Genomic DNA, 55,804 nt, shown 5'->3' on the forward strand with positions numbered 1-55,804 from the left:
GTGGAACGACTTCCGCAAGACCGAATGCGCCGCCGGCGCAACCACGGCTGCTGAGACGAAGCCCGCCAAGAAGACAACCAAGGCGGCCGCCAACGACGACGCAAAGGGCCTGAGCATGGCCGAGTGCAGCGCCAGGTATCAGAGCGCCAAGGCCGGCGGTTCGCTGAACGGCATGAAGTGGAATGACTTCCGCAAAGCCCAGTGCGGCGCCGGAGCATCCGACGACGACACCGTGCCGAGCGCCGACGAGGCCAGCTACAGCGGCGAACCTGAAACGCCAACCGTGCGGGCGCCGCGCGGCGTCAAGTTCCCGGCCACGATCGCTCGCAAGTTCGCCGACGAAACGCCCGGCAAGGGACGCATGCACACCTGCCTCGAGCAATACTACGCCAACAAGGACGCCGACGCGCTCGGCGGCCTGCGCTGGATCCAGAAGGGCGGCGGCTACTACAGCCTCTGCAATTCCAGGCTCAAGGGCAACGTCTGATCATTGCCGTCCGGCGCATTGTCGCCGGCGTGAAGATGTAAAACCCGCGGATCGCTCCGCGGGTTTTCTGTTTGATAGCCTTCCGTTTCAGGCCTCGTCGAACCCGGCTGGCGAACCGGCATGGTCATGCAAACAGACTGCGTTCCTTCTCCACTGTCCGGCTTATAAAGCTCGCCACCGCCTGGACCCGGCGCAGCGGCCGAACCGATTCATGATAGACCAGCCAGTAGGCGCGGCGGATAGGCGCGGCGATCTCGACCGGCACAAGGTCCGGCATCGAGCGGGCGATGAAGGTGTGCAATATGCCGATGCCAGCCCCCGAACGCACGGCTTCCGCCTGCCCCAGCGCCGAGGATATGGCGAAGGACGAGCGCCATTCCGGGCTGAACTCGGCAGCGTAGTCGAGTGAACGGCTGACAATGAGATCGGGCACGTAGCCGATCAGCGTATGGTTCGCCAGCTCCGCCGCCGATGCAGGCAGACCGTGCGCCTCGACATAGCCGCGCGAGGCGAACAGGCTGAGCGTATAGTCCACCAGCTTGCCCGCCACCAGACGGCCCTCGGTCGGCCGCTCCACCGTGATGGCGATATCGGCCTCGCGACGCGACAGCGAGAAGGACTGCGGCACCGGCACCAGATGGATGGTGAGATCGCGATGCAGGGAGGTCAGCGCACCCAGCCGCCGCGCCAGATAGGCGACGCCGAACCCGTCCGGCGCGCCGATCCGCACGATGCCGGATACATCCTCGCCCTCGCCCGCCACGGTGGAGCGGGCCGCGATCATGTCGGCTTCCATGCGCTCGGCAATGTCGAGGAAGCGCTCACCGGCCGGCGTCAATTCGCTGCCGGTGGTGAGGCGGCGGAAAAGCTTGGCTTTCAGCGCCTCCTCCAGCGCGGCGATGCGGCGTGAAACGGTGGCGTGGTTCAACTCCAGCCGTTTGGCCGCGCCGAGGATTTGCCCGGCTCGCGCCACGGCAAGGAAGATGCGCACGTCATCCCAGTTCATCCTGCCCTCCCATTCTCCCCCATTCGCGCAAGAGGATCACCGCGCAATCTGCGAAAAACCATGCACGCTTTCTCTTGTCTATCAATTTCTGCACATCGGTTGCGTTTGCGCTCGCGTTGCCTTCCGCCCGCCAAAGGTCGAGAGTGGCCCATGCTAGAATTCCAGGGAGTGGAACAATGATCGAATATGGGCACTTCATCGGCGGCAAGCGCGTCGCCGGCAAGAGCGGCCGCAAGCAGGACGTCATGCAGCCGATGGACGGTTCCGTCCGCGGCACGGTGGCGCTCGCCTCGACCGAAGAACTGCGCGCGGCGGTGGAGAACGCCAAGGCCGCGCAGCCGGCCTGGGCCGCCACCAACCCGCAGCGCCGCGTGCGCGTGCTGATGAAATTCCTCGAACTGGCGAACCGCGAATACGATTCGCTGGCCGAGATCCTGGCGCGCGAACATGGCAAGACCATTGCGGACGCTCGAGGAGACATCCAGCGCGGCCTCGAAGTGGTCGAAGTCTGCATCGGCGCACCGCACATGATGAAGGGCGAGTTCACCGACGGCGCCGGACCGGGCATCGATGTGTATTCCATGCGCCAGCCGCTCGGCGTCGTCGCCGGCATCACACCGTTCAACTTCCCGGCCATGATCCCGCTGTGGAAGATCGCCCCGGCCATCGCCTGTGGCAACGCCTTCATCCTCAAGCCGTCCGAGCGCGACCCCGGCGTGCCGCTGCGCATCGCCGAACTGTTCGTCGAAGCCGGCCTGCCGGCCGGCATCCTCAACGTCGTCAACGGCGACAAGGAAGTCGTCGATGCCATCCTCGACGACCAGGACGTCAAGGCCATCGGCTTCGTCGGTTCGACGCCGATTGCGCAGTACATCTATTCGCGCGGCTGCGCCAACGGCAAGCGCGTGCAGTGCTTCGGCGGCGCCAAGAACCATATGATCATCATGCCCGACGCCGACATGGACCAGACGGTCGATGCCCTGATCGGCGCCGGCTACGGTTCGGCCGGCGAGCGCTGCATGGCGATCTCGGTCGCGGTGCCGGTGGGCAAGGAAACGGCGGACCGCCTCCTCGAGCGGCTCATCCCGCGTGTCGAGAGCCTCAAGGTCGGCCCATCGACCGATTCCTCAGCCGATTTCGGCCCGCTGGTCACCCAGCAGGCGCTCGAGCGGGTCAAGGGGTATGTCGACATCGGCGTCAAGGAAGGCGCCAAGCTGGTCGTCGATGGCCGCGGCTTCACCATGCAGGGCTACGAGAATGGCTACTACATGGGCGGCTGCCTGTTCGACGATGTGACCCCCGACATGCGCATCTACAAGGAAGAAATCTTCGGCCCCGTGCTCTCGGTCGTGCGCGCGCCGACCTACAATGACGCGATCAAGCTCGCCAACGAGCATGAGTTCGGCAACGGTGTCGCCATCTACACCCGCGACGGTGACGCGGCGCGTGACTTCGCATCCAAGGTCCAGGTCGGCATGGTAGGCGTCAACGTGCCGATCCCGGTGCCGATCGCCTACTACACGTTCGGCGGCTGGAAGGCGTCTGGCTTCGGCGATCTGAACCAGCATGGTTCAGATGCGTTCCGCTTCTACACCAAGACCAAGACGGTCACCTCGCGCTGGCCGTCCGGCATCAAGGACGGCGCCGAATTCGTCATCCCGACGATGAACTGATCTATCGGGCGTCGGCTCTGCCGCATCGCAAAAAAGGCCGCGGATGTCCGCGGCCTTTTTCTTTAGGCCCGCTTCCAGAAAAAGCCGGAATGCAACGCCAGTCTGTCGCCCGGACCGTGAACCGCGGCGAACAGCAGGCCGGCCAGGAAGGTGAAGTGATCGACGAAAAAGCCGAACTCCATCTGATTTCCGGCCCAGCGCGACGGCCCGTGGAAGGCGAAGGCCAGAAAGATCACATAGACGGCCGCCAACAGGGCGGTTTCGGTAAAGAACGCTCCGGTCAGGAAACCCAACACCAGCGCCACCTCGAAAAACGCGGCTAGCCAGGCCAGAACCAGCGGTATCGGGAACCCGGCCGCCGCGATGAAATCGGCGGTCATCTGCATGCCGGCGAACTTGAAGGCGGCCGCCATGGCGAAGGCCGCTGCAAAAATCAGTCTCGCGGCGAGAATGGCGATTGTCTTACCCATTGTGTCCTCCCTTGAAATGTTGGCGTTCAGTGGCGGCGCCACGGAAACAGCGCCCGCAGCGCCGGATCGCGCAGCCACAGCCCACCCCAAAGGAACAGGCCGAGATAGACGCTGAACAGGATGTGGCTGAAAAGCGGATTGCCGACGCGGATCTGCGTCGCCATGGCGCCGCCGAGCAGACCCATGAATAGTACCGCGGCGAGTATATTGGTGCGCGGATAGAGATAGAGCAGCGTCAGCACCAGTTCGAGAATCCCGATCGGCAGCGTGTAGCCGGTCGGCCAGCCGAGCGCCGTCATCGTCTCGTCAGCCACCGGCAGGCCGAGCAGCTTCGGTGTCACGGATGCTCCGAGCATGAACAGCACAAACAGTCCCGACAGCACATAACCCATCCGTGTCATCGTCTTCTCGCTCATGGCCATCTCCTTGACGATCAGTGTCGAAGTGAAGACGCGCGAGACAGGACCGGGCCGACATCGGCCAATAAAAAAATGCCGGACAAAGGCCGAAGCCAGCCTGATCGGTCGCGTTAGCGCCTTACCGCCGTTTCGGCATGGCTCCGCAGCAGCCCCATCAACCGCTTGGCATCCTTGCCGGCGGCATCCTCGTCTCCGGAAAGGATCGAGCGGATCAGCCCCACATGATGCTCGGCGGATTCGGCAAGCCCCGTATCGGCCTTGTAGCGGAACCAGAATCGCCGGCTGTGCGTCTGCAGCGGCGCGGCCAGCCTGGCCGCGAAAGGATTGTCGGCCGCGAAGGCCAGCGCCTCGTCCATCGTCTTGTCCGCTTCCAGGAAGGCGAACACATTGCCGGAGACGACAGCCTTCTGCATGGCAAGCGCAGCGTCGTGGAAGCGCTCGGCGCCCTCGCCGGTGACGAAGCGGGCAGCCGAGCGGGCAAGCACCACTTCCACACCGCGCCTCGCGTCGATGACGCGCAGCCAGTCCGACGCGTGCAGCGGCGCCACCGCGATTCCGGCGCGCGGGCGTATCTCCAGCAGCCCTTCCCAGGCGAGCCGCTGGATGGCCTCGCGGACCGGGGTGCGGCCGAGCCGTAGTTTGTCGATGAGGATACCTTCGGTCAGGAAGCCGCCGGGCGCCAGTTCCAGCGTGACGATCATCCGTTCAAGGGCGCGGTAGGCTTTCGCCGCAACGGGTTCAAAGGAAAGGCTTTCTTCGGCAAACGTCACGACGGTCTCCTCGACGATGGAGGAAAGATATATCAAAAGCGGATTCCCATTGACAGACCGTGCATCTTAAAATATATTACTGATATATCAGATGGAGCACGATCATGTGGACCGGAGTTTTCCCTGCCGTAACGACCAAATTCACCGACGACGACCGCCTCGACCATGCCGAGATGGAGCGCTGCTTCGGGCTGCAGATGGAGGCCGGCTGCGACGGCATCATCGTCGCCGGTTCGCTCGGTGAGGGGCCGATGCTGTCGGTGGAGGAAAAGCTCGCCGTGCTGAAAACGGCGCAGGGCGTCGCCGGCAAAAAGCCGGTACTGCTCACCATCAACGAGCCCGGCACCCGCGAAGGCGCCGCGCTGGCCAAAAGCGCCGCCAAGGCCGGCGCCGACGGGCTGATGATCGTGCCCTCGCCCATCTACCACACCAATCCGCAGGAAACCGCCGCGACGCTGAGCGCCATGGCGGCCGCTGGCGGGCTGCCGGTGATGATCTACTCCAACCGCGTCGCCTACCGCGTCGACGTCACCGTCGAGGTCATGGAGCAGCTTGCCGACGATTCTCTGTTCGTCGCGGTCAAGGAATCCTCCGACGACATCCGCCGTTCCACCGAGATCATCAACCGCTTCGGCAACCGCTTCGACCTGTTCACCGGCGTCGATAACCTCGCTTTCGAAGCGCTTTCGGTCGGCGCGATCGGCTGGGTTGCCGGGCTGGTCACCGCCTTCCCGAAGGAAACCGTCGCCATCTACCAGTTGATGAAGCAGGGAAAGCGCGAAGAGGCGCTCGCCATTTATCGCTGGTTCCGGCCGCTGCTCGACCTCGACGTCTCCACCTATCTGGTCCAGAATATCAAGCTGGCCGAGGCGCTGGCCATCGGCACCAACGAGCGGGTGCGCATGCCGCGCCAGCCCCTGTCGGGCGAACGGCGCACGGCCGTCGAAAAGATTGTCCGCGATGCCTTGGCTGTGCGGCCGGAGCTGCCGAAGCTGAGCGTGGCCAAGGCGGCCTGAAAGAAGCCTTTCTTCGCCCCGTTCACGGGGAGAAGATGGCGGCAGCCAGATGAGGGCAGCGCCGACGTGTCTGACAGTTCCGATTTCCGCGGAAGTCCAAACCATCCGTCCTCCGCGCTCCGGGCACCTTCTCCGCGTGAAGGAGGAGAAGGAAACCGCATCGCCATTGTCGGCGGCGGCATCATCGGCATCTGCTGCGCGGCCTATTTGACCGAAGCCGGCCACGCCGTCACTGTCTACGACCGCACCGGCATCTGCGAGGAGACGAGTTCGGGCAACGCCGCCGCCTTCGCCTTCTCCGACGTGCTGCCGCTGGCGCACAAGGGGATGATGCGGAACCTTCCGCGCTGGCTGACGGACCCGCTCGGCCCGCTCTCCATTTCACCCGCTTATCTGCCAAGGCTGCTGCCCTGGCTTTGGCGTTTCTGGCGTGCCGGCAACGCCGACCGCTATGAAGCGGCGCTTGCGGCACAGGCGTCGATGATGGCCTTGGCCGAAAGCGAATGGGCCGATCTCATGGAGAGCTCCGGCACCAGATCCATGCTGCGCGAGGACGGCTCGCTCGAACTTTACGAAAGCGAGGCGGAGTTCCGCTCCTCCCTGCCCGGCTGGGCCGCCCGCGACCGCTTCGGCATCGGCTACCGCCACGTCGATGGCGAAGACCTTGCAGCCTTGCAGCCGGGCCTCTCGCCGCGCTTCACAAAAGGCACCTTCATTCCTGGCTGGAAGACGGTGTCCGACCCGAAGCTTTTGGGCAAGGCAATCTGGGCCCATGCCGAGGCGAGGGGCGCCCGCTTCGAGCGGGTCAGGATCGACGGCATCGAGGCTGCCGGCGACGGCCAGCCGGGCGGCGTGCTAAGCTTCGCCAATGGTGGCAGCGCGGGCGCGGACCGCGTCGTTATCGCCGCTGGCGCCTGGTCGCATCTGCTGGCGCGCCAGCTCGGCGACCCGATCCCGCTCGAAACCGAACGCGGTTACAACACGACGCTGCCATCAACGGCCTTCGACCTGAGGCGACAGCTCATTTTCTCCGGCCATGGTTTCGTCGTCACGCCACTGGAAACCGGTTTGCGGGTCGGCGGAGCGGTTGAATTTGCCGGCCTCGAGCGCGCGCCCAACTTCAACCGGTCGAAGGCGATGCTGGAAAAGGCGAAAGCCTTCCTGCCCGGCCTCGATCCTACCGGCGGCCGCGAATGGATGGGCTTTCGGCCATCGCTGCCGGATTCGCTCCCCGTCATCGGCGCGGCCCGCAATGCACCCGGCATCGTTTACGCTTTCGGCCACGGCCATCTGGGGTTGACGCAGGCCGCCGCCACGGGCCGCTTGATCCGCGATATACTGCTGGGGCACTCTCCCGCACTCGACCTCGCTCCGTTTTCACCGCAGCGTTTCTGAGGAAGATCGAATGTCGCGTCACACCTTCACCTGCCTCGACGGCCATACCTGCGGCAACCCGGTGCGGCTGGTCGCCGGCGGCGGGCCATTGCTCGCAGGCAAGACCATGATCGAGCGGCGGGCGCATTTCATTGCCGAGTATGATTGGATCCGTACCGGCCTGATGTTCGAGCCGCGCGGCCATGACGTGATGTCGGGATCGATCCTTTATCCGCCAACCCGCGAAGATTGCGACATCGCCATCCTGTTCATCGAAACGTCGGGTTGCCTGCCCATGTGCGGGCACGGCACCATCGGCACGGTGACGATGGCCGTCGAGAACGGTCTGGTGAAGCCGAAGACGCCGGGTACGCTCAGGCTCGATACGCCGGCAGGCCTGGTCGTCGCCGAATACAAGCAGGTCGGCGATTATGTCGAAGAGGTGCGCATCACCAATGTGCCGTCCTTCCTTTACGCTGAGGACCTTCCGGTCGAGTGCCCCTATCTCGGCGAACTGCGCGTGGATATCGCCTATGGCGGCAACTTCTACGCCATCATCGACCCGCAGAAGAACTATCGCGACCTGGCCGACTATTCGGCCGGCGACCTCATAGCGTGGAGCCCCGTGCTGCGGCAGCGCCTCAACGACCTCTATTCCTTCGTCCATCCGGAAAATCCGGACATCAACGGGCTGCGGCACATCCAGTGGACCGGCGTGCCCGTGCATCGGGAGGCGCATGGCCGCAACGCCGTCTTCTATGGCGAAAAGGCCATCGACCGCTCGCCTTGCGGCACCGGCACGTCAGCGCGCATGGCGCAGCTCGCCGCCAAGGGCGCGCTCAGGCCGGGAGACGAATTCATCCATGAATCGATCATCGGCTCGCTGTTCAAGGGCAGGGTGGAAAAAACAGTCGAAGTGGGTGGCAAACCGGCCATCGTGCCCTCCATCGGCGGCTGGGCGCGGCAGACCGGCCTGAACACCATCTTCATCGACGATCGCGATCCCTTCGCCCATGGCTTCGTTGTCCGGTGATCGTCGACTCGGCCTCTTCCATTCCGCGACGCCGGAGATTTTTGCCTTGAAACCAGCGCAACGATCCGTCTCAGCAGCCCTTTTCAGCGCGATATCTTTCGAAGAAAGGCAGAAAATCGGTTCGGAATCGTCAAAGACATTGCGTTGTGCCAATGTTACGGTCCACGATAGTCCAGGGGCAGAAGCCGAAAAACAGGCACCCGGATGGCGTGCTTCACTTCGAGCTGATCGGACGAAGAATCACGTTGCAATCCGGGATCAGAACCTTACGACTAGGAACAATATGAAAAGGGATGCGTCCTTGCGGCGAAATCTCAGGGGAGCCTTGTGAATATGCAGTATTTCGTTCAGCAATTGATCAACGGGCTGACGCTGGGATCGATCTATGGATTGATCGCCATCGGTTATACGATGGTCTACGGCATTATTGGCATGATTAATTTCGCCCATGGCGATCTTTTCATGGTCGGTGCTTTCATCGCCCTCATCGTCTTCCTGATCCTCGGCGCGCTGTTCTATTCGGTGCCCGTCGTGGTGGCGTTGCTGATCATGATGATCGTGGCGATGCTCCTGACCGGCCTCTACAACTGGGTCATCGAGAAGGTGGCCTACCGGCCGCTGCGCGGCTCGTTCCGGCTGGCGCCGCTCATTACCGCCATCGGCATGTCGATCGCGCTTTCCAATTTCGTCCAGGTCACCCAGGGTCCGCGCAACAAGCCGATCCCGCCCATGGTCAGCCAGGTCTACAACATCGGCGGCATCTCGGTTTCGCTGAAGCAGATCATCATCATTGTCGTGACCGCCATCCTGCTCGCCGTGTTCTGGTATCTGGTCAACCGCACCTCGCTCGGCCGTGCGCAAAGGGCCTGCGAACAGGATCGCAAGATGGCGGCGCTGCTCGGCGTCGATGTCGATCGCACCATTTCCATCACCTTCATCATGGGCGCAGCCCTGGCTGCCGTCGCCGGCACACTGTTCCTGATGTACTACGGCGTCGTATCCTTCTCCGATGGCTTCGTTCCGGGCGTTAAAGCCTTCACCGCCGCGGTGCTCGGCGGCATCGGCTCACTGCCGGGCGCCGTGCTCGGCGGCCTGATGATCGGATTCATCGAGAGCATGTGGTCGGCGTACTTCTCCATCGACTACAAGGATGTCGCCGCCTTCTCGATCCTGGCCATCGTGCTGATCTTCCTGCCTTCCGGCATCCTTGGCCGGCCCGAAGTCGAAAAGGTCTGATCCATGGCCGTTACCGTCTCCCCTTCGAGCGGCGCGGCCGCCAGGCCGATCACGCGCGCCATCCGTGAATCGCTGTTCGCCGGTGTCATCTCATTCGGGCTGTTCTTTCTCCTGATCGGCCTCAAGACCGACCAGAACATCCGCAATGAACTGGTACTGGTGCAGCGCTGGGGTCTGCTGGCGGCGGTGGTGCTCATCACCATGGCCGGCCGCTTTCTTTATGTCGCCTTTGGCCAGCCGGCGCTGGAGCGCCGCAAGGCCGCGCAGGCGAACGCGCCGGCGTCGACCGCTGAACCCGGCTTTATCCGGCGGAATTTCAATGCCATCGGCATCGCTGCCCTGTTCCTGTTCCCGATCCTTGTCGTTTCCACAGCCGGCCTGCAGGGCTCGCTGAAGTGGGTGGACAATTTCGGCATCCAGATCCTCATCTATGTGATGCTCGCCTGGGGCCTGAACATCGTGGTCGGCCTCGCCGGCCTGCTCGACCTGGGTTACGTCGCCTTCTATGCCGTCGGCGCCTATGCCTACGCGCTGCTCGGCTCGCATTTCGGCCTGTCGTTCTGGATCCTGCTGCCCTGCGCCGGCCTCATGGCGGCGTTCTGGGGCGTCATCCTCGGCTTCCCGGTGCTGCGCCTGCGCGGCGACTATCTTGCCATCGTTACCCTTGCCTTCGGCGAGATCATCCGGCTGGTGCTGATCAACTGGCGTGAGGTGACCAACGGTTCCGCCGGCATTTCGGGCATCCCGAAAGTCTCATTCTTCGGTTTGATGTCGTTCAACATTTCCGACGACAACTACATCGGCAAGGTGCTGGAGATCGCGCCCTCCGGAGCCTATTACAAGATCTTCCTCTACTACCTCATCCTGCTTCTGTGCCTGCTCACCGCCTTCGTCACCATCCGCCTGCGCCGCATGCCGGTCGGCCGCGCCTGGGAAGCCCTGCGCGAGGATGAGATTGCCTGCCGTTCGCTCGGCATCAACACCACCACCACCAAGCTGACGGCCTTTGCCACCGGCGCCATGTTCGGCGGCTTCGCCGGCTCCTTCTTCGCCGCCCGCCAGGGCTTCGTCAGCCCCGAATCCTTTGTCTTCATCGAATCCGCCATCATCCTGGCCATCGTCGTGCTCGGCGGCATGGGTTCGCTCGGCGGCATCGCCGTCGCCGCGGCGGTGATGATCGGCGGCACCGAAATCCTGCGTGAGCTGGATTTCCTGAAGGCGATCTTCGGGCGGGATTTCACCCCTGAACTTTACCGGATGCTTTTGTTCGGCATCGCCATGGTGGTCGTCATGCTGTGGAAGCCGCGCGGCTTTGTCGGCAGTCGAGAACCGACCGCCTTCCTGAAGGAGCGCCGGGCCGTCTCCGGTTCCTTCACCAAGGAAGGGCACGGCTGATGGACGCGAGCAGCATGAACGACACCATCCTCGACGTCGAACACATGTCGATGAAATTCGGCGGCCTGGTCGCCATCGGCGATCTGTCCTTTCAGGCCAGGCGGGGCGAGATCACGGCGCTGATCGGGCCGAACGGCGCCGGCAAGACCACGGTCTTCAACTGCATCACCGGCTTCTACAAGCCGTCTGAAGGCATGATCACTCTCAACCGGCGCGACGGCTCCTCCTATCTGCTGGAGCGGCTGCCGAACCATGAGATTCCGGCGCGCGCCAAGGTGGCCCGCACCTTCCAGAACATCCGTCTGTTTTCCGGCATGACCGTGCTCGAGAACCTGCTCGTCGCCCAGCACAACAAGCTGATGAAGGCCTCGGGCTATACCATCCTCGGCCTGCTCGGCTTCCGCGGCTACAAGCAGGCGTCTGCCGAATCCATCGAGCTCGCCAAGCATTGGCTGGAAAAGGCCGACCTGGTCGACCGCGCCGACGATCCCGCAGGCGACCTGCCCTACGGCGCCCAGCGCCGGCTGGAGATCGCCCGCGCCATGTGTACCGGCCCGGAGCTTCTGTGCCTCGACGAGCCCGCGGCCGGTCTCAATCCGAAGGAGTCGCTTGCCCTCAACACCTTGCTGATGGGCATCAAGAACGACACCGGCACCTCGATCCTGCTGATCGAACACGACATGTCGGTGGTCATGCAGATTTCCGATCACGTCGTGGTGCTGGAGTACGGTCGCAAGATCTCCGACGGCGACCCGCAATCCGTACGCTCCGACCCCCGCGTCATCGCCGCCTATCTCGGCGTCGACGATGAGGAAGTCACCGAGGTGCTTGCCGAAGTCGGCGACGAGGATGTCATCGAACAACTCGACGCCGGCCCCGACGCCGCGCATGGCCCCGGCGCGTCATCCTCCATGATGGCCGGGTCGTTCGATGACACGATCGGACACCGTGACGGCGAGCGCGTCACTGTCGCCAAGGGCGCCTCGAAGGCGGATCGGGTGAAGGCGGCGCCGGCAGCGGTCGCCTCCACCGCCACCGCACCCGCAAAGACGGTCGGACCTGCGGCGAAAAAAGCACCAGCCAGGACCGCCAAGCAGCCGATGGCAACCGCGGTCGCCGCAAAGCAATCCGCGTCTGTAAAACCCGCGGCTACAAAGTCGGCGTCGAAATCCGCGCCGGTTAAATCCGCCCCGGCGACGGGGCTATTGTCTCCGGCTAAAACCGCCAAGCCCGCACCCACAACAGCCGGGAAATCAGCGCGGCCGACACCGGCGAAAACAACCGGGATGGCACCCGTACCTGCCAAGGCGGCGTCCACCAAAAGCGCAACAGCGAAAGCACCGGCGTCGAAGGCGGCTTCCGGAAAGACAGCATCTGCGAAGCAGGCCGCGACCAAACCGGCCGCCGCCAAATCTGTTGCCGCAAAACCCGCCGCCAAGGCCATTGCGTCCAAGCCAACCGCCTCCAAACCTGTCTCAGCCAAAACACCGGCTGCGAAGCCGGTCGGCATTTCGAACCGCCTCAGCAAGCCGCGCGGCGGCAAGGCCGACAATCTTACCCGCATCAAGGGCATCGGCTCGGTCAACGAGAAGAAGCTGAACGATCACGGCATCTTCCATTTCGACCAGATCGCCGCCTGGAAGAAGCCCGATATCGTCGCAGCCGAAGCTTATCTCGCCTTCGACGGACGCATTGCCCGCGAGGGCTGGGTCGCCCAGGCGAAGACGCTAGCCAGCGGCAAGGAGACGGAATTCTCGCGCCGCGTCGATGCCGGCAAGGTCGAGACCAGCCATCCGTCGAAGACGGCCGCACCGGCCGGCGGCAAGCGTGGAGGACGTAAGTGATGGCCGGCGAAAACCTTCTCGATATTCGCGGCGTCGAAACCTTCTACGGCAACATCCGGGCGCTGAACGGCGTCGATGTCAGCGTCAAGGAAGGCGAGATCGTCGCGCTGATCGGCGCCAACGGCGCCGGCAAGTCGACGCTGATGATGACTATCTTCGGTGCGCCCCGGGCGCGCTCAGGCACCATCACCTTCGCCGGCACCGACATCACGCGTATGCCGACGCACGAAATCGCCCGCATGCGCATTGCGCAGTCGCCGGAAGGCCGCCGTATTTTTCCGCGCATGACGGTGATGGAAAATCTGCAGATGGGGGCAAGCCTCGACAACCTCAAATATTACAATGAGGACGTCGAGAAGGTGTTCACGCTGTTCCCCCGGCTGAAGGAGCGTATCGGCCAGCGCGGCGGCACGCTTTCGGGCGGCGAGCAGCAGATGCTGTCGATTGGACGCGCGCTCATGGCGCGGCCAAAGCTGTTGTTGCTCGACGAGCCTTCGCTGGGTCTGGCTCCGCTGATCGTCAGGCAGATATTCGACGCCATCCGCGAACTCAACCGCACCGAGGGTCTGACCGTCTTCCTGGTCGAGCAGAACGCCTTCGGCGCGCTCAAGCTCGCCGCCCGCGGCTACGTCATGGTCAACGGCAACGTCACCATGAGCGGCAGCGGCAAGGAGCTTCTCGCCAATCCGGAAGTGCGGGCGGCCTATCTCGAAGGCGGCCATCACTAGGTCTGCGACCTGATCTGAGGAAAAATTATGCAAGGCATTCTCTACGAGGAAAGCTCGATCTGGCAATTCTTCTTCGTCACCTGCCTTCTCGGCGGCTGGGCCGCATGGATGACCGGCCGGGCGAGCGCGCAGACCTGGCGCACCCACCTCATGCTTTTCCTGTATTTGCTCGGCCTCGGCATCGCCGTGCGCTTCATCCACCACGCCCTGTTCGACGGCACCATGTTCTCGCTTCAGTACTATGTCGTCGACACGCTTGTGGTCATGCTTCTGGGCTTCATCGGCTACCAGTACACGCGCACCAACCAGATGGTGACGCAGTACAGCTGGCTTTACGAAAGGGCTTCTCCACTGAGCTGGAAATCGAAGGTTGACGTTCATCATTAACGCCGGCTCGCGTTTGAATCGGCGTGACAAGCCTTTGAAAATGGGCAAACTAAGCTTTCTGCGATAAGGGTGGGCATCGCATGGAAGTTTCATCCACGCCCACTCCGTGAATGGGAGCGTATCTATGAAAAAGTCACTCTTGTCCGCCGTGGCACTGACCGCGCTTGTCGCGTTCAGCGGCAACGCGTGGGCTGATATATTGATTGGCGTCGCCGGCCCGATCACCGGTGCGAACGCCGCTTTCGGCGCGCAGTTGCAGAAGGGCGCCGAACAGGCGGTTGCCGACATCAACGCCGCCGGTGGCATCAATGGCGAAAAGCTGAAGCTCGAAGTAGGCGACGACGCCGCCGACCCGAAGCAGGCTGTTTCGGTGGCAAACAAGCTCGCGGCCGATGGCGTCAAGTTTGTCGATGGCCATTTCAACTCCGGCGCATCGATCCCCGCCTCGGACGTCTATCTCGAGAACGGCATGCTGCAAATCTCGCCGGCTTCGACCAACCCGACCTTCACCGACCGCAAGATGTGGAACACCTTCCGCACCTGCGGCCGTGACGACCAGCAAGGCAAGGTTGCCGGGGACTACATCGCCGCCAACTTCAAGGACGCCAAGGTCGCCGTCATCCATGACAAGACGCCTTACGGCCAGGGCCTAGCCGACGAAACGAAGAAGGCGCTCAACGCCGCTGGCGTGACGGAAGCCATGTACGAAGGCGTGAATGTCGGCGACAAGGACTTCTCGGCCCTCATCGCCAAGATGAAGGAAGCCGGCGTCACGCTGATCTACTGGGGCGGCCTTCACACCGAAGCCGGCCTGATCATCCGGCAGACGGCCGACCAGGGCCTCAAGGCTCCGCTGTTCTCGGGCGACGGCATCGTCTCCGACGAGCTGGCCTCGATCGCCGGCGACGCCGTCATCGGCACGCTGAATACCTTCGCGCCGGATCCGCGCAAGAACCCGGCCGCAAAGGAGGTCGTCGAAAAGTTCCGTGCCGGCGGCTTCGAGCCGGAAGCCTACACGCTCTACTCCTATGCAACGGTCCAGGTCATCGCCCAGGCGATTGCGAAGACCGGTTCGGCAGACGACGCGCAGAAGGTCGCCGAGACGATCAAGTCGGGCGGTCCCTGGAAGACCGTGCTTGGTGACCTCGGCTTCGACGAAAAGGGCGACATTACCGCAGCCGCCTACGTCGTCTACGAGTGGAAGAAGGGCGACGACGGCAAGATCAGCTATTTCGAAAGATAAGCTCAAGCCTTCTTTTCTGATTTCGGAAATGCCCGGCGCTTGCGTCGGGCATTTTTTTTGCATAGATCCTCGGCCCCACCGACAAGCGCGAGAAGCTCTTGCATCGCGGTTATGTTTTTTTGGCATTCCCCGCCCCGTTTTGAGCCTTTTCGTATCAACATTGAGAAAGAGCCGGGCCCTTTCCCAATAGTGAGACGATTCGAGCGGATTTCACCAAATTCAACGTGAATCGGCGATTTCAATCGATTCAATCGCCTTGCGATTTTGGTTGCACTGCAGCAATTTCCCGTTATTCATGAGCCGCTTTCTCTACCCACGCTGCCTGGAGCACACCCTTGGCTATCAGCAAGATCCTTGTCGCCAACCGGTCCGAGATCGCCATCCGCGTCTTCCGCGCGGCAAGCGAGCTTGGCCTGAAAACGGTTGCGATCTGGGCTGAGGAAGACAAATATTCGCTGCATCGCTTCAAGGCCGACGAAAGCTATCAGGTCGGCCGCGGCCCGCATCTCGCCAGGGAGATGGGACCGATCGAAAGCTACCTGTCGATCGCCGAGATCATTCGGGTCGCCCGGCTTTCCGGCGCCGACGCCATCCACCCCGGCTACGGCCTTCTGTCCGAAAGTCCCGAATTTGCCGAGGCCTGTGCCGAAGCCGGCATCATTTTCATCGGACCGAAGCCCGAAACGATGCGCCGGCTGGGCAACAAGGTCGCCGCCCGTAATCTGGCGATCGAGGTCGGGGTCCCGGTCATACCGGCCACGGAGCCGCTTCCGGACGATATGGGGGCGGTCAAGAAACTGGCGGCGGAGATCGGCTACCCGCTGATGCTGAAGGCCTCCTGGGGAGGCGGCGGACGCGGCATGCGCGCCATTCGCACCGAAGCCGATCTTGACCGCGAGGTCATGGAAGGCAAGCGCGAAGCCAAGGCCGCCTTCGGCAAGGATGAGGTCTATCTCGAAAAGCTCATCGAGCGCGCCCGGCACGTCGAGGTACAGGTGCTGGGCGACACGCTTGGCAACGCCGTGCATCTGTTCGAGCGCGACTGTTCGATCCAGCGCCGCAACCAGAAGGTCGTCGAGCGTGCGCCGGCCCCTTATTTGTCGCAGGAACTGCGCGACGAACTCTGCGGCTATGCGCTGAAGCTTGCCAGGGACACCGCCTATATCGGCGCCGGCACTGTCGAATTTCTGCAGGACGCCGACACCGGCAAGTTCTACTTCATCGAGGTCAATCCGCGCATCCAGGTCGAGCACACCGTCACCGAGCAGGTGACCGGCATCGACATCGTGAAAGCGCAAATCCACATCCTCGACGGCTTCGCTATCGGCACGCCCGAGTCCGGCGTTCCGGCGCAGAAGGACATCCGGCTGAACGGCCACGCCCTACAGTGCCGCATCACCACCGAGGACCCCGAGCAGAACTTCATTCCGGATTACGGCCGCATCACTGCCTATCGCGGCGCCACCGGCTTCGGCATCCGCCTCGATGGCGGCACCGCCTATTCCGGCGCCGTCATCACCCGCTACTACGACCCTCTGCTGGAAAAGGTTACCGCCTGGGCGCCGACGCCGGCCGAGGCGATCGCACGGATGACGCGGGCGCTGCGCGAATTCCGCATCCGCGGCGTCGCCACCAACCTCACCTTCCTCGAAGCGATCATCAATCACCCGAGCTTCACCGACAATTCCTATACGACGAAGTTCATCGACACGACCCCGGAACTGTTCAGCCAGGTGAAGCGGCAGGACCGCGCCACCAAGCTGTTGAACTACCTTGCCGATGTGTCGGTCAACGGCCATCCGGAAACGCGCGGCCGCCCAGCCCCCAACCCGGAGGCAGCCGCGCCCATCGTTCCTTACCTCAATGGCAAGGCACCGGATGGAACAAGGCAAAGGCTGGATACGCTCGGTCCCGAAAAATTCGCGCAATGGATGCGCCGGCAAGGTCAGGTCCTGGTCACCGATACGACGATGCGCGACGGCCATCAGTCACTGCTGGCGACGCGCATGCGCACCCATGACATCGCAGCCATCGCAGGCACCTACGCCCGCGCCTTGCCGCAGCTCCTGTCGCTGGAATGCTGGGGCGGCGCGACCTTCGACGTCGCCATGCGTTTCCTCACCGAGGACCCGTGGGAGCGGCTGAGCAAGGTACGGGACGCTGCTCCGAATCTTTTGCTGCAGATGCTGCTGCGCGGCGCCAACGGCGTCGGCTACACCAATTATCCCGATAATGTCGTGCAGCATTTCGTCAGGCAGGCCGCCAGCGCCGGCATCGACCTGTTTCGCGTCTTCGACTGCCTGAACTGGGTCGAGAACATGCGTGTCGCCATGGATGCCGTTGGCGCCGAGGGCAAGCTTATCGAAGCAGCCATGTGCTACACAGGCGACATTCTCGACCCGCAACGCGCCAAATACGATCTCAAATACTATGTTGGACTGGCCCGGGAACTGGAGAAGGCCGGCGCGCACATCCTCGCCGTCAAGGACATGTCAGGCCTGCTGAAGCCCAGCGCTGCGCGGGTGCTGTTCAAGGCCTTGCGCGAAGCGACCGACCTGCCGATCCATTTCCACACGCACGACACGTCGGGCCTCTCTGCCGCGACCGTTCTGGCCGCCGTCGAAACCGGGGTCGACGCAATCGACGCGGCGATGGATTCGTTCTCCGGCAACACCTCGCAGCCCTGCCTCGGCTCCATCGCCGAGGCGCTGAAAGGCACGGACCGCGACCCCGGCCTCGACACCGAATGGATCCGGAAAATCTCGTTCTACTGGGAGGCGGTGCGTAACCAGTACGCCGCCTTCGAGAGCGATCTGAAGGGTCCGGCTTCCGAAGTCTATCTGCACGAAATGCCCGGTGGACAGTTCACCAACCTCAAGGAACAGGCCCGGTCGCTCGGTCTGGAGACGCGCTGGCACGAGGTGGCGCAGGCCTACCATGACGTCAACCTGATGTTCGGCGACATCGTCAAGGTGACGCCATCCTCCAAGGTCGTCGGCGATATGGCCCTGATGATGGTCAGCCAGGATTTGACCGTCGCCGATGTCGAGAATCCGGCCAAGGACATCGCCTTCCCGGATTCAGTCGTCTCCATGCTGCGCGGCGATCTCGGCCAGTCGCCAGGGGGCTGGCCGGAAGCGCTGCAGAAAAAGGCGCTGAAGGGCGACAAGCCGATCACCGTGCGGCCGGGGTCGCTGCTCAAGCCGGCCGATTTGAAAGCCAACCGCAAGGACGCCGAGGAAAAGATCGGCCGTCCGATCACCGAATACGAGTTCGCGTCCTGGCTGATGTATCCGAAGGTGTTTTCCGATTTCGCCGCCGCGCAGGAAAACTACGGCCCCGTCAGCGTGCTGCCGACCCCCACCTACTTCTACGGTATGAAGCCGCACGACGAGATTTTCGTCGACATCGAGAAAGGCAAGACGCTGGTTGTGCGATGCTTCGCCATTGGCGAGGTCGACGAGAAGGGCATGGTCACCGTGTTCTTCGAACTGAACGGCCAGCCGCGCCGCATCAAGGTGCCGGACCGCGTGCATGGGGCATCCGCCGCCAAGGCACGGCAAAAGGCGGAGGCCGGCAACGACGCCCATCTCGGCGCGCCGATGCCCGGCGTCGTCTCGGCCGTGACGGTGTCTGCCGGCCAGGCGGTGAAGGCCGGCGACGTGCTGCTTTCCATTGAAGCCATGAAGATGGAAACCGCCCTTCACGCCGAGCGCGACGGCGCCATATCGGAAGTTCTGGTCCGCGCCGGCGATCAGATCGACGCCAAGGATCTGCTGATCGTTTTCGGCTGAACGGACCACTGGCGGGAGAGCCGGCGATAGCGCTTGACCCCGACGCCGGGGTCGGGCATCGAACCCGCTGAAAAAGCGCCGGCATGAATTGCGAGTCGGCGCGGGAACATGCGGAGACAATCATGGCCGACGACATCACCGAAACCAGCCAGACCGTGGCCGCCGGCCAGTTGCGTGCCCTCATCGAGCGCATCGAGCGCCTCGAAGAGGAGAAGAAGACCATTTCCGACGACATCAAGGAGGTGTTCGCCGAGGCCAAGGGCACCGGTTTCGACACCAAGGCCATTCGCACCATCGTCCGCCTGCGCAAGAAGGATCAGGCGGAGCGGCAGGAGGAGGAATCGATCCTCGATCTCTACAAGGCCGCGCTCGGCATGGAGTGAGTGCAGCGCGCCAATGCATGTCGCCCCAAAAGTGCGCAGCGGTTTTGGGAAAACGCCATGCATACAACAAGAACTTAAAGCGCGCGTACCGCCACAGCGACCGGCTGCTCCATCCTCAACCCGTTTCGCAGCGGCAGACCGAATGCCGGCGCCTCAATCTCGAATACATCGCCGTCTCGCGCCGCGACGCCGTCGGCAAACGACAGCGTCGCCGTGCCGAACATGTGGACGTGCACATCGCCCGGCTGGCGAAAGGCCGCATATTTGAAATGATGGTATTCGAGATTGGTGATGCTGTGCGACATGTTTGCCTCGCCGGACAGGAAGGGCTTTTCCCACAGCGTCGCTCCATCGCGCAGGATGCGCGACATGCCTTCAATATCCTCGGGCAGGTCACCGAGCAGGATTTCAGGACCGAAGGCGGCATTGCGCAGCTTGGAATGCGCCAGATAGAGATAGTTGACGCGCTCGGTCACGTGGTCCGAGAACTCGTTTGACAGCGTGAAGCCGACGCGGAACGGCTGGCCGTCGTCGCCAATGACGTAGATGCCGGCGATTTCAGGCTCCTCCCCCGCATCTCCGGCAAAGGCCGGAGACACCAGCGTGCCGCCCGGCGCCACCGCCATCGTGCCGTTGCCCTTGTAGAACCATTCTGGCTGGACGCCGATTTTCCCGCCTGCAGGCTTGCCGCCCTCAAGTCCCATGCGGAACATCCTCATCGAATCGCTCGCCTGCTCATCGCCCTCGGCGGCAAGCTTGCGGTGCATCGAATCGCGCGCCGATGCCGACCCCAGATGCGTCAGCCCGGTGCCCGTGAGATGGAGATGGGCAGGGTCGGCATGATTGATCGGCAGCATCAGCAGGCCTTTTCGATAGGCCGACTCGAGATCAACCCCTTCACCGAACCCTTTGCGCTCGATAAGCGCCGTCAGCCCGGTGCCGGTACGCGCCGCTTCCAGCGCCAGCGAATAGACGCTGCGGGCGCCGTTGACGATGCGCGGCTTGCCGCCATTCCTGGCGACCACCCGGATCGTCTGCGAATCGTCCAACACCTGCGATACCAGCATCGCCCTTCCTTCTCGTGCGTCCGGCCTGCCGATCGGCAAACGGTATGCCGGCGCGGCGCGAAACCGCGCCACGATCGAAACTCCAATCTGTCTTGTGCTCGCAGCTGTCTCCGGTTCGCTGCGTGCCGGCAGGCCCGTGATACCGCCGGAGTATTCTCCGGACGGTCTCTCCCGGTTCAGGCCTTGTTCTTGTTGTAGACGTCGAAGATCACTGCGCCGAGCAACACCAGGCCCTTGACCACCTGCTGGTAATCGACATTGACCCCCATGATCGACATGCCGTTGTTCATGACGCCCATGATGAAGCCACCGACCACTGCGCCAACGACCTGGCCGACGCCGCCCATCGCCGAAGCGCCGCCGATGAACACGGCGGCGATGACGTCAAGCTCGCTGCCCAGTCCGGCCGCCGGCACCGCCTGCCCGAGGCGGGCGGCGATGATCAGGCCGCCAAGCGCCGACAGCACGCCCATATTGACGAACACAAGCAGGGTCAGCCGCTCGGTCTTGATGCCCGAAAGCTGCGCCGCCTTGGCGTTGCCGCCCATGGCGTAGATACGCCGGCCGATCGTCATTCGCTTGGTCACGAAAACGAACAGCCCGATCAGCAGGCCCATGACCACGAGCACGACCGGCAGGCCCCTGTATGTCGCGAATTGATAAACAAGGAACAGGACGAGGGCGCTCATGATCACGGTCTTGATCAGGAACAGGCTGAAGGGCTCGGCTTCGTAGCCGTGACGCTCGCGCGTGCGGCGCGATCGGATGCCGAAAAAGGCCGAGGCCAGAACGCAGATGATGCCGATAATGACTGTCGTCATCTGTAGCGAAAGGCCGCTTCCAAAGATGGTCTTTCCGGCTGCGTTTACCGTTGGCGGCACCAGCGTCCATGTCCCGATGAGTTCGGGAATGAAGCCGGAGCTGAGCGCCTTGAACCCGGGGGGGAGCGGCCCGACCGAAGAGCCACCGCCCAGTAGCGCCTGGCACAGGCCGCGGAATATCAGCATGCCCGCCAGGGTGACGATGAAGCTCGGTATTCGATGGTATGCGATCCAGTAGCCCTGAGCTGCGCCGATGAGGCCGCCGATAATCAAGCAGACGATCGACACAACCAGTGGATTGCTGAATATCCCCAGCGGCCAGATCACCATCATCATCGCCGCCAGTGCGCCAATGAACCCGGCCACGGAGCCGACGCTGAGGTCGATATGACCCGATACGATCACCAGCAGCATGCCCAGCGCCATGACGATGATGAAGCTGTTCTGCTGGACGAGGTTGGACAGGTTGACCGGTTTGAACAGCGTTCCGGACGTCGTGTACTGGAAAAACAGCATGATCGCGATCAGCGCCAGAACCAGCCCGTATTCGCGCAGGTTGGTGACGAGCGCCGAAACGGCCATGCGCGGTTTCTGCTGGACGTCTTCGGCGACGCCCGTCGGCGTCGGAACGCTTTCGGTGCTCATGATGCTTTTCCTTCTCCCCGGACGATAGCGCGCATGATTTTTTCCTGACTGGCTTCGGTCGACGCCATTTCGCCGACCATGCGCCCTTCATTCATGACGTAGATGCGGTCGGTTATGCCGAGCAATTCCGGCATCTCGGATGAGATGACGATGACCGCCCTGCCTTCGGCGGCCAGACGCGCAATGATTGTGTAGATTTCATACTTGGCGCCGACATCGATACCGCGTGTCGGCTCGTCGAGGATCAGAACCTTTGGGTTGGCGAACAGCCACTTCGACAGCACGACCTTCTGCTGGTTGCCGCCCGAAAGATTGCCCGTCAGCTGATAGACGCTTGAAGCGCGGATGTTGGTCTTTTTGCGATAATCGTTGGCGACATCGAGTTCCCGCAAATCGTCGATCACGTTGTGCCGCGACACGCCGTCGAGATTGGCCAGCGTGACGTTGTGCTTGATATGATCGATCAGGTTGAGGCCGTACATCTTGCGGTCTTCGGTAACGTAGGCGACGCCTTGCTCGACCGCCCTGCTCACCGAGGATATATCGATCGGCTTGCCGTCGAGGAACACTTCGCCCGTGATCCGGCGCCCGTAGGAGCGGCCGAAGAGGCTCATCGCGAATTCGGTGCGCCCCGCGCCCATCAGGCCGGCAATGCCGACCACCTCGCCTTTGCGGACGTGGATATCTATGCCCTTGATCACTTGCCGCTCGGCATGCAGCGGGTGATAGACCGACCAGTCCTTCACCTCGAACACCGTTTCGCCGATGCTGGGCTCGCGTGGCGGATATCGGTCGTCGAGCGAACGACCGACCATGGAGGTGATGATGCGGTCCTCGCTGATGTCCTTCTTGCCAAGCGTTTCGATGGTCTGCCCGTCGCGGATGATCGTTACGTGATCGGCGACCCGGTGTATCTCGTTGAGCTTGTGCGAGATGAGGATCGACGTGATGCCTTCCCGCTTGAACTCCAGCAGAAGATTGAGCAGAGCCTGGCTATCCTTTTCGGACAGGCTCGCCGTCGGCTCGTCGAGGATCAGGAGCCTCACTTCCTTGCTGAGCGCCTTGGCGATCTCGACCAGCTGTTGCTTGCCAACGCCGATATTGGTGATCAGCGTCTTGGGGTCCTCGTTGAGACCCACCTTTTTCAAGAGAGCCCTGGTCCGCTTCTCGTTGGCGTTCCAGTCGATGATGCCGTACCTGGCATGCTCGTTGCCGAGAAAAATGTTTTCGGCAATCGACAGCATCGGCACCAGCGCCAGTTCCTGATGGATGATGACGATGCCGAGATGCTCGCTGTCACGGATGCCCTTGAACTGGCATTCCTGCCCCCGATAGATGATTTTTCCATCGTAGGAACCGGCCGGATACACGCCCGACAGCACTTTCATCAGCGTCGATTTGCCGGCGCCGTTCTCGCCGACAATCGCGTGGATTTCGCCCTCTTCGACACTGAGGTTGACGTTCGACAGCGCTTTTACGCCAGGAAACGTCTTGGTGATGTTGCGCATTTCCAGAATTGTCGAAGCCATTTGGAATGCCGCTCCTGCGAGCATCGGATTGAAGAATCCGGGTTTCGGAAGCTCCGATGCCCAATCAAGTTACCTGATCGTCACTGCATGCTCCGGTGAGCGTACAATGATCCATGCCAGTCGGGAAATAAAACCGTTGATCGTGAGCAAAGGGGCTCCGCCTGGAAAGGCGGAGCCCTGAAATCGCCGCTTGCGGCTACTTCAGCTCGTCGGCCTTGATGTAGCCGGAGTCGACCACCAGCGCCTGATAGTTCGACTTGTCGACTTCATGAGGCGTCAGCAGGATCGACGGAACGACCTTGACGTCGTTGTTGTAGGTCTTCTCGTCGAGGCCTTCGGGCTTGCCGCCCGACAGCACCTTGTCGACGAGTTCGACAGTGGCCTTGGCGAGTTCGCGCGTATCCTTGAACACGGTCGAATACTGTTCGCCCGAGATGATCAGCTTGACCGAGGCGGTTTCGGCGTCCTGACCGGTGACGATCGGCCAGGGCTGGGCATCCGTTCCGTAACCCACGGCGCGCAGCGATGCGGTGATGCCGCGCGACAGGCCGTCATACGGCGACAGCACGCCATCGACGCGGCTGCCGTCCGCATAGTTGGCCGACAGCAAATTATCCATGCGCGCCTGGGCGGTGGCCGCCAGCCAGCGCAACGTGCCGACCTTGTCCATGCCCATCTGGCCGGACTTCACCTTGATGGAACCGTCATCGATCAGTGGCTGCAGCACTGACATGGCGCCGTCGTAGAAGAAGAAGGCGTTGTTGTCGTCGGGAGAGCCACCGAACAGTTCGACGTTCCACGGCTTGGTGTTCGGGAAGCGTTCCTTGAGCCCTTTCACAAGCGAAGTGGCCTGGATCACGCCGACGCCAAAATTGTCGAAGGTGGTGTAATAGTCGACGTTTGCCGTCTTCTTGATCAGGCGATCATAGGCGATGACGACGGTGCCGGCGTCAGCCGCCTTCTGCAGCGCGTCAGACAATGTGGTGCCATCGATCGAAGCGATAATCAGCGCTTTCGGACCCTTGGTGATTTCGTTTTCCAGCTGGCTGAGCTGGTTCGGAATATCGTCCTGCGCATATTGCAGATCGACCGAGTAGCCCAGAGCCTCAAGCTGGGACTTGACGGCGTCGCCGTCATTGATCCAGCGCTGCGAGGTCTTGGTGGGCATCAGAACGCCGACCAGGCCCTTGTCGGCGGCATGCGCCGAATAGGTCATGGCGGCGAGGCTTACCGCCAAGGCGGCGCCTAGTGTCTTGATGATTTTCACGTGCTCTCTCCCTTGTTGTTGGACACGATTCCGCAGCGCGGAGTCGCACAATCGGTCAGAAGCGCCAAAGCGCGGCGGCGTGCCGTTCAGTCTCCGGTATCCTCCCAATTGCCTGCCGAATTGATCGCCATTGAGGCCAGGCAGCCTCATTCGCGGCCCGGCGGCAGCGCACATCAAACCTCTTTCTCTTTGACATAACTGTCAAATGCGATTTTGGATGTTTGATATATCGATTATGGTATGGAAAACGGCAACCCGACAAGCATGAGGCTGGCAATGTCGACATCTGCGAGCAGGCATGAGCGGTTCTCGACTGAAGGGGTAATGCTACAGCGCAGCGGCCTGAGTATCAGGCATATGCGCATGATCGTGGCACTGGAAGAACACGCTCGCATCAGCGCTGCGGCGCAGGTCATGAACATCTCGCAACCGGCCGCCTCGCGGATGATTTCGGAAATGGAAGCCATCGTTGACGCCAAGCTCTGCGAGAGGCTGCCGCGCGGCATAACGCTCACCGCCTATGGCAGGACGCTCGCCCGGCGCGCCCGCAGCATCCTCCTGGAAATGCACGAAGCCGACCGTGAGATCGCGGAACTGAAAACCGGCAAGGGCGGGTCCGTTTTTCTCGGAGCCGTTACAGCCCCGGCGGTGGAACTGGCGGTGCCGGCGATCCGCGAGATCAGGCGCCTGCACCCCCATGTCGAGATTTCGGTCCAGGTGGAGACCAGCAGCGTGCTGGCGCGCGAACTCGTCGCGTCGCGGCACGACTTCATCATCGCCCGCATCCCCGACGACCTGAACCCCCGGCTTTTCGTCAATCGCGTCATCGGCGTCGAGAAGGCCTGCCTGATGGTCCGGCGCGGCCATCCACTGCTTCAGGGCGCCACGCCGGTTCAGTTGGAGGACACGGTCGGTTTCGACTGGGTTCTGCAATCCGGCGCATCGCCGCTGCGCCAGGCGCTGGAAGCCAACTTCCTCACCCGCAATATCCCGTTGCCCGAGCGGTTCCTCAACACCAGCTCGCTGCTGTTGACGCTGGTGATGGTGGCACAGTCCGACGCCATCGCACCCGTGTCGGTGCAGGTTGCCCGCTTCATCCAGAATCCCGAAGGCCTCGGCGGCGCAATCGACGTCATCCCCATCGGCTTCGAGATCGAGGTACGACCCTATAGCCTGATCACGGTAAAGAACCGCACCCTCTCGCCTGCCGCCAAGATGCTGTACGATTTCATTCTCGGCCAGGTCGCCTGACGAAACCGTGCCACGACCACCCAGACAGCGAGCCGGCTTTCCGCGCGGCTGCGTTCATGCTTTGCTTGGTGGAATGCGAGGACTGCCATGGACGACCCGAGACATGTGCTTTCGCCCTTTTCCTCCGCCGCCGAACAGGGCCGGGCGCTAGAGCGAGGAACCGCGACAGCAAGCGTCATCATTCGCGGCGCGCTGGACCGCATCGCCGCCCATGACGCGACCCTGCACGCCTTCATAAGCGTGTTCGGCGAAACCGCCATGCAATCGGCCGGGGAGTCCGACAGACGGCGCGCCAACGGCAGCTCCCTCGGACCGCTGGATGGCATCCCCTTCGCGGTCAAGGACCTCTTCCATGTCGAGGGCTATCCCACTCGCGCCGGGTCGCTGGCCTTGCCGGATACGCCGGCGACGACGACAGCCTCCGCGGTAAAAAGACTGGTCGCGGCAGGCATGATCCCGCTCGGCAAGGTCCATACCGTTGAGTTCGCCTTCGGCGGCTGGGGCACCAATCCCATAACAGGCACACCCTTGAACCCGCGCGACCTCGCAGTGCCGCGCGCGCCGGGCGGATCTTCCAGCGGCTCGGGCGTCGCCGTCGCCGCCGGGCTGGTGCCTGCCGCCCTTGGCACCGACACCGGAGGCTCGGTGCGCAACCCGGCGGCCATGTGCGGCGTCGTCGGGCTCAAGACCTCGCACGGCCTCGTCGGCCGCGGCGGCCTGTTGCCGCTGGCGGCGTCGCTCGACACCATCGGTCCGCTCGCCCGCTCGGTCGAGGATGCCGCCCTGCTCCTCGCCATTCTTGCCGGACGCGATGCCGGTGATCCGGGCACGTTCGGCGCCCCGGCCATGAATTCGCTCGCAGTGCTGGAGAACGGCGTCGCCGGCATGCATCTGCGCACGCCTTCGCCGCGAGACCTGGAAAGCGTCCAGCCGGCGGTGCTCGACTGTTTTCATGCGGCCGTATCCGAGCTGCGCAGCCTCGGTGCGGAAATCGAGGAAAAGGAAATGCCGCGGCCGCCCGAAGGCTACAAGGCCATCGCCGGAGAGATCATGGCGGCCGAGGCATGGCACCATCTCGGCCACCATGTGGAAGACGACGCCAGCGTCGTGCATCAGGTCATCCGCAACCGCGTCCTGAAGGGCCGCGGCCTTGCCGATAGCTATCTGCAGCTGATGGCGGACCGACGTGCCGCGCAGGTGGAATTCGACGCCTACCTCGCCGGTGCCGACGCGTTCCTCACACCCACCTCGCCGATCGTGGCTCCGCCACTGACCGAAGTCGATGAAGCGCAGATGCCGCTCGGCACTTTTACCCGCTTCGTCAACATGCTGGACATGGCCGCGCTCAGCGTTCCGGTCGGCATGATCGATGGCCTGCCGGCTGCGCTGCAGATCATGGTGCGCCGATTCGAGGATGCGACGGCGCTGCGGATCGGCAGGGCGCTGGAGATGAAGCGCGGCACATTGTTCGAGCCGCCGCCGGGCTTCGACTGAGCGGCGCATGAACGGTGAACAGCCTGATCACACCGAATTGCTGAGATGGCGGTTGAAGATCGCATAAATGCCGACAACGACGGAAAGCACGCCGCACAGCAAAAGCACCAGCGGCGCGCCGAACATCCCGGAGGCCAAGCCGCCAAGACCCAGCGCAACCGGCATCGCGACCTTGAACGCCGCGCCGGTAATGCCGGTCACACGCCCCACCATGTCGGCCGGCGTCAGCTCCTGCCGCAATGTCCATACGCATACGGACAGGACAGACGAAGCGAACTGGCTGACGACCATGGCCACGAACATTGGCGTCACGCCGTAGAGGAAGCCCACCGCCTGGGCCACCCCCATCGCGACCAGCGAACCCGACAGCAGGCCGCCCATGCCGAACCGCCGCCGCAGCGCCGGCGTCACCACGCTCCCGGCGAATCCGCCAGCGCTGGCGCAGGCGACCAGCGCGCCCACCTCCGCTTCATTCAAATGCAGCCCATCGCGCGCCCAGAACAACGCGGTGAGTGCAAAAACGCCTTCCGTGGCATTGGCCAGCGCCGCCACGATGGACAGGTGCACCAGGCCTTTGTTATGCCAGAAAGCCTGCCAGCCCTGCTTGAGCGATTGCGAAAGAGGCTCGCGCATACGCGGCGGCGGCTCGACGGGATGCAGCGCCAGCAACGCAACCAACGCCGCCAGCACCAGCGCCGCCGGCACCAGGATCGCCGCCTCGAAGCTGGCGAAATAGATCAGGAAGCCGGTCATCAGCGCGCTGAGCATTTCGAATGTTCGCGCCGCCGCGCCGATGCTGGCATTGGCGCTGGTCAAAAGCGATTGCGGCAGACTGGTCTTGATCACCACGTTCTGTGCGTTGATGAACCAGTAATTGCTGGCGAAGAAGACCATGACGACCACATAGCTCAACCAGTTCATGCCGCCCATGCGCGCCAGCAGAACGTAAAGCAGCGCCAGCGCCAGCGCCTGCACCGCCACGGCCGCCAGCATCGGTAGCCGTTTCGGCAACCGGTCGATGAGCGCCCCGATCAGGAAAGCGAGAACGATGGTGGGAATGAACTGCAACGACCTGATGGCCGCCATATCCAGCGCGGAATTCGTTAGTTGATAGATGACCAGCGGCAGGCCGAGGCTGGTCATCTGAAACGCCAGGCTTATCAAGATGCTGGCCAGGTAAAGTCGTACGAAGCTGCCGTTACGCCACAACGAACTGGATTCGCCGCCCTGCGGCGTCCTCGCCTGCGTCATATTCGATCGGCCTGTACCAAATTCTCCGCCGGGTTCGGGCGAAGCCGCTTACCCGCGGTGCTTCTTTGCCTCATGTATATACGAACCCACTTTTGAACTCAGCAAGCGATCAACGCCTACCCGCCACAAATTCCAGTCTTCGTCCGTCAGAGCTTCCAGACCGTTGTGCTGTTCGAAAGGCTGGTTACGGCTTTGTTCGAAGAAAGCACGCGGCAGCGAGAAGACCTGCCCAATCGGCCGATGCCGTTTGAACGATACGGGCGCGTCCGTCTTGTGGAACCGAAGATTGACGATGATCGGCCCGCGCCACCAGTCTGTGTCGATTACTCCGTCGAACACGTCATACTCCAGCGAGCCCGGCATGTTGATCGGTGCGCGCACCCATATGGAATCCTGAGGGTCGGTCACCAGCATATAGCCGGTCCAGACCTGGATCACGCCCAGCTCCGGGAATACGTCGAGAAAAGGCGGAACACCATGGATGCCCCGCGCTTCGGCGATGGCTTCGAATTTCTCGGCATAGTTCGGGAAGGTAATCTGATCGACAAGCATCCAGTCTTCCGAATCATCGAACATGATGAAGAAGTTTCGGCCGTCCCAGTTCAGATGGAAATTAAGCGGTGGATAGACGTACCAACCGATCGAGGACGCAACATTGAGCGGCGCACAGAATTTCCGGCCGCGCAGCGGAGCGTGATCTTTGGCATCCGCAGAAGCCGACTCGATGTCGGGTGCGGGGTCATACACCTTGATGAAACGGACCGTCATTTGAACGTTTCCTGCTTTGCGTTGTGTTCAGTTCAGATTTTGGGACTCTAGAGCCGCCGTGCCGAATATATCAACTACGCCGGGCGGCAGCGATGAGAGATCTTGCGGCATCTCGGCATTCGGGTCGATCAGCGCATTCACATAACGGATCAGCACGGCGCCGGCCGGCAGATCGAACACACGTGACAGGTGATCGATCTTCTCCCAGTCGGTCTTCTCATACGCCAGCATGGCCGCGATTTCGCACAGCATCTTCGGCTTGAATCCACGCTGGCCAACCCGAATGACGCGCAGGAAACGCAGGGCCGAAATCATCATCCCCGCCGGCTGGTCGGGTATGTTTCCTTCCGGGCTCGGAACCGTGTGCGGATTGATCGCCTCGAAATCAACGACCGGCGAGTAACTGAGCGTCGGCTCGATGTTGATGATGAGAAGAACGTCCCCACCCTTCTTGACCAGGGGATAGAAATGATCCGGGAGCGCTTCCTGTGTATCGGCGTCGACATCGAACTTCACATTGCGCGCCAGCGCATAGACCTTCTCGAATGAGGTACGCCGCAGCGCCTCCTTCTTGGCCTGTTCGGTGACAGGTGCGAATTCAATATCCATGGTGACGGTCTGCTCGGCAAAGCCGTGCCTTTTGCAGATTTCCCGGAACGTTGCGACGGTGCCGCGCGGCAGAACGATATCGAGATCGGCGCGCCGTCCGAAGCAATGACCGTGGAAGAGATGCCGCTTGCCCAGGCCCTGCGTCAGCAAGGCTGGTCCGCTATCGGCAAATTCACGCAAGACAGGACCGGCAAATCGAAGCTGCTCATCCTGGATGCGATCGTAAAGGAGCTGAAATTCCTGAAATTCTTCAAGCGCCATGAAAGCGAGCGATTCGAGCTTGAATTTCTGCAGCTCTGCGACTCGCTCTCGAAAAAACAGACCCACTTTGGGGTCGAGCGGCCGACTGTTCTGGATATCGGCGGTTGCAATCAGACAGTGGCGAAGAAGACGTTGCTCATCTTCTGACACACTGACCATATCGACTCCCGGAAATGCCCGGGGACAGCAAGCTGCCCCCGGAACACCTAATTAACGCCGAACCGAACCGAGACCCGGGATGAACTTCGAACCCTGGACAGCGCCACGGGTATCGGCAACGAGAACGTTGCGACGAACCGAGCCGTTGCCGGGGATGAACTTCGAACCCAGGACAGCACCACGGGTATCGGCGACAAGTACCTTAGCAAGTTTCTTCATGGTTTTACTCCTTTGAGAAACACGAAAAAGTTATCAGCCGACGAAATTGGAGTCAATCTCAAATTCGAGACGAATTGCGGTTTTTGAAGTCGTTTTCCAAATCCGATACTTCTCTTCGATCACAATTTCTTACAACGGGACCGAGCCGCCTCGTCGACCAACTTTCAACCACCAAACTACCGATTCGTTCCGAAATAAAGCGATTTATTAAGCGGAGATGTACTCCGTTTAACTGCTGGCGCAGAAATTATAACCTACTAAATCTATCGTATTTGATCATTCTTGCCTGTCGGCTTTGGCCCGGTGATGCAACCAAAACATTGTGCCAAAAGGCCTTTCTCTAGCCACGCCCTGCCGAATCCGGCTATGGCTTTCCTGCTGGACCAGCGCCCCCGTGGAAGTTGCCCCGCCGGCTGAACGAGCACCGGGGCTATGCATATGACGCCTGACCTCACATCTTCCGACAATCGCTTTGCCGCCTTCAGCCACGCGCCGTTCGTGCGCTATTGGTCAGCGCGCTTCCTCACCACCTTCGCTGCACAGATCGTTTCGGTCGCCGTCGGCTGGCAGATGTACGATCTGACTCGCGATCCTTTCGATCTCGGGCTGGTCGGGATCGTGCAGTTCCTGCCGGCGCTTCTTCTCGTCGTCGTCACCGGCGTGGTGTCCGACCGATTCGGCCGCCGCATGGTCATGGGACTGGCCGTGCTGCTCGAAGTGCTGTGCACGCTTGCCCTGCTGGCTCTGGCATTGCATGGCGATCTGGTCACGCCGCTGCCGATTTTTCTCGTTCTGGCGGTGTTCGGCACGGCGCGCGCGTTCTTCAGCCCGGCATCCGCCTCCCTCGTCGCCAATCTCGTGCCGGCCGAGGATTTCAGCAATGCCGTCGCCTGGAACTCCTCGGCCTGGCAGATGGCGACGATTGTCGGGCCGGTGGCGGGCGGTCTGCTTTACGGCGTCTCCGCCGAAGCCGCTTACGGCACTGCAGCGGCGCTGATGATTGCCGCCGCCGCGATGATCTTTTCCATCCCGAAACCCGTGCAGCACAGTGAGACCGACAAGCCGACGCTAACGACGTTGTTTGCCGGCTTCCGCTACATCTGGGGCGAGAAGATCGTCCTTGGCGCGATATCGCTGGATCTGTTCGCCGTCCTGCTTTCGGGCGCTTCGGCGCTGCTGCCCATCTACGCGCGCGATATACTTGATCTCGGCCCCTGGGGCCTCGGACTGCTGCGCTCAGCACCTGGCGTCGGCGCCATATGCGTCGCCGTCTGGCTCGCCGGGCACCCGATCCGCGATCACGCCGGTACGGTCATGCTCATCTTTGTCGGTCTGTTCGGCGTTTTCACCGTGGTGTTCGGCCTTTCCACCATCACCTGGGTCTCGATTATGGCGCTCGCCATACTCGGCGCAACCGACATGATCAGCGTCTATGTGCGCGAGACTCTGATCCAGCTGTGGACACCCGACCACGTCCGTGGCCGGGTCAACGCCGTCAACCAGGTTTTCGTCGGCGCCTCGAACGAGCTGGGCGAATTTCGCGCCAGCACCATGGCGGCGCTGGTCGGCGCCGTGCCCGCCGTCGTTGCCGGCGGCATCGGCGCGGTGATCGTCGCCGGCCTTTGGGGCATGCTGTTCCCGCAACTGCGCAAGGTGCGCCATCTCAATGGCAGGCTGTAGGCAATCGATTTCCTATGGCCGACCGCCAACCGCCGGCTTGCCAAAAATCGTTTCGAGGAATTCGCCAAGCCAGCGCCTGAGATGCATGTCCCAGATCAACCGGTCGCCGAGATGGTCCCGGCCGGGTTGCGCCCCCGGCAGCTCGAAGCGTTGTTCGGCCCGCACCACCCAACGGTGCATCATGATGCGTGTCAGCTCCGCATGGAACTGCACGCCCCATGCGTTCTTGCCGTAGCGGAACGCCTGGTTCGGATAGGTGTCGGCCGTCGCCAGCAGAGTCGCGTCCTTCGGCAGCGAAAATCCCTCGCGGTGGAACTGGTAGACCATTTCCGGCCAGTGCATCAGATCGCGGCCGGCCTCCGTCGCCCGGATCGGATACCAGCCGATCTCCACCAGTCCCTCGCCATGACCCTCGACCTTGCCGCCCAGGTGGTTGCACAGCATCTGGGCGCCCAGGCAGATCCCGAGCAGCGGCCGGTTCTCCTTCAGCGGCACCGCCAGCCAGTCCGTTTCGCGTTTGACGAATTCCTCACCGTCATTGGCGCTCATCGGCCCGCCGAACACCACCGCGCCGGCGTGACCGTCCAGCGTTTCGGGCAGCGCATCGCCCAGCGGCGGACGGCGGACGTCAAGGTCGAAACCGCCTTCGATCAGCATGTGGCCGACACGTCCCGGGCTTGAACTTTCCTGATGCAGGACGATCAGGATTTTGGGCCGTGGTCTTGCTGGCATCGAAAGGCTGACCCTGCGATTATTCGTCTTTAGGAGCACCCGGAACATGCGCCGAAGCGCGGCGTCGCGCCTCGATGCGGTCGGCACGCTCGACGCCGATCAGTTCGGCGACGCGCCACACAATGTTGTCTTCGAGCTCGTGCAAGTCGCCATCGGCATAGACCACTTCCCACATCAGGCCGATGAAGACCCGGCGCGCGTCCATGTCGAGGTGTCGCTTGAGCACGCTGGTGAAGGCATAGAGATCGATGGCTTCATTATCGGCCTTTTCCCCAGCCGCCGCCAGCGCCTCGAGCGCATTGCCGGTCACGCCATAAGCCTGCGACAGCACATGCTTGAAGCGCTCCCATTCGGCATCCTGACGAACACCGTCGGCATTCATGACGTGGTAAAGCAGCGCTGCCGCCGCGACCTGCAATTCATCGCCGGTATCACGACGATCGCCACCGCCCGGCAAATCCTTCAGGAAAGACAATACGCGTTCGAACATACCACCGCCCATGACCTGGAGATTACCGTGGAAGCATCACAAAAATCAAAACAAACGGAAGCGGCGCGACGACTTTTCTTCCTCTTGCTCAAGAGGCTCGACACCGGGATCGTCGGGCAAACGCACCGTCTCGTCGTCCTTCTCCGGGATCGGCGGCTCGGCATCGAGTATCACGGCATCGGCGAAGGGCTCGATCCTGCCTGAATCGACATTTGCAGCCTTCTCCGTGGCCACCTTATTGTCGCCATCCGCGATCCCGGCGGCCTGTATCGGCGAAGACGCCGCGGCAGGCGCTGTCCGTACCGGTTCGGGTGGCGCCACAAGCACGGGCGGCGGCACTCCAGCCTCGTCGTCCTGTCCTTCGATCAGCCGGCCCAGCCGTTCCGGCGGCGAACGCCATTCGAAGGCATCGAGCCTGCCTGTGACCGGCGAGATCGGCGCCCAGCGTTCGGAGACGACGCCATCGGCGATCCAGGCCGGATCGCCTGGCGCCCGCACCGCACGTCCGAGATACTGCCGGACCTTGCCCTGGTTGCCGGTTTCGGCCTCCTCGATGTCGGCCAGCAGAAGATAGCCGCCCTCGCTCTGCTGCATCCGCAGCGCCGCCTCGGCTTCGTGCCGGGCGGTGGCGAAATCCTGCGCATCGAGCGCCGCTCGCGCCACAGCCAGCGACGACTGCGGATTGTTCTTCTTCATCTCCTGCAGTTTCCTTGCCCGGCCAAGCCGGTCGAGGACCGCATCGCCCGGACGCGCATGGGTATAGAGGTCGGCGATATCGGGGTGCGGTTCGGCCCGCCACGCCGTTTCCAGGATTTTCGAACCCTTGCGAACATCGTTGCCCCGGAACAGCGCCTTGGCTGCAACGACCGCCGCTGGTGCGAAATTCGGCTGCAGCCGGTTGGCTTCCACCGCTGCTGTCTTCGCGGCAGCCGGATCGCTATCGAGCAGCGCCTCGGCCTTGGCGGTCAACAGCACGGCGCGGCGACGGTTGGCGGCATCGCGGTCGATCTGCCTGGTCGATTTCTGGGCGTCGATCAGCTTCAGCGCACCATCCCAGTCGCCACGCTGGACGAGATCTTCGATGGTCGATTCCGCTGCCCAGGCAAGCTGCGGCGCCGAAGCGGCGGCGCGCCCGGCATAGTGCCGCGCGGCGTTGCGGTCGCCTAGCCTTTCAGCTTCGAGATACAACCCGCGCAGCCCCAGCAGGCGCATTTCCGGATCGTCCAGCATCGCCTCGAACTTGGCGCGTGCGCCCTCGTGGTCACCCTCCAGCAGGGAAGCCTGCGCGTCGAGTAGCTGGATCAGCGGTTCCTGGTCGGAGCGGATAAGCTTGGCGGCTTCCTTGTTCTTCTTGCGCGCCAGCGCGCCGTCGCCGGCTCCCGCCGCGATCATCCCGGTCGACAGAGCCTGGTAGCCGCGATCGCGCTGCCGCACGCGAAAGTGCCGCGCGATGGCGTAAGGACTATTCCAGATCGATTTCACCAGCCACCAGGCGATCATCACCGCCGCGACGATGGCGACCACCGCCACCGCCGCCACCATCAGGCTGACCTGATACTGGTAGCCGTTGAAGGTGACGACCATGTCGCCCGGCCGGTCGGCCAGCCAGGCAAAGCCGAGGCCGAGCGCGAAGACGACGAGAAGGAAGATGAGGATACGGATCATCTAGGTCACGCCTTCATCGCGCTGGAAACCAGAGCGTCGATCTGCTTTTCGACTTCGATCCGCGCTTTGAGCTTGGCGGCGAATTCCGCGCCAGCTGTCTTGGCGGCTTCCGGCAGCGTGTCATATTCGGCCAGTGCCTTGGCATAGTCGCCCTGCGCGACCGCAACCTCCATACGCGCGACGGTTTCCGGTACGCCCTCTCCTGCAACCGCGCCGACCGGACGCACCTTGACCAGCGACTCGGCGCTTGTCATCAGCCGGGCGAAAACCCCGGCGTCCTCGCTGACCGGCACATCGGCGGCGACCATCGCGGTCGCGGCGGCGTCGGCTTGCGTGGCGATTTCGGCGCGCGTCGGCACGCCCTTTTCCGCAAAAGCGCGCAACGGGGCGATCTCCGGCGCATTCGGCAGGATCGCCGCGAACGTATCCAGCTCTGCGGCGAAGGGAGCGCCCCGATCGAGCGCCGCCTTCAGCGCCGATGCGGCTATGGCGAGTGCGACCTTCGGCTGCGACGCCTGCGCATCGACCTTGGACGAAAGCTGCGAGACGGATTGTTCAAGCGCCGCGAGCCGTCCCTCCTGGGTGGTCGCCGCTTCGCCGGCCGACTTCACCAGCGCGTCGAGTGCAGCGATCTTCTCGTTGACCGGGCCGAGATCAACCGGAGCCGCATTGCCCTGCTGCCGAAGTGCCGCCACCGCCGCTTCGACCTCTGCGACCTTGCCACCAAGTGCAGAAAGGCCGGTTTCGCCGCCGCCTTGGCCAACTTCCGTTTTCAAAGTCGCCAGATCGGCCTTCACCTGATCGAGCGCAGAGGCAAGGCTGCTCACCTGTGCCGTGCCATCGTCGTTGGCGGACGCCGCGCGCAAATCGGCCACCTGGCTCTTCAGCGATGATATCTCGCCGTTGACACCCTCGAGCGAGACGCCATTGCCCGGCGCTCCCAGAACGCCGGCAAACTGCAGCGCACCCGCGCCCGCCAGTGCAATCACGGCGCCGATCAACCCGGCTCCAATACTACCCATGCCGCTACGCTTCGGTTCGACGTTGGTCATAGAGTCTCCTGCCCGCTGGTCCTGACGTTTGTCATTTCCATAAGCTCGATCGCCGATACGCCTGTCTTCAGCCGGCCTGTCCTGACTCCGCTCATCTTCCGCCAGCCGATCTTCGTCTGCCGGCTTTTCGCCTTTGCCGGACTCGGGCTCTTCCTTGAGCCCATAGTCGACGTTTTGGCCGCTTTCGCTGCCGGGTGCCTCATCGACGCCGTCCCAGGGTTCGAACCCGGTCACGCCGGGCTGTTCCGGAGACTTGTCGGCTGGCCGCGAGGCATTCGCGGTCTGCTCGGTCCGCGCTTCGGGATTGGGCTGGACCTCCGGCGCGGGATCGTCCTGGACCCGCGAAACCTGTCCGGGATCGAGATCGATCGTCACTGGCTCCCGATGGCTCTTCGAGTGCCGCACCTTCGGTGTCTTGACCATGCTTCGGCTCCGCAATTCGTTTCGTTGACCGCCGAACGGCGCTGAGTCTCCTTGGGTCTACCACACCTCAAAGCCGTGAAAAGGGGCGGTGTGATGACGCGGCTCCGTCTCTCCGCTCCAGCAGCGCCAGCAAATCCTCCTCACGCGGCGTCCCGGCGACACGAACTCCATCGCCGGAGGGCCCATATGCCAAGGCGATGCGGGCCGAAAGCGCCAAAACCTCCGCTGCCGCGAACAGCCGGTTCAGCGCAGGTCTCGCGGTCAATTCACCCGCCGCAGCTGCCGCTGTGGCGGAATAGAGCAGGACGGCCTCGACCTTTTCGCCACTCAAGGCCGCAGCCACGTCTTCGCTGGAATAATCCACTGCCATTGTGTCATAGGTTTCAATCGGCTGGACATGAACGCCGGCCCTGTCGAGACGTTCCTCGAACCCGGCAAACCGGACGCGGCCGCACAGATAGGCGACTGATTTGCCGGCCAATGTGGTGGCAAGCTGATCTGCCAGCGCCCCGGCATCGCCCGGACCTTCCGTCACCGACAGGAATCCCGCCTTGCGCGTCGCTTCCGCCGTCCGGCGCCCGACCGCATGGCAGGGGACGTATTTCAGCAACTCCAGCAGAGCAGCCGATGCGTGGCGGATTGCATTGGCGCTGGTGACGACAACCGCATCGGCATGATTGGCCATTATTTCCGGATCAACGGCCAGCGGCGCCGTCTTCGAAAGCGGCAGTGAAACCGGCTCAAGGCCCATTTCCCGCAGCCGCGCAGCGGTCCGGCTTGCGCCCGGCTCCGGCCGCGTCACCAGCACGCGCCGCATTCAGCTCCATCCCTCGAAAAAATGCTTTCCGGCCTGGCTTCTGACGTCCAGTCCCGCCTGCGTGCCGATATTCGCGGCCTCGCTGGCCGGACCTTCCAGTCTCACATCGTGTGCTTCGGTGCCGTCGGGCAGGATAACGAGGCCGTTGAAAATCAGACGCCCGCCCTCCACCGCTGCATAGCCGGCGATCGGCGTACGGCAGGAACCGTCGAGCGTCGCCAGAAAGGCCCGCTCACAGGCCAGCGCCTGCCCTGTCGGAATATCGTGGATCGGGACAAGCATTCGCGCCGCCTTCATGTCGCCGATACGGCTTTCGATGCCGATGGCGCCCTGCCCAGGCGCCGGCGGAAAAGCGTCGAGCGGCATCAAGTCGGTGGCAACATGCTCCAGCCCGAGCCGCTTCAGCCCCGCCAGCGCCAGAATGGTGCCGCCGGCGACACCCTCTTCCAGCTTGCGCAGGCGTGTCTGCACATTGCCGCGGAACATCACCACATCGAGGTCGGGGCGCATACGGCGGATCAGCGCCTGCCGCCGCAGCGACGACGAGCCCACCTTGGCGCCGTGCGGCATATCCGCGATGGTCGCAGCCTGGCTGCCGACGAAGGCGTCGCGCGCATCCTCGCGCGGCAGGAAGGCCGAAAGCTCCAGTCCATCGGGCAGCACGGTCGGCATGTCCTTTGACGAATGCACCGCAATATCGATACGGCCGGCGATCAGCGCCTCCTCGATCTCCTTGGTGAACAGCCCCTTGCCGCCGGCATCCGAAAGCGGCCGGTCCTGGATACGGTCGCCGCTGGTGGAGATGACGGCGATTTCGAAAACGTCTTCGGGAAGGTCGTGCGCAGCCATCAGGCGGGCTCGCGTCTCCCGCGCCTGCGCCAGCGCCAGCGGGCTGCCTCGCGTTCCGATTTTCAAGATAGTTTGCATGGCGCGCGGTCCGTGATAACCCCCGGGCAGGCAGTGCTGCCGGCCTTCTCCTAGCGGGGAAAGCGCGGGCCGGCAACGTTCGAGGCAGGCGACGAATTGATCCGGGTGCTCGGCATAGAAACCAGTTGCGACGAGACGGCGGCCAGCGTCGTCGCGCTGGAGGCTGGCCACGCGCCTGAAATCCTCTCCAACATCGTGCTCAGCCAGATCGAGGAACACGCGGCCTTCGGCGGCGTCGTGCCGGAAATTGCCGCGCGTGCCCATGTCGAGGCGCTGGATGGCATCGTCGAGGCCGCGCTGGCCGATTCCGGCGCCTCGCTCGCCGAGATAGACGCCATCGCCGCCACAGCGGGGCCGGGTCTCGTCGGCGGACTGATCGTCGGGCTGATGACCGCCAAGGCAATTGCCGCAGCCGCAGGCAAACCGCTCATCGCCATCAATCATCTGGAAGGCCACGCGCTCACCGCGCGACTGACCGACGGGCTCGAATTTCCCTATCTCCTGCTGCTGGTTTCCGGCGGCCACACCCAGATCGTTGCCGTGCGCGGCGTCGGTGACTACCAGCGCTGGGCCACCACCATCGACGATGCGCTCGGCGAAGCCTTCGACAAGACCGCCAAGATGCTCGGCCTGCCCTATCCGGGCGGCCCCAATGTCGAGAAAGCAGCCCTGAACGGCAATGCAAGCCGCTTCGATTTCCCGCGCCCGATGAAGGGCTCGGCGCAACCGGATTTCTCCTTTTCCGGTCTGAAGACCGCCGTGCGCCAGGCTGCCACCGCCATCGCCCCGTTGAGCGAGCAGGATGTCGCCGACATCTGCGCCTCGTTCCAGGCCGCCGTGGCCGATGCGCTCGGCAACCGCGTATCGCGCGCGCAAGAGCGGTTCCGGCGCGAGTTTCCGGACATCGACGCGCCGGTGCTTGTCGTTGCTGGCGGCGTCGCCGCCAATCTGGAGATCAAGACAAAGCTCGACGATCTGTGCCGGCGTTCCGGCTTCCGCTTTCTCGCGCCGCCGATGAAACTTTGCACCGACAACGCCGCCATGATCGCCTGGGCCGGCATAGAGCGGCTTCGCGCCGGCTTTGAGCAGGAGGACGCGTTCGGCTTCGTACCGCGCTCGCGCTGGCCGCTGGACAGCGTCTCGGCGCCGGTCGTCGGTTCGGGCCGGCGGGGGGCCAAGGCATGAGCGGCGAAGAGAGCCGGAAATGGCGCGTGGCCGTGCTCGGCGGCGGCGCCTGGGGCACGGCGCTGGCGCTGGCAATGCTACGCGCCGGCCAATCCGTCGCCCTCTGGGCGCGCGATGCCGAGACCGTCACGGCGATCCAGCGCGGCGAGAACCCGCGTTACCTGCCCGGCATAGCCATCGAGCCCGGCATTGAAGCCACGTCTGACATGGATGAGGCGCTGGCCGGCGCCGACTGCGTGCTGGCAGTAACGCCGGCGCAGTCGCTGCGCGCCGTGCTGATGCAGGCGAAGCCGTATATGCAGGCCGGCGCGCCACTGGTGCTGTGCGCCAAGGGCATTGAGCGCGACACCGGTGCGCTTTTGTCGGCCATTGTCGTTGAATGCCTGCCCGGCAGTCCGGTCGCGGCGCTGTCGGGACCAAGCTTCGCCGCCGATGTCGCCCGTGGCCTGCCGACCGCGGTTGTTGTCGCCGCCCGCGACGAACAGCTTGCGGCGGAACTGGCCGGCCGGTTCTCGGCACAGAACCTGCGTTGTTATTCGAGCGACGATCTGACCGGCGTCGAGATCGGCGGCGCTTTGAAGAACGTCTTCGCCATCGCCGCCGGGGCGGTCACCGGCGCTGGGCTCGGCGCCAGCGCCCAAGCCGCCATGGTGACGCGCGGCTTCGTCGAACTGCGGCGCATCGGCGCCGCCTTCGGCGCGAAACCGGAAACGCTGATGGGCCTGTCCGGCCTTGGCGACCTGCTGCTGACTTGCTCCTCGGTGCAATCACGCAATTTCGCCTACGGGTTGGCATTGGGTCGCGGCGAATCGCTTGCGGGACGGCCCTTGGCGGAAGGCGTGCCCACTACCGCGATCGCCGCGCGCATCGCTGCCGAGCGCGCCATCGACGCGCCGATCATCGCCGCGGTCGCCGCCATACTCGACGGCGCCATCACCATCCGCGAAGCGGTCGGCGCGCTGATGACACGCCCGCTGAAGAACGAAGCCGACCTTTAACGGAGAGACCATGCTTTTTGCATTCATTTGCCAGGACAAGCCCGGAGCGCTGCAGGTGCGCATGGATACGCGGCCCGATCACGTCGCCTTCCTGAACGGGTTGAACGAAAACGGCAAGCTGGCCTTCGCAGGTCCCTTTCTTGACGCCGACGGCAAGCCGAATGGCACCCTCGCCGTGATCGAGGCGCCGGACCGGGCGGCGGCCGAGGCGCTGGCCGCGCAGGACCCTTACGCCAAGGCCGGCCTGTTCCAGAGCGTCGAGATCCGGCCGTGGAGCTGGGTCTTCAACAAGCCAGCCGAAGCCTGAACTCTACGTCCGAGGGAAACACATGAATTACTGGCTCTTCAAATCCGAACCGTCCGTCTTCTCCTTCGACGCGCTGAAAGCCAAGGGCAAGGACGGCACGCAATGGGACGGCGTGCGCAACTACGCCGCGCGCAACAATATGAAGGCGATGGCCGTCGGCGATCTCGGCTTCTTCTACCACTCCAATGAGGGCCTCGACATCGTCGGTATCGCCGAGGTCTGTGCGCCGGCTCACCAGGATACCACGACGGAAGATCCGCGCTGGGAGTGCGTCGATATCCGCGCCGTGCGCGAGGTGCCAAATCCCCCCACGCTGGAAGAAGTCAAGGCCAATCCGAAGTTGAAAGAGATGGCGCTGGTTCGCCTCGGCAGGCTTTCAGTTCAGCCGGTGACGCCGGCGGAGTGGAAGGAAGTCTGCCGCATGGGCGGCCTCGATCCGGCCCCGTAACGCCGGATGGGGACGCTGACGCCAGCAACCGCCGAACGCTTCATTCTCGACAACACCGCGCTTATCGCTCCACCGCATGTGCCGGAAATCATTCTGCATCTGGCCGACGAGGCGCATGATCTGTGGCAGCGGACGGAAGAGGAACTCGCCGAAATCGGCCTGCCGCCGCCCTTCTGGGCCTTCGCCTGGGCGGGTGGTCAGGGGCTTGCCCGCTATATCCTCGACCATCCGGAAACGGTTCGCGGCAGACGTGTGCTGGATTTCGCGTCCGGTTCCGGGTTGGTCGCCATCGCCGCCGCCAAGGCCGGCGCGGCTCATATGATCGCGGCCGACATCGATCCGTTCTGCGAAACGGCGGTCCGGCTGAACAGCCGCGCCAACGGCGTGGATATCCTGTTCGAAGCCGCCGATTGCGTTGGCATAGACAAGGGCTGGGACGTCGTCCTTGCTGGCGACGTCTTCTACGAACAACCGTTCGCCGAGCGTCTGATGCCGTGGTTCGTAGCCCTGCGCCGTCGTGGCGCGCTGGTTCTGGTCGGCGATCCGGGCCGCGCCTACCTTCCCAAACAGGGGCTGGAAAAGCTCGCCGCCTATGAGGTGCCGGTCACTCGGGCGCTCGAGGACGCCGAGGTCAAGCGCACGACCGTCTGGCGGATTGACTAGCCGGTCGCCTCAGCGCACCACCTTCAGCACCGTGCGGCTGGAAAGCAGTGGCAAGAGCCGGCGCATCGTCTGCGCCGTCACCGCCACGCAGCCCTGCGTTGGCGTGAAGCCCTCGCGGGCCAGATGGAAGAAGATGGCGCTGCCGCAGCCGCGTCGCCTTGGCCTGATGTTCCAGTCGAGCACCAGGCAGGCATCGTAGAGCCGATCGTCGCGCCGCATCCGCTCATGGCTTGCGCCATAAGGTATCTCGACCGGCCGGTTGTAGTTGCGGTCGTCCGGCACCTCGCACCAGCCGAGCTTCGGTCCTATCGGCGCCATGCGAAGCCGTGTGCGCCGTGCGCCGGCGAAATGATCGTCGCGGAAATAGCCCGACACCAGCCGCATCGCCGCCAGCGGCGTCGCCCCGTCACCCTCCCGCTTGTTGGCCGAAATGCCGCCGCGCCCCAGCGCACAGCGGAAAGTGAGGCTGCCGGCCTGCAGAAGCCCCTGGCTCTGGTTGCCGGGACGGGCGCGCACGACGAGACAGGACAGGCCGCGCAAATTGTCTCCGTTGCGCTGCGCTTTTTTCGGATATGATCGTCTCAAAGGAACAAATCGCCGCAATTGTCTGTTGTTGCGATCAGCTTCCGCATAAACGGACGGCGGTCAACAGATTCGATATCGATTTCAGAACAATGGATTGATCAATGACTTCACGCACCATCCTGATCGTTGACGACGACGACGACCTGCGAAACATCCTCGTTGAGCAATTGTCGCTCTGCGAGGAATTCGACGTGCTCCAGGAAGCCACCGCCGGAAAAGGCATCACCGCCGCGAGATCTGGCATGATTGACCTGCTCATCATGGATGTCGGACTGCCGGACCTCGACGGTCGCGAAGCGGTCAAGATGCTGCGCAAGGGCGGCTATAAGGCCCCCATCATCATGCTGACCGGCCACGACACCGATTCCGACACCATTCTCGGACTGGAAGCCGGCGCCAATGACTACGTCACCAAGCCGTTCCGCTTTGCCGTGCTCCTGGCCCGCATCCGCGCCCAGCTGCGTCAGCACGAGCAGAGCGAGGACGCAACGTTCTCGGTCGGCCCCTACACGTTCAAGCCGAGCCAGAAGCTGCTGATCGATGCACGCGGCGGCAAGGTGCGGCTGACCGAAAAGGAAGCCTCCATCATCAAATATCTCTATCGCGCCGAACAGAAGGTAGTGACGCGCGACGTGCTGCTGGAAGAGGTGTGGGGCTACAATTCCGGCGTAACCACTCACACATTGGAAACCCATGTCTATCGTCTCCGCCAGAAGATCGAGCGCGATCCCTCCAACGCAGAGATCCTGGTGACCGAAAGTGGCGGTTACAAACTGGTTCCTTAGTGGCCTAACGGGATCGTGGCGATTCTGTTAAATGGCCTGCATTGTTAATAAATTTGCTGTCCAATTGCGATTCGGGGCGCGGGATCGCAAGGAGGGTTCGACCTGAGGGTCCGGGGACGTAACTGATGGCGCTGGATGACGACATTCGCATCCTGTCGACCGTGGGACTTTTCGAGGGTTTCGCGGACGAACAGTTGCGCCTGCTCGCCTTCGGCGCCGAAAACACGCGCCTGCCCGCCGACCGTAAACTCTATCGAGAGGACGACGAGGCCGATTCAGCCTATGTCGTCGTCAGCGGCCGCATCGTGCTGTATCGCGAGACAGATGGCGAGCGCATCGTCATCGGCAACGCCGAACCCGGCGCTATCCTCGGCGAACTGGCGCTGATCGCCGACACCAGGCGCCTGACAAGCGCCTCGGCCGAGACGGATTCGGAAGTGCTGCGGCTAAATCGCAAGATGTTTCGCCGCATCCTCGAGGAATATCCCGACCTTGCCATCCAGCTTCACCACCGCATCGCCGAAGAATTGCATGCCCTTGTCGCCCGCATCGAGGAACTGGCGCCGCGCTTCGCTGGGTGAGAGCCCGGTTTGCCAAAGGCAAATTGAAAGCTCCGGTGGAGCTTTCAAGGGCTGGAACGCCCGAGGTTCCCCGAGGGCCGGGCGGTCGACCGAGCCTCAATCCAGATCGAACGATGCGATTACCGGCACATGGTCCGAGGGGCGGTCCCAGCCACGCGCATCCCGCAGGATCTCGTAGCCGCGGAACGCCGGCACCAGGCTGCCTGACGACCAGACATGATCGAGCCGACGGCCCCTGTTCGAGGCCTGCCAGTCCTGGGCGCGGTAGCTCCACCAGGTGTAAAGCTTCCGGTCGTCGGGCACATTGTGACGCATCAAATCCACCCACCTGCCAGCCTTGCGCATCGCCTCGAAATTCTCCGTCTCGACCGGCGTATGGCTCACGACGTTCAAAAGCTGCTTGTGCGACCAGACATCATGCTCGAGCGGCGCGATGTTCAAGTCACCGACGAGGATCGAACCCGAATTCTCGTCGGGCTCGGCAGGCACCGCGTTCATCTCAGCGACGAAGTCGAGCTTGTGTTTGAATTTCCAGTTGATGGCCGGGTTGGGCTCGTCACCGCCGGCCGGGACATAGAAATTGTGCAGCAGGATCGACCGGCCGCCGGCCTGGAAGCGCACCGAGACGTGTCGACTGTCCTCGATCTCGCAGAAGCGGCGCTTCTCCACCATCTCGATCGGCCGCCGCGCCACAGTGGCGACGCCGTGGTAGCCCTTCTGCCCGTGGATGGCGATGTGCTCGTAGCCCAAACGGCGAAAAGCCTCGGCCGGAAACAGATCGTCCGGGCACTTCGTTTCCTGCAGGCACAAAATATCCGGCGCCTTCTCCCGCAGCAGCCTTTCGACGATCGGCATGCGCAGGCGGACGGAGTTTATGTTCCAGGTGGCGACGGTGAGGGGCATGGGTGTCGGTCGGTCCTGGTCCGGTTGGGCGATACAATCGCCGGCCGGAAGATATCTGACGATGGAAGCGGCTGATTGCGTAGCCGGACCTTGCCAGCCGCGCGGGCTTTAAACAAGTAAGGCCGCGCATGAAGCTCGGCCTCAAATGATTTCCGCAGCTCTGGCGGTTTAGCGCTGGCTGGGCTTGAAGGTCTGGCGTCGGGTTTTTTCGTAGTCGATCTTGAACGTGTCGGCGGCGAAATTGACGCCCTGCTTGACGTTGAAGATCATCACCGTGGTGTCCTTGCCCTGAGCGTCGGTGATGGTCCACTGGCGCAGTTCGTAGGACGACGGATCGAACATCAGGGTGATCTTGGAACTGCCGAACACGCTCTTGTCGGCGAGCTGGATCGTCGTCAGGTCGTTCTCCTGCTTGATACCCGTCACTCGTCCGCCGGACAGATCGATGTTGTTGTCGAGCAGCAGTTTCAGTGGCGTCTTGGAAAGCGGATAAAGGTCGGTCGTCTTCAGCCGCTGGTTCAGCACCGCAACCGACTGTCCGTCCGAAACGACGCGGAAATTGGAGGCGCCCTCGTAGTTGAAGCGGATTTTGCCCGGCCGTTCGAGGAAGAACTTGCCGCCCGTCTGTTCGCCCTTCGGGCCGAACTGAACGAATTCGCCGCTCATCGACTTCACCGCCGAGAAATGGTCGGCGATCTTCTGTGCCGCCTCAGGAACCGCTGCCTGCGCGCTCGCCATCAGGCGGAAGCCGGGCGCGAGATTGAGCGCCGCGGCGCCGGCGAAGACCAAGCCGAAACCGAGCATCTGGCGACGGGTCGGCGCAAAGCCTGCGGTCGATTTTGCGGAAATGTCTTTCATGCCTGTCACTTTCGTTCGATGGTCGGTCCCGACAACCTGTCCCACCAGTGGGGCTTAAATTTGGCGCATCCTAAACACTTGAGGACGCCACGAAGTTCCTCGCTCCCCCTCGAAGCAGCAGACCCGATCGGCCAGGCCTAGAATTTGTCATCCTCGGTCGGCACCAGGATTTCTCGCTTGCCGGCGTGGTTGGCGGCGCCGACGATGCCTTCCTTCTCCATCTTCTCGATGATGGAGGCGGCGCGGTTGTAGCCGATGCCGAGGCGGCGCTGGATGTAGCTGGTCGACGCCTTGCCGTCGCGCAGCACCACGGCCACCGCCTGATCGTAGGGATCGTCGGAATCCTCGAAATTGCTGTTGCCCGAACCGCCGCCGCCCCGTCCGGAAGGCTCGTCGTCATCCTCGTCGTCGTCTTCTGTAATGGCGTCGAGATATTCCGGCACGCCCTGCAGCTTCAGATGCGCGACGATCTTTTCCACCTCGTCATCGGCCACGAAGGGACCATGCACGCGCTGGATGCGGCCGCCACCGGCCATGTAGAGCATGTCGCCCATGCCAAGCAGCTGTTCGGCGCCCTGCTCGCCCAGAATGGTGCGACTGTCGATCTTCGACGTGACCTGGAAGGAAATGCGGGTCGGGAAATTGGCCTTGATCGTGCCGGTGATGACATCGACCGACGGCCGCTGCGTTGCCATGATGACGTGGATGCCGGCCGCGCGCGCCATCTGCGCCAAGCGCTGAACCGCGCCTTCGATGTCCTTGCCGGCGACCATCATCAGGTCGGCCATCTCGTCGATGATGACGACGATGTAGGGCATAGGCTCGAGATCGAGATTTTCGGTCTCGTAGATCGCCTCGCCGGTCTGGCGGTCGAAACCTGTCTGCACCGTGCGCGAGATCTTCTCGCCCTTCTTCTCGGCTTGGCTGACGCGGGCGTTGAAGCCGTCGATATTGCGCACGCCGACCTTGGACATCTTGCGGTAGCGGTCTTCCATCTCCCGCACCGTCCATTTGAGCGCCACGACAGCCTTCTTCGGATCGGTGACGACGGGCGTCAGCAGATGCGGGATGCCGTCATAGACCGACAGTTCCAGCATTTTCGGGTCGATCATGATCAGCCGGCATTCCTCCGGCTTGAGCCGGTAGAGCAGCGACAGGATCATGGTGTTGATGGCGACCGATTTGCCGGAGCCGGTGGTGCCGGCGACGAGAACGTGCGGCATCTTGGCGATATCGACGATCACCGCCTCGCCATTGATCGTCTTGCCGAGCGCCAGCGCCAGCTTGGCCTTGGTCTGCTCGAAATCGCGGCTGGCGAGGATCTCGCGCAGATAGACCGTTTCGCGCCGCGCATTCGGCAACTCGATGCCGATGGCGTTGCGGCCGGGAACAACCGCGACACGGCAGGCAATGGCGCTCATCGAACGGGCGATGTCGTCAGCCAGACCGATGACGCGCGAGGACTTGATGCCCGGAGCCGGCTCCAATTCGTAGAGCGTGACGACCGGGCCGGGACGGACGGCAATGATCTCGCCCTTGACGCCGAAATCCTCCAGCACGCCTTCCAGCAACCGCGCGTTCTGTTCCAGCGCGTCCTTGGACAGGCTGGCGTCACGCACGACATTTTTCGGTTCGGCCAGGAAATGCAGCGACGGCATTTCGAACTTGTTCGAGGCGATGAGGGATGTCTGCGCTTCCCGCTGGACGCGCGCGCCGGGAGCTGGCCGTGGCGCAGGCGCTTCGACGCGGGTTGCGGCGTCGGAGCGGAAGTTGCGGACTTGCGCCGTCGAACCGGCATAAGCCTGTCCATCGGTGGCTGGCGCAAAGTCGATTTCGTCTTCGTCCTCTTCTTCCGGATAGAATTCGGCGTCCTCCGCATGGACGGCCGTCCCCCGGTCGTTGACCAGCGAGGCAAAGAATTCCGGTTCGACACGGGCACGTCCGTTCGAGCTGAAGCGCGCCTCGGCCAGTTCGGCCGATTCGACCCGTTCGGCCGCCCGGCGCCAGCCGCTGGAGCGAGGCTCCATCGGCGGTTCGAAGTCCTCATGCGCCTGCAGGCGCGCCGCGCGCCTGCGTAGATAGGCGCGGAACGACAGCCACCAGTGGGTGATCGCCCCAAGCGCCAGAATGCCTTCGCCGTCGTCGTCCTCCTCGGCCTCGAACAAAACCGAATCATTGTCGACAGGTTCCGGCCTCGCTTCCGGCTCCATCGGAGCGAAGCCGTTGCGGCGCGAGATCAGCGCCGAGCCATAGACGAACAGCCAGAGCGCCGGAGCGGCGAAGATCACCGCCAGCACAGTGGCCAGCAGGCCGGTCGGGTAGCCGCCGGCAAATGCGCCGGGAACGTTGAGGACCATGTCGCCGAAAACGCCGCCCAGCCCAGTGGGCAGCGGCCAAGTCTTGGGCGGAACGACGCAGCCGGCGATGGCCGCCGCGAGCATCGCATAGCCGAACCATGCCAGCCCCCGTTTCGGCAGCTTATCGACGCCGCGAGCCGTGAACAGCAAAATGCCCCAGATAACCGCGGGCACCAGCGCCGCAACGGCCGAAAGTCCGAAGAACTGCATGGCGATGTCGGAGAAGACCGCGCCAGCGTAGCCCATGGCATTGGTCACGACATTGTCGGTGGCGTGGCTGAAGCTAGGATCGGCAACGTTCCAGGTAGCGAGGCTGGCAACCGCGAAAATCACGCCCAGAAGCATGCCGACGCCGGCGAGACGCCCCGCCTGGCGGCGCGCGAATGCCTGCAGGCCATGGCCGGTATCGGCCAGCGCTAGCGGTGCGGTACCCCCTGAACGCATAATCTTCCCCATTGACTGTGCCTGAGCGGATGGCGCGCATCGCTGCGGCCAGCCGGCGGATTCGGTCTCCAGACTAGCCACCCGAAGGTTAAGGCTGCATTAACCATGGAGAATTTGGCCGTCATCGGCGCCGGTTTTGAACCGCCGGCTACCCGTGATCGTTCAGGTAAAGACGATGGTCTTGTTGCCGCTCAGCATGACGCGGTTTTCCAGATGCAGCTTGACGGCACGGGCAAGCACCCGCGATTCGATATCGCGGCCGGCGGCGACATAGTCTTCGGCGCTCATGGCGTGATTCACCCGCTCCGTTTCCTGCTCGATGATCGGGCCCTCGTCGAGATCCGGCGTCACGTAATGCGCGGTCGCACCGATCAGTTTGACGCCGCGATTATAGGCTTGGTGGTAGGGCTTGGCGCCCTTGAAGCTCGGCAGAAAAGAGTGATGGATGTTGATGATCCGCCCGTAGAGCCGGCGGGAAAAATCGTCCGACAGCACCTGCATGTAGCGGGCGAGGATAACGAGTTCGGGATTCGTATCGTGAACGAGTTGCCATAGACGCGCCTCCTGTTCGATCTTGTTTTCCTTCGTCACCGCCCAGTGATGGTAGGGAACGCCAGCGTCCTCGGCCTCCTTCCGGCTGTCCGGGTGATTGGAAACGATCGCCACGACGTTGGCGTGAAGCCAGCCGACGCGGATTTGATAAAGCAGGTGGAGCATGGCGTGGTCGAACCTGGACACCATGATGATGATCCTGGGGCTTACCGCGGTATCAGTGACATGGGCGTCGATGTCGAAGCGCTGAATGACCGGGCGGAGCGTGAGTTCGATTTCCCTTTGTGGCTTTCCGCGGGAATCGAGCGCGATCCTCATGAAGAACCGGTTGGTCTGCTGATCCCAGAACTGGCTGCTCTCGACGATATTGATGCCGATCCCGGCGAGCGCCGTGGCAACGGCCGCGACGATGCCTGGCTGATCGTCGCACGACAGGTTCAGAATATGGGAAGGACTGATCATGAGGAAGCCGCCGGGGAAAAGAGTGCGGGGTATGTAGCGGCGATCGTAGACGGGGCGCAACCGTCTTCGAAGGTTCTTTTGACGCATGATCCCTGACAATGGATAGCTGCCCTAACCGCGTCTCTTGATCATGCGCGCCGGTACGCCGGCATAGACTCCATAGGGCTCGGTCCTGCCCCTGACGACTGCGCCGGCGGCGATGACGCAACCCTTCGCTATATGCGCGCCGTCAAGGACGGTGACATGAGCGCCGATCCAGACATCGTCTTCGATGGTGACCCCGATCTGATCCAGCCCCTGTTTGGCGATAGGACGCGACAGATCGCCAAAACGGTGATTGGACGGCACGATGACGACATGCGCGGCAATGCGAACCCAGTTGCCGATGGTAAGGCCGCCATGGCCGTAGAGGACAGAATAGGGATTGATGGTGCAATCGTCGCCGATGACGATGGGGCCGCCTTCGGCCAGCAGCATGGCGCGGCGACCGACAGTGGTGCGGCTGCCGATGCGGATCGAGCCGCCCTTTCTGGCGCTCAGCAGCGCCTGGCTCTCGACTTTCGACCCCGCACCGAACGAAATGTCGCCTCCGAGAATGGAATAATATAGCGCCCTGAGCCTGGTTCTGGAAATCACTGTCTCATCTCGAACATCAGGACCCGAAATCCGGACATAAAGGTCTCCACGGTCATTACAGCTAGAACCGAATGGCACCTTATCAACTCCCCTCAACGCCGAGTAGCTTGACCGCAAACCCTGGACGGGAGGTTCCGATGGCTTTTTACGTGGTCACCATGTCCCACCCTGATGGGCCGGAATGGAATCGGCATGTGCTGGAGCATGTCGAATACCTGCTCGACCTGATTGATGATGGAAGGTTGAAAGCCTCCGGGCCGCTCAAGGGAACGAAACTGCGGTCGGGCTTCCTGATCTTCAAAGCCGATAGTCGCGCCGAGGTCGAAGAGATGGTCGCGGGCGATCCGTTTTCGCGCGAGGGACTGATCGAGGAACTTTCCATCGAGGAATGGGACCCCTACTTCGGCGCTTTCTCCGCCGAATCCAGCCGGAAGCTGCTGCCCGATCTGGCAGTGCTCGGCAAACGCCTCGGCTTCGACTGATGATGCTGTACGAACTCGCCACTCTGTCCGGTCCGCTGCTGCGGCTCGATGAGCTTTCCGACGCGGCGCGAAGCTGGGTCGACGACGCCGATGCGGCGGGCCGGTTATTGGGAATGTGGCGATCCGACATCGGCACACTCGGACAGGTGTTTGTGCTGCGGGGGTTCGAAATCGAAGAAGATCAGCGCCGGGAACGCCAGCGCGCCTTGTTCAGCACCAATCCGTTCAACGCCAACGCGGTCTGCACCGCGCTCAGCATGGAGACCTATGCGCCGTTTCCATTCCTGCCGCCGGTGCGGCCGCGCAGTTACGGCGGCCTGTTCGAGTTCAGGACCTATCATTTGAAGCCTGGCGGCCTGCCCGCCACGCTGGCCGGATGGAAAGACGTGATCGAGCCGGCGAAGCGCTACACCGACCATCTGGTGGTCAACATGTATGCCCTGGATGGCCCTCCCAGGATCACGCACATATGGGGCTTTTCGAGCCTCGACGAACGTCGAACGCTGCGGGCCGAGCACTATGCCGCCAGGCTATGGCCGCCAAAGGGCGGGCCCGAGCAGATCGCCAGCGCAAGCTCGACCATCGCCATTGCAGAGCGCGATTCCCCGCTCGGGTGATTTCACCCGGCTAGGATGCCTGACGGAAGACGCGCAGCGCCCGCCATTGGGCGTTGAGCAGCGCGGTCAGGGACTTCGCCTCACGCGCGCTCAGGCCATCCAGCGTGATTTGCGAGAAAATCGCCGGTGCGTCGAGCTGCTTGTCCCAGACCATCCAGCCGCCGGCCAGATCGGGCAACACTTCAAATCGCTCACGCGCAACCAAATCAAGCCTCCGTTCTCCCGGCGGCGATGGCTAGCTTCGCATGGTTAAGGATTGGTGAACCGGAACCGCCAAAAAAGAGGCCCGGAAAGCCCGGGCCTCAATGCGCGGCCTCTCCTTGGAGAGCCACGACGGGAACCGAAAGACCGGCGGCTGCTCCGCCGGTCCAATGCTCAGGAGTGGTAGGCCACTTCGCCATGCGAGGTCAGGTCGAGGCCCTCGCGTTCGGCTTCCACAGTCGGACGCAGACCCACGATCAGGTCCACCACCTTGTAGAGGATGGCCGACACTACGCCGCACCACACGATGGTGATGATGACGGCATAGAGCTGAATCATGAACTGCGAGCCGATGGAGAAGTCTGCCGCACCGGTACCGCCAAGCGACGGCGAGGTGAAGATGCCGGTGCCGAGAGCGCCGATGATGCCGCCCACGCCATGCACGCCGAACACGTCGAGCGAGTCGTCGTAGCCCATTCTGATTTTCACCACCGAGACGAAGAAGTAGCAGACCGCGCTGGCGATGGCGCCGAGCGCGATGGCGCCGACCGGACCGACGGTGCCGCAAGCGGGCGTGATCGCGACCAGGCCGGCGACGAGGCCGGAAGCCGCGCCCAGCATTGATGCCTTGCCGCGGGCAAAGGTTTCGATGATGGACCAGGCGATGATGGCGCCGGCGGTTGCGGTGAAGGTGTTGATCATCGCCAGAGCCGCGCCGCCATTGGCTTCGAGGTTGGAGCCGGCATTGAAGCCGAACCAGCCTACCCACAGGATCGAGGCGCCGACCATGGTCAGCGTCATCGAGTGCGGTGCCATGTTGTCCTTGCCGTAGCCGGTACGCTTGCCGACGAAGATCGCGCCGACCAGCGCCGCGATGCCGGCATTGATGTGGACAACCGTGCCGCCGGCGAAATCAAGCGCGCCGAGGTTGAAGATGTAGCCAGCCGAATCCCAGACCATGTGGGCAATGGGGAAATAGACCAGCGTCACCCAGAGTACGGTGAAAAGCACCACCGCCGAGAACTTGATGCGTTCAGCGAAGGCGCCGACGATCAGCGCCGGCGTGATGACGGCGAAGGTCATCTGGAAGCAGATGAAGACATATTCCGGCAGCACGACGCCATCGGTGAATGTCGCCGCCGTCGTCGTCGGGCTGACGCCGGCGAGGAAGACCTTGCCCAAGCCGCCCCAGAAGGGGCTGGTGCCGCCGCCGAAGGCGAAGGAATAGCCCCACAGGACCCACACGACCATGACGACGGCTGTGATCATGGTGCACTGCATGAGCACCGAAAGCATGTTCTTGGCGCGCACGAGGCCGCCATAGAAAAGGGCAAGGCCCGGCAGCGTCATGAACAGGACGAGCACGGTCGAAACCATCATCCAGGCGACGTCGCCCTTGTCAGTCACCGGTGCCGGGGCGGCAGCGGCTGCGGCCGGTGCGGCGTCCTGCGCGAAGGCCGCAACCGTGCCCAGTGCTGCAACGGCCAGCGAGCCCAGCAAGGCGGTGCGCCCCACCTTCTTCAGCGTTGTTGGAAGTGTCATTGATCTCTCCATTGGAATCTCTTGAGCCGCTTAGAGCGCGTCGCTGTCTGTTTCGCCGGTGCGGATGCGCACCGCCTGGTCGATGCCGTAGACGAAGATCTTGCCGTCGCCGATCTGGCCGGTCTTGGCCGCCACGCTGATGGCTTCGACGGCCTTGTCGACCATGTCGATGGCGACGGCGACCTCGATCTTGATCTTCGGCAGGAAAGAGACTGCGTACTCAGCCCCGCGATAGATTTCCGTGTGCCCCTTCTGACGCCCGTAGCCTTTGACTTCGGTGACGGTCAGGCCCTGTATGCCGACGGCGGTAAGTGCTTCACGCACCTCGTCGAGCTTGAACGGCTTGATGATTGCCATCACGATTTTCATAAGGTTTCACCCTTTGCTTGTTGCGGGTCCCCCCGCGTTACACGTCACTTCGCGGTTCTCACCGTGAACCGGAGAGTGCCCAAGGTGATTCAAGCTCCGTGCCAGTTGCGAGCGCCGTCGTTAACTCGTTGTAAATAAAAGGGTTCGTTCAGACACGGCGATGCAGCCCGCAAGGATGCAGGCGACTCCCTGATCAAAAAATGGGCAATTTTGTATAAATGCCTATTTGGCGGGCGGGTGTCTCAAACGGATCAGGCCTTCCTGGGCGACGGAAGCGATCAGGGTCCCGTCTCGCGCAAACAGCGAGCCGCGGGTGAAGCCACGCGAACCCTGCGTCGATGGGCTGTCCTGCGTGTAGAGAATCCAGTCGTCCATCGGATGCATGCGGTGAAACCACATGGCGTGGTCCAGGCTGGCGGCCTGGATATCGCGGTCGAATATGCCGCGCCCATGCGCGAAGGTGGAGGTGTCGAGGAGCGTCATGTCGGACAGGTAGGCCAGGACCGCCGCCTGGATGCCGCGATCCGCCGGCACCGGCCCGGTCGTCCGTATCCAGATATTCTGCTTTGGCTCCAGTTTCTGCCGGCTTGTATAGTGCTCCAGGATGACCGGCTTCATCTCGATCGGCCGGTCGCGTTCCCAGTAGCGCTTGATGCCTTCCGGAACTGCGTCGCCCATTTTGGCCATCAGTTCGCGCTGGGACATCAGGGTGTCGGGGTCAGGCACATCGCGCGGCATAGGCACCTGGTGCTCCAGCCCCTCCTCATCCTGCTGGAAGGACGCCTCCAGCGAAAAGATCGCCTGGCCGTGCTGGATCGCCACCACGCGCCGCGTGGTGAAGGACGAGCCGTCGCGGATGCGGTCGACCTCGTAGATGATCGGCACCTGTGTATCGCCCGGCAACATGAAATAGCCGTGTAGCGAATGGATATGCCGGTCCGGATCGACGGTGCGCTGCGCCGCCACCAGCGCCTGCGCGATCGTCTGGCCGCCGAACACGCGCTGCCAGTCGAGCTTGGGGCTGCGACCACGATACAGGTTGTGTTCCAGCTTCTCGAGGTCGAGAATGCTGAGAAGCTCGCTCATCGCCGCCATATGTCGCGCCCTTCCGCAGTGTTGCCGGTATGGGTTTCGGACAGGAGCGCAGAGCAGTCAAGCCATATGGGCCGTCAGGCAGGAAGGGCATATCGTTGAAAGGAGCGGCAACCATGCAGCGCGGCACGAATAAGGAAAGCCTCGACATCCTGATTGCCGGCGCCGGCTATGTCGGCCTGGCGGCGGCAGTGGCGCTGAAGCAGGCGCGCGCCAGCCTGCGTGTCGCAGTCGTTGATGCCGCGCCGGCCGGCGCATGGCAGCGCGACGGCCGCGCTTCGGCCATTGCCGCGGCGGCGAGCCGCATGCTCGACCGGCTCGGGGTCTGGAAAGAGATCGCGCCGAATGCCCAGCCCATCACCGAGATGATCGTCACCGATTCCCGCACCGCCGACCCGGTTCGTCCGGTGTTCCTGACCTTCGACGGCGACGTCGCCCCCGGCGAGCCCTTCGCCCACATGGTCGCCAATCGCGACCTCAACGGCACTCTCCGAAAGCAGGCCAGCCAGCTCGGCATCGACATCATCGAGGGCGTCGCGGTGCGGGCCTTCGACACCGACGGTGGCGGCGTGACGGTGCATCTGGCCGATGGCGCGGCGCTGAAGGCGCGCCTGCTCGTCGCCGCGGACGGCGTCAACTCGAAACTGCGCGACATGGCCGGGATCAAGACGGTGAAATGGGACTATGGCCAGTCCGGCATCGTCTGCACCGTGGCGCATGAACGGCCGCACGAGGGACGCGCCGAGGAGCATTTCCTGCCCGCAGGCCCATTCGCCACCCTGCCGCTCAAGCCGGACGACAAGGGCGTCAACCGCTCGTCAATCGTCTGGGTCGAGCGCACGGAAGACGCCGAGCGACTCGTCGCCGGCGACGAACTGGTCTTCGAAACCGAGCTGGAACGCCGCTTCGGGTTGCAGCTCGGCGAAATCCGCGCCATGGACAAGCCGCGCGCCTGGCCGCTCGGGCTCACGCTGGTCCGTTCCTTCGTCGCGCCCCGCCTGGCCCTTGCCGGAGACGCGGCCCACGGTATTCATCCGATCGCCGGGCAGGGTCTCAATCTCGGCTTCAAGGATGTCGCCGCCCTGGCCGAAGTCGTCATCGAGGCGGATCGGCTCGGCCAGGACATCGGCGCCCTCGACGTGCTGGAGCGTTACCAGCAATGGCGTCGCTTCGATACGCTGCAGATGGGCGTCACCACCGATGTGCTGAACCGTCTGTTCTCCAACGACATCGGCCCACTTCGCGCCGTCCGCGACATCGGCCTCGGCATGGTCGAACGGATGCCGCGCCTGAAGGATTTCTTCATCCGCCAGGCGTCCGGCATGTCCGGGGCTACACCAAGATTGCTGAAA

The 55,804-nt window shown here is 63.1% G+C and carries 53 protein-coding genes and 1 pseudogene (1 of these 54 running past the window's edge); 26 read left to right on the forward strand and 28 right to left on the reverse strand.

Going from position 1 to position 55,804, the window contains the following annotated elements; all coding sequences use genetic code 11:
• A pseudogene (locus ASD44_RS18785) lies at positions 1-487 on the forward strand (hypothetical protein); the annotation flags it as partial.
• A gap of 124 nt (positions 488-611) precedes the next feature.
• Here ASD44_RS18785 and ASD44_RS13280 read toward each other — a convergent pair.
• The gene (locus ASD44_RS13280) at positions 612-1,493 is read right to left on the reverse strand and encodes a LysR family transcriptional regulator (protein ID WP_056112742.1); all 882 of its coding nucleotides are present in this window, start codon (positions 1,491-1,493) and stop codon (positions 612-614) included.
• 176 nt (positions 1,494-1,669) lie between these two features.
• Between ASD44_RS13280 and ASD44_RS13285 the strand changes: the two genes are divergently transcribed.
• Positions 1,670-3,166, forward strand: a complete 1,497-nt coding sequence (locus ASD44_RS13285; protein ID WP_056112744.1) for a CoA-acylating methylmalonate-semialdehyde dehydrogenase — start codon at positions 1,670-1,672, stop codon at positions 3,164-3,166.
• 62 nt (positions 3,167-3,228) lie between these two features.
• On the opposite strand, the gene ASD44_RS13290 is transcribed toward ASD44_RS13285, so the two are convergent.
• The 3 genes from ASD44_RS13290 to ASD44_RS13300 all read right to left on the reverse strand — a co-directional run bounded on the left by ASD44_RS13290 (position 3,229) and on the right by ASD44_RS13300 (position 4,825).
• The gene (locus tag ASD44_RS13290; RefSeq protein WP_056112748.1) at positions 3,229-3,636 is read right to left on the reverse strand and encodes a DoxX family protein; all 408 of its coding nucleotides are present in this window, start codon (positions 3,634-3,636) and stop codon (positions 3,229-3,231) included.
• A gap of 26 nt (positions 3,637-3,662) precedes the next feature.
• The gene (locus ASD44_RS13295) at positions 3,663-4,052 is read right to left on the reverse strand and encodes a DoxX family protein (RefSeq protein WP_056116146.1); all 390 of its coding nucleotides are present in this window, start codon (positions 4,050-4,052) and stop codon (positions 3,663-3,665) included.
• 113 nt (positions 4,053-4,165) lie between these two features.
• Positions 4,166-4,825: a GntR family transcriptional regulator gene (locus tag ASD44_RS13300; RefSeq protein ID WP_056116150.1), complete on the reverse strand. Its 660-nt coding sequence runs from the start codon at positions 4,823-4,825 to the stop codon at positions 4,166-4,168.
• Between the two features lie 104 nt (positions 4,826-4,929).
• Between ASD44_RS13300 and ASD44_RS13305 the strand changes: the two genes are divergently transcribed.
• From ASD44_RS13305 to ASD44_RS13355, 11 genes are all read left to right on the forward strand, one after another.
• Complete coding sequence (locus ASD44_RS13305) at positions 4,930-5,841, forward strand: dihydrodipicolinate synthase family protein (RefSeq protein ID WP_056112751.1); 912 nt, start codon at positions 4,930-4,932, stop codon at positions 5,839-5,841.
• Between the two features lie 159 nt (positions 5,842-6,000).
• The gene (locus tag ASD44_RS13310) at positions 6,001-7,236 is read left to right on the forward strand and encodes an FAD-dependent oxidoreductase (RefSeq protein WP_156459921.1); all 1,236 of its coding nucleotides are present in this window, start codon (positions 6,001-6,003) and stop codon (positions 7,234-7,236) included.
• A 10-nt stretch (positions 7,237-7,246) separates the two neighbouring features.
• A complete protein-coding gene (locus tag ASD44_RS13315; RefSeq protein WP_056112757.1) occupies positions 7,247-8,248 on the forward strand; it encodes a 4-hydroxyproline epimerase in 1,002 nt (333 codons plus the stop codon).
• A 333-nt stretch (positions 8,249-8,581) separates the two neighbouring features.
• Entirely contained in the window at positions 8,582-9,484 is a 903-nt protein-coding gene (locus tag ASD44_RS13320) for a branched-chain amino acid ABC transporter permease (protein ID WP_056112760.1), read from the forward strand.
• Between the two features lie 3 nt (positions 9,485-9,487).
• Positions 9,488-10,879, forward strand: a complete 1,392-nt coding sequence (livM, locus tag ASD44_RS13325; protein ID WP_056112763.1) for a high-affinity branched-chain amino acid ABC transporter permease LivM — start codon at positions 9,488-9,490, stop codon at positions 10,877-10,879.
• Positions 10,879-12,723 carry an ATP-binding cassette domain-containing protein gene (locus tag ASD44_RS18210; RefSeq protein WP_082542475.1) on the forward strand — a complete coding sequence of 615 codons (1,845 nt, stop codon included), beginning with the start codon at positions 10,879-10,881 and terminating at the stop codon, positions 12,721-12,723. Before livM ends, ASD44_RS18210 begins: the two co-directional genes overlap by 1 nt.
• A complete protein-coding gene (locus ASD44_RS13335) occupies positions 12,723-13,451 on the forward strand; it encodes an ABC transporter ATP-binding protein (RefSeq protein ID WP_056112765.1) in 729 nt (242 codons plus the stop codon). Before ASD44_RS18210 ends, ASD44_RS13335 begins: the two co-directional genes overlap by 1 nt.
• Positions 13,452-13,478: 27 nt before the next feature.
• The gene (locus ASD44_RS13340) at positions 13,479-13,838 is read left to right on the forward strand and encodes a DUF6867 family protein (protein ID WP_056112770.1); all 360 of its coding nucleotides are present in this window, start codon (positions 13,479-13,481) and stop codon (positions 13,836-13,838) included.
• 124 nt (positions 13,839-13,962) lie between these two features.
• Complete coding sequence (locus ASD44_RS13345) at positions 13,963-15,081, forward strand: branched-chain amino acid ABC transporter substrate-binding protein (protein WP_056112772.1); 1,119 nt, start codon at positions 13,963-13,965, stop codon at positions 15,079-15,081.
• Positions 15,082-15,416: 335 nt separating this feature from the next.
• Positions 15,417-18,875: a pyruvate carboxylase gene (gene pyc, locus ASD44_RS13350; RefSeq protein WP_056112775.1), complete on the forward strand. Its 3,459-nt coding sequence runs from the start codon at positions 15,417-15,419 to the stop codon at positions 18,873-18,875.
• A 122-nt stretch (positions 18,876-18,997) separates the two neighbouring features.
• Complete coding sequence (locus ASD44_RS13355) at positions 18,998-19,258, forward strand: DUF2312 domain-containing protein (RefSeq protein WP_056116153.1); 261 nt, start codon at positions 18,998-19,000, stop codon at positions 19,256-19,258.
• A 74-nt stretch (positions 19,259-19,332) separates the two neighbouring features.
• On the opposite strand, the gene araD1 is transcribed toward ASD44_RS13355, so the two are convergent.
• The 4 genes from araD1 to chvE all read right to left on the reverse strand — a co-directional run bounded on the left by araD1 (position 19,333) and on the right by chvE (position 24,587).
• Positions 19,333-20,325 carry an AraD1 family protein gene (gene araD1 / locus ASD44_RS13360; RefSeq protein ID WP_056112779.1) on the reverse strand — a complete coding sequence of 331 codons (993 nt, stop codon included), beginning with the start codon at positions 20,323-20,325 and terminating at the stop codon, positions 19,333-19,335.
• A gap of 176 nt (positions 20,326-20,501) precedes the next feature.
• A complete protein-coding gene (gene mmsB, locus ASD44_RS13365) occupies positions 20,502-21,791 on the reverse strand; it encodes a multiple monosaccharide ABC transporter permease (protein WP_056112783.1) in 1,290 nt (429 codons plus the stop codon).
• The gene (gene mmsA, locus ASD44_RS13370) at positions 21,788-23,320 is read right to left on the reverse strand and encodes a multiple monosaccharide ABC transporter ATP-binding protein (protein ID WP_056112785.1); all 1,533 of its coding nucleotides are present in this window, start codon (positions 23,318-23,320) and stop codon (positions 21,788-21,790) included. The genes mmsB and mmsA overlap by 4 nt, the downstream gene beginning before the upstream one ends.
• A 196-nt stretch (positions 23,321-23,516) precedes the next feature.
• A complete protein-coding gene (gene chvE, locus ASD44_RS13375) occupies positions 23,517-24,587 on the reverse strand; it encodes a multiple monosaccharide ABC transporter substrate-binding protein (RefSeq protein WP_056112789.1) in 1,071 nt (356 codons plus the stop codon).
• A 276-nt stretch (positions 24,588-24,863) separates the two neighbouring features.
• Here chvE and ASD44_RS13380 point away from each other — a divergent pair, with 276 nt between their 5' ends.
• Together ASD44_RS13380 and ASD44_RS13385 are read left to right on the forward strand one after the other, a co-directional pair.
• Positions 24,864-25,838, forward strand: a complete 975-nt coding sequence (locus ASD44_RS13380; protein WP_244478774.1) for a LysR family transcriptional regulator — start codon at positions 24,864-24,866, stop codon at positions 25,836-25,838.
• Between the two features lie 87 nt (positions 25,839-25,925).
• Entirely contained in the window at positions 25,926-27,332 is a 1,407-nt protein-coding gene (locus ASD44_RS13385) for an amidase (RefSeq protein WP_056112793.1), read from the forward strand.
• A 27-nt stretch (positions 27,333-27,359) separates the two neighbouring features.
• Here the strand turns inward: ASD44_RS13385 and ASD44_RS13390 are convergent, their stop codons facing one another.
• From ASD44_RS13390 to ASD44_RS18415, 4 genes are read right to left on the reverse strand one after another with little or no spacing between them, the layout of a single operon-like run.
• Positions 27,360-28,583 (reverse strand): MFS transporter, encoded by a 1,224-nt coding sequence (locus ASD44_RS13390; protein ID WP_056112796.1) that lies wholly within the window; start codon positions 28,581-28,583, stop codon positions 27,360-27,362.
• A gap of 48 nt (positions 28,584-28,631) precedes the next feature.
• Positions 28,632-29,351 (reverse strand): DUF6065 family protein, encoded by a 720-nt coding sequence (locus tag ASD44_RS13395; RefSeq protein ID WP_056112797.1) that lies wholly within the window; start codon positions 29,349-29,351, stop codon positions 28,632-28,634.
• A 27-nt stretch (positions 29,352-29,378) separates the two neighbouring features.
• The gene (locus ASD44_RS18410) at positions 29,379-30,371 is read right to left on the reverse strand and encodes a hypothetical protein (protein WP_156459848.1); all 993 of its coding nucleotides are present in this window, start codon (positions 30,369-30,371) and stop codon (positions 29,379-29,381) included.
• A 60-nt stretch (positions 30,372-30,431) separates the two neighbouring features.
• Positions 30,432-30,599: a hypothetical protein gene (locus ASD44_RS18415; protein ID WP_156459849.1), complete on the reverse strand. Its 168-nt coding sequence runs from the start codon at positions 30,597-30,599 to the stop codon at positions 30,432-30,434.
• 438 nt (positions 30,600-31,037) lie between these two features.
• Between ASD44_RS18415 and ASD44_RS13410 the strand changes: the two genes are divergently transcribed.
• Positions 31,038-32,279, forward strand: a complete 1,242-nt coding sequence (locus tag ASD44_RS13410; RefSeq protein ID WP_056116159.1) for an MFS transporter — start codon at positions 31,038-31,040, stop codon at positions 32,277-32,279.
• A 12-nt stretch (positions 32,280-32,291) separates the two neighbouring features.
• Here the strand turns inward: ASD44_RS13410 and ASD44_RS13415 are convergent, their stop codons facing one another.
• The 6 genes from ASD44_RS13415 to hemC form a co-directional block, all read right to left on the reverse strand.
• Complete coding sequence (locus ASD44_RS13415) at positions 32,292-33,011, reverse strand: glutamine amidotransferase (RefSeq protein ID WP_056112806.1); 720 nt, start codon at positions 33,009-33,011, stop codon at positions 32,292-32,294.
• A gap of 19 nt (positions 33,012-33,030) precedes the next feature.
• Positions 33,031-33,501 (reverse strand): TerB family tellurite resistance protein, encoded by a 471-nt coding sequence (locus ASD44_RS13420; RefSeq protein ID WP_056112808.1) that lies wholly within the window; start codon positions 33,499-33,501, stop codon positions 33,031-33,033.
• A gap of 45 nt (positions 33,502-33,546) precedes the next feature.
• On the reverse strand, positions 33,547-35,166 hold the full coding sequence (locus tag ASD44_RS13425; protein ID WP_056112811.1) for a heme biosynthesis protein HemY: 1,620 nt from the start codon (positions 35,164-35,166) through the stop codon (positions 33,547-33,549).
• Positions 35,167-35,171: 5 nt separating this feature from the next.
• Positions 35,172-36,641, reverse strand: a complete 1,470-nt coding sequence (locus tag ASD44_RS13430; protein WP_056112813.1) for a COG4223 family protein — start codon at positions 36,639-36,641, stop codon at positions 35,172-35,174.
• A gap of 67 nt (positions 36,642-36,708) precedes the next feature.
• Complete coding sequence (locus tag ASD44_RS13435; RefSeq protein WP_056112816.1) at positions 36,709-37,458, reverse strand: uroporphyrinogen-III synthase; 750 nt, start codon at positions 37,456-37,458, stop codon at positions 36,709-36,711.
• The gene (gene hemC, locus ASD44_RS13440; RefSeq protein WP_056112819.1) at positions 37,459-38,385 is read right to left on the reverse strand and encodes a hydroxymethylbilane synthase; all 927 of its coding nucleotides are present in this window, start codon (positions 38,383-38,385) and stop codon (positions 37,459-37,461) included.
• 99 nt (positions 38,386-38,484) lie between these two features.
• Between hemC and tsaD the strand changes: the two genes are divergently transcribed.
• Genes tsaD through ASD44_RS13465 form a run of 5 tightly spaced genes read left to right on the forward strand, consistent with a single transcriptional unit; the run spans position 38,485 to position 41,986 of the window.
• Positions 38,485-39,570: a tRNA (adenosine(37)-N6)-threonylcarbamoyltransferase complex transferase subunit TsaD gene (gene tsaD, locus ASD44_RS13445; protein WP_200946470.1), complete on the forward strand. Its 1,086-nt coding sequence runs from the start codon at positions 38,485-38,487 to the stop codon at positions 39,568-39,570.
• Positions 39,567-40,568, forward strand: coding sequence for an NAD(P)H-dependent glycerol-3-phosphate dehydrogenase (locus ASD44_RS13450; RefSeq protein WP_056112824.1), 1,002 nt, complete (start codon positions 39,567-39,569; stop codon positions 40,566-40,568). Before tsaD ends, ASD44_RS13450 begins: the two co-directional genes overlap by 4 nt.
• Positions 40,569-40,578: 10 nt before the next feature.
• On the forward strand, positions 40,579-40,875 hold the full coding sequence (locus ASD44_RS13455; RefSeq protein ID WP_056112827.1) for a YciI-like protein: 297 nt from the start codon (positions 40,579-40,581) through the stop codon (positions 40,873-40,875).
• A gap of 22 nt (positions 40,876-40,897) precedes the next feature.
• Entirely contained in the window at positions 40,898-41,323 is a 426-nt protein-coding gene (locus ASD44_RS13460; protein ID WP_056112830.1) for an EVE domain-containing protein, read from the forward strand.
• Positions 41,324-41,329: 6 nt separating this feature from the next.
• Positions 41,330-41,986 carry a methyltransferase gene (locus tag ASD44_RS13465; RefSeq protein ID WP_056112833.1) on the forward strand — a complete coding sequence of 219 codons (657 nt, stop codon included), beginning with the start codon at positions 41,330-41,332 and terminating at the stop codon, positions 41,984-41,986.
• A 9-nt stretch (positions 41,987-41,995) separates the two neighbouring features.
• On the opposite strand, the gene ASD44_RS13470 is transcribed toward ASD44_RS13465, so the two are convergent.
• Positions 41,996-42,526, reverse strand: a complete 531-nt coding sequence (locus ASD44_RS13470; protein WP_056112835.1) for a L,D-transpeptidase — start codon at positions 42,524-42,526, stop codon at positions 41,996-41,998.
• A 146-nt stretch (positions 42,527-42,672) separates the two neighbouring features.
• Between ASD44_RS13470 and ASD44_RS13475 the strand changes: the two genes are divergently transcribed.
• On the forward strand, positions 42,673-43,356 hold the full coding sequence (locus ASD44_RS13475) for a response regulator transcription factor (protein ID WP_056112839.1): 684 nt from the start codon (positions 42,673-42,675) through the stop codon (positions 43,354-43,356).
• 125 nt (positions 43,357-43,481) lie between these two features.
• Positions 43,482-43,937: a cyclic nucleotide-binding domain-containing protein gene (locus ASD44_RS13480; protein WP_056112843.1), complete on the forward strand. Its 456-nt coding sequence runs from the start codon at positions 43,482-43,484 to the stop codon at positions 43,935-43,937.
• 96 nt (positions 43,938-44,033) lie between these two features.
• Here ASD44_RS13480 and ASD44_RS13485 read toward each other — a convergent pair whose 3' ends face one another.
• The 5 genes from ASD44_RS13485 to ASD44_RS13505 form a co-directional block, all read right to left on the reverse strand.
• Entirely contained in the window at positions 44,034-44,840 is an 807-nt protein-coding gene (locus ASD44_RS13485; RefSeq protein WP_056112846.1) for an exodeoxyribonuclease III, read from the reverse strand.
• A gap of 168 nt (positions 44,841-45,008) precedes the next feature.
• On the reverse strand, positions 45,009-45,698 hold the full coding sequence (locus ASD44_RS13490; protein ID WP_056112848.1) for an outer membrane lipoprotein carrier protein LolA: 690 nt from the start codon (positions 45,696-45,698) through the stop codon (positions 45,009-45,011).
• 137 nt (positions 45,699-45,835) lie between these two features.
• On the reverse strand, positions 45,836-48,499 hold the full coding sequence (locus ASD44_RS13495) for a DNA translocase FtsK (RefSeq protein WP_056112851.1): 2,664 nt from the start codon (positions 48,497-48,499) through the stop codon (positions 45,836-45,838).
• Between the two features lie 162 nt (positions 48,500-48,661).
• Positions 48,662-49,513 carry a formyltetrahydrofolate deformylase gene (gene purU, locus ASD44_RS13500; protein WP_056112857.1) on the reverse strand — a complete coding sequence of 284 codons (852 nt, stop codon included), beginning with the start codon at positions 49,511-49,513 and terminating at the stop codon, positions 48,662-48,664.
• Positions 49,514-49,624: 111 nt separating this feature from the next.
• Positions 49,625-50,149, reverse strand: a complete 525-nt coding sequence (locus ASD44_RS13505) for an acyltransferase (RefSeq protein ID WP_244478775.1) — start codon at positions 50,147-50,149, stop codon at positions 49,625-49,627.
• Between the two features lie 137 nt (positions 50,150-50,286).
• Between ASD44_RS13505 and ASD44_RS13510 the strand changes: the two genes are divergently transcribed.
• Both ASD44_RS13510 and ASD44_RS13515 read left to right on the forward strand, forming a co-directional pair.
• Positions 50,287-50,631 (forward strand): YciI family protein, encoded by a 345-nt coding sequence (locus ASD44_RS13510; protein WP_056112860.1) that lies wholly within the window; start codon positions 50,287-50,289, stop codon positions 50,629-50,631.
• Positions 50,631-51,248: an NIPSNAP family protein gene (locus ASD44_RS13515; protein ID WP_320409843.1), complete on the forward strand. Its 618-nt coding sequence runs from the start codon at positions 50,631-50,633 to the stop codon at positions 51,246-51,248. Before ASD44_RS13510 ends, ASD44_RS13515 begins: the two co-directional genes overlap by 1 nt.
• Positions 51,249-51,258: 10 nt before the next feature.
• Here ASD44_RS13515 and ASD44_RS18215 read toward each other — a convergent pair whose 3' ends face one another.
• From ASD44_RS18215 to tesB, 4 genes are all read right to left on the reverse strand, one after another.
• Positions 51,259-51,453 carry a hypothetical protein gene (locus ASD44_RS18215; RefSeq protein ID WP_056206821.1) on the reverse strand — a complete coding sequence of 65 codons (195 nt, stop codon included), beginning with the start codon at positions 51,451-51,453 and terminating at the stop codon, positions 51,259-51,261.
• A 170-nt stretch (positions 51,454-51,623) separates the two neighbouring features.
• Positions 51,624-52,991 (reverse strand): ammonium transporter, encoded by a 1,368-nt coding sequence (locus ASD44_RS13520; protein ID WP_082542476.1) that lies wholly within the window; start codon positions 52,989-52,991, stop codon positions 51,624-51,626.
• Between the two features lie 30 nt (positions 52,992-53,021).
• A complete protein-coding gene (locus ASD44_RS13525; RefSeq protein ID WP_056112863.1) occupies positions 53,022-53,360 on the reverse strand; it encodes a P-II family nitrogen regulator in 339 nt (112 codons plus the stop codon).
• 222 nt (positions 53,361-53,582) lie between these two features.
• Positions 53,583-54,455: an acyl-CoA thioesterase II gene (gene tesB, locus ASD44_RS13530; protein WP_056112866.1), complete on the reverse strand. Its 873-nt coding sequence runs from the start codon at positions 54,453-54,455 to the stop codon at positions 53,583-53,585.
• 113 nt (positions 54,456-54,568) lie between these two features.
• Here tesB and ASD44_RS13535 point away from each other — a divergent pair, with 113 nt between their 5' ends.
• A protein-coding gene (locus ASD44_RS13535; protein WP_056112870.1) for a ubiquinone biosynthesis hydroxylase crosses the window boundary here: on the forward strand, positions 54,569-55,804 show its 5' portion. 15 nt of this gene lie beyond the right edge of the window; 1,236 of the gene's 1,251 nt are visible here — the first part of the coding sequence; it begins with the start codon at positions 54,569-54,571; its stop codon lies off the right edge, out of view.

Origin of the sequence: Mesorhizobium sp. Root554 (genome assembly GCF_001427025.1) — a bacterium.
GTDB lineage: Bacteria > Pseudomonadota > Alphaproteobacteria > Rhizobiales > Rhizobiaceae > Mesorhizobium.

What these genes read in the sequence shown, in the direction of transcription:
- ASD44_RS13280 (WP_056112742.1), bottom strand. Translation starts at nt 1,493, where the DNA reads ATGAACTGGGATGACGTGCGCATCTTCCTTGCCGTGGCGCGAGCCGGG.
- ASD44_RS13285 (WP_056112744.1), top strand. Translation starts at nt 1,670, where the DNA reads ATGATCGAATATGGGCACTTCATCGGCGGCAAGCGCGTCGCCGGCAAG.
- ASD44_RS13290 (WP_056112748.1), bottom strand. Translation starts at nt 3,636, where the DNA reads ATGGGTAAGACAATCGCCATTCTCGCCGCGAGACTGATTTTTGCAGCG.
- ASD44_RS13295 (WP_056116146.1), bottom strand. Translation starts at nt 4,052, where the DNA reads ATGAGCGAGAAGACGATGACACGGATGGGTTATGTGCTGTCGGGACTG.
- ASD44_RS13305 (WP_056112751.1), top strand. Translation starts at nt 4,930, where the DNA reads ATGTGGACCGGAGTTTTCCCTGCCGTAACGACCAAATTCACCGACGAC.
- ASD44_RS13315 (WP_056112757.1), top strand. Translation starts at nt 7,247, where the DNA reads ATGTCGCGTCACACCTTCACCTGCCTCGACGGCCATACCTGCGGCAAC.
- ASD44_RS13320 (WP_056112760.1), top strand. Translation starts at nt 8,582, where the DNA reads ATGCAGTATTTCGTTCAGCAATTGATCAACGGGCTGACGCTGGGATCG.
- livM (WP_056112763.1), top strand. Translation starts at nt 9,488, where the DNA reads ATGGCCGTTACCGTCTCCCCTTCGAGCGGCGCGGCCGCCAGGCCGATC.
- ASD44_RS18210 (WP_082542475.1), top strand. Translation starts at nt 10,879, where the DNA reads ATGGACGCGAGCAGCATGAACGACACCATCCTCGACGTCGAACACATG.
- ASD44_RS13335 (WP_056112765.1), top strand. Translation starts at nt 12,723, where the DNA reads ATGGCCGGCGAAAACCTTCTCGATATTCGCGGCGTCGAAACCTTCTAC.
- ASD44_RS13340 (WP_056112770.1), top strand. Translation starts at nt 13,479, where the DNA reads ATGCAAGGCATTCTCTACGAGGAAAGCTCGATCTGGCAATTCTTCTTC.
- ASD44_RS13345 (WP_056112772.1), top strand. Translation starts at nt 13,963, where the DNA reads ATGAAAAAGTCACTCTTGTCCGCCGTGGCACTGACCGCGCTTGTCGCG.
- ASD44_RS13355 (WP_056116153.1), top strand. Translation starts at nt 18,998, where the DNA reads ATGGCCGACGACATCACCGAAACCAGCCAGACCGTGGCCGCCGGCCAG.
- araD1 (WP_056112779.1), bottom strand. Translation starts at nt 20,325, where the DNA reads ATGCTGGTATCGCAGGTGTTGGACGATTCGCAGACGATCCGGGTGGTC.
- mmsB (WP_056112783.1), bottom strand. Translation starts at nt 21,791, where the DNA reads ATGAGCACCGAAAGCGTTCCGACGCCGACGGGCGTCGCCGAAGACGTC.
- mmsA (WP_056112785.1), bottom strand. Translation starts at nt 23,320, where the DNA reads ATGGCTTCGACAATTCTGGAAATGCGCAACATCACCAAGACGTTTCCT.
- ASD44_RS13380 (WP_244478774.1), top strand. Translation starts at nt 24,864, where the DNA reads ATGTCGACATCTGCGAGCAGGCATGAGCGGTTCTCGACTGAAGGGGTA.
- ASD44_RS13385 (WP_056112793.1), top strand. Translation starts at nt 25,926, where the DNA reads ATGGACGACCCGAGACATGTGCTTTCGCCCTTTTCCTCCGCCGCCGAA.
- ASD44_RS13390 (WP_056112796.1), bottom strand. Translation starts at nt 28,583, where the DNA reads ATGACGCAGGCGAGGACGCCGCAGGGCGGCGAATCCAGTTCGTTGTGG.
- ASD44_RS13395 (WP_056112797.1), bottom strand. Translation starts at nt 29,351, where the DNA reads ATGACGGTCCGTTTCATCAAGGTGTATGACCCCGCACCCGACATCGAG.
- ASD44_RS18415 (WP_156459849.1), bottom strand. Translation starts at nt 30,599, where the DNA reads ATGAAGAAACTTGCTAAGGTACTTGTCGCCGATACCCGTGGTGCTGTC.
- ASD44_RS13410 (WP_056116159.1), top strand. Translation starts at nt 31,038, where the DNA reads ATGACGCCTGACCTCACATCTTCCGACAATCGCTTTGCCGCCTTCAGC.
- ASD44_RS13415 (WP_056112806.1), bottom strand. Translation starts at nt 33,011, where the DNA reads ATGCCAGCAAGACCACGGCCCAAAATCCTGATCGTCCTGCATCAGGAA.
- ASD44_RS13420 (WP_056112808.1), bottom strand. Translation starts at nt 33,501, where the DNA reads ATGTTCGAACGCGTATTGTCTTTCCTGAAGGATTTGCCGGGCGGTGGC.
- ASD44_RS13425 (WP_056112811.1), bottom strand. Translation starts at nt 35,166, where the DNA reads ATGATCCGTATCCTCATCTTCCTTCTCGTCGTCTTCGCGCTCGGCCTC.
- ASD44_RS13430 (WP_056112813.1), bottom strand. Translation starts at nt 36,641, where the DNA reads ATGGTCAAGACACCGAAGGTGCGGCACTCGAAGAGCCATCGGGAGCCA.
- ASD44_RS13435 (WP_056112816.1), bottom strand. Translation starts at nt 37,458, where the DNA reads ATGCGGCGCGTGCTGGTGACGCGGCCGGAGCCGGGCGCAAGCCGGACC.
- hemC (WP_056112819.1), bottom strand. Translation starts at nt 38,385, where the DNA reads ATGCAAACTATCTTGAAAATCGGAACGCGAGGCAGCCCGCTGGCGCTG.
- ASD44_RS13450 (WP_056112824.1), top strand. Translation starts at nt 39,567, where the DNA reads ATGAGCGGCGAAGAGAGCCGGAAATGGCGCGTGGCCGTGCTCGGCGGC.
- ASD44_RS13455 (WP_056112827.1), top strand. Translation starts at nt 40,579, where the DNA reads ATGCTTTTTGCATTCATTTGCCAGGACAAGCCCGGAGCGCTGCAGGTG.
- ASD44_RS13460 (WP_056112830.1), top strand. Translation starts at nt 40,898, where the DNA reads ATGAATTACTGGCTCTTCAAATCCGAACCGTCCGTCTTCTCCTTCGAC.
- ASD44_RS13465 (WP_056112833.1), top strand. Translation starts at nt 41,330, where the DNA reads ATGGGGACGCTGACGCCAGCAACCGCCGAACGCTTCATTCTCGACAAC.
- ASD44_RS13475 (WP_056112839.1), top strand. Translation starts at nt 42,673, where the DNA reads ATGACTTCACGCACCATCCTGATCGTTGACGACGACGACGACCTGCGA.
- ASD44_RS13480 (WP_056112843.1), top strand. Translation starts at nt 43,482, where the DNA reads ATGGCGCTGGATGACGACATTCGCATCCTGTCGACCGTGGGACTTTTC.
- ASD44_RS13485 (WP_056112846.1), bottom strand. Translation starts at nt 44,840, where the DNA reads ATGCCCCTCACCGTCGCCACCTGGAACATAAACTCCGTCCGCCTGCGC.
- ASD44_RS13490 (WP_056112848.1), bottom strand. Translation starts at nt 45,698, where the DNA reads ATGAAAGACATTTCCGCAAAATCGACCGCAGGCTTTGCGCCGACCCGT.
- ASD44_RS13495 (WP_056112851.1), bottom strand. Translation starts at nt 48,499, where the DNA reads ATGCGTTCAGGGGGTACCGCACCGCTAGCGCTGGCCGATACCGGCCAT.
- purU (WP_056112857.1), bottom strand. Translation starts at nt 49,513, where the DNA reads ATGATCAGTCCTTCCCATATTCTGAACCTGTCGTGCGACGATCAGCCA.
- ASD44_RS13510 (WP_056112860.1), top strand. Translation starts at nt 50,287, where the DNA reads ATGGCTTTTTACGTGGTCACCATGTCCCACCCTGATGGGCCGGAATGG.
- ASD44_RS13515 (WP_320409843.1), top strand. Translation starts at nt 50,631, where the DNA reads ATGATGCTGTACGAACTCGCCACTCTGTCCGGTCCGCTGCTGCGGCTC.
- ASD44_RS13520 (WP_082542476.1), bottom strand. Translation starts at nt 52,991, where the DNA reads ATGACACTTCCAACAACGCTGAAGAAGGTGGGGCGCACCGCCTTGCTG.
- ASD44_RS13525 (WP_056112863.1), bottom strand. Translation starts at nt 53,360, where the DNA reads ATGAAAATCGTGATGGCAATCATCAAGCCGTTCAAGCTCGACGAGGTG.
- tesB (WP_056112866.1), bottom strand. Translation starts at nt 54,455, where the DNA reads ATGGCGGCGATGAGCGAGCTTCTCAGCATTCTCGACCTCGAGAAGCTG.